General features: G+C 60.5%; 50 protein-coding genes and 4 pseudogenes (2 of these 54 running past the window's edge). 27 read left to right on the plus strand and 27 right to left on the minus strand.

From position 1 onward, the window contains the following. Positions 1-511: the 3' portion of a lysophospholipid acyltransferase gene (locus BZ163_RS34080; RefSeq protein ID WP_128874615.1), read on the plus strand. Its footprint begins 377 nt before the window's first position; the window shows 511 of its 888 coding nt (coding positions 378-888); the start codon falls outside the window, past its left edge; the stop codon is at positions 509-511. A 7-nt stretch (positions 512-518) separates the two neighbouring features. Here BZ163_RS34080 and BZ163_RS34085 read toward each other — a convergent pair whose 3' ends face one another. The 5 genes and pseudogenes from BZ163_RS34085 to def form a co-directional block, all read right to left on the minus strand. Then, entirely contained in the window at positions 519-833 is a 315-nt protein-coding gene (locus BZ163_RS34085; protein WP_128874616.1) for a tetratricopeptide repeat protein, read from the minus strand. Positions 834-924: 91 nt separating this feature from the next. Further along, a pseudogene (gene trkA, locus BZ163_RS34090) lies at positions 925-2,296 on the minus strand (Trk system potassium transporter TrkA). Between the two features lie 22 nt (positions 2,297-2,318). After that, the gene (gene rsmB, locus BZ163_RS34095) at positions 2,319-3,629 is read right to left on the minus strand and encodes a 16S rRNA (cytosine(967)-C(5))-methyltransferase RsmB (RefSeq protein ID WP_128874617.1); all 1,311 of its coding nucleotides are present in this window, start codon (positions 3,627-3,629) and stop codon (positions 2,319-2,321) included. Beyond that, the gene (gene fmt, locus BZ163_RS34100) at positions 3,626-4,585 is read right to left on the minus strand and encodes a methionyl-tRNA formyltransferase (RefSeq protein WP_128874618.1); all 960 of its coding nucleotides are present in this window, start codon (positions 4,583-4,585) and stop codon (positions 3,626-3,628) included. The genes rsmB and fmt overlap by 4 nt, the downstream gene beginning before the upstream one ends. A gap of 57 nt (positions 4,586-4,642) precedes the next feature. Continuing rightward, the gene (gene def / locus BZ163_RS34105) at positions 4,643-5,149 is read right to left on the minus strand and encodes a peptide deformylase (RefSeq protein ID WP_064680548.1); all 507 of its coding nucleotides are present in this window, start codon (positions 5,147-5,149) and stop codon (positions 4,643-4,645) included. Positions 5,150-5,315: 166 nt separating this feature from the next. Here def and BZ163_RS34110 point away from each other — a divergent pair, with 166 nt between their 5' ends. The 3 genes and pseudogenes from BZ163_RS34110 (at position 5,316) to BZ163_RS34120 (ending at position 8,139) form a co-directional block, all read left to right on the plus strand. Further along, positions 5,316-6,341 (plus strand): LysM peptidoglycan-binding domain-containing protein, encoded by a 1,026-nt coding sequence (locus tag BZ163_RS34110; RefSeq protein ID WP_128874619.1) that lies wholly within the window; start codon positions 5,316-5,318, stop codon positions 6,339-6,341. Between the two features lie 80 nt (positions 6,342-6,421). Next, positions 6,422-7,527: pseudogene (gene dprA, locus BZ163_RS34115) on the plus strand (DNA-processing protein DprA). Positions 7,528-7,581: 54 nt separating this feature from the next. Next, positions 7,582-8,139: an L-threonylcarbamoyladenylate synthase gene (locus BZ163_RS34120; RefSeq protein ID WP_128874620.1), complete on the plus strand. Its 558-nt coding sequence runs from the start codon at positions 7,582-7,584 to the stop codon at positions 8,137-8,139. A gap of 111 nt (positions 8,140-8,250) precedes the next feature. On the opposite strand, the gene BZ163_RS34125 is transcribed toward BZ163_RS34120, so the two are convergent. After that, a complete protein-coding gene (locus BZ163_RS34125; RefSeq protein ID WP_128874621.1) occupies positions 8,251-9,228 on the minus strand; it encodes an NADPH:quinone reductase in 978 nt (325 codons plus the stop codon). A 179-nt stretch (positions 9,229-9,407) separates the two neighbouring features. Here BZ163_RS34125 and hemF point away from each other — a divergent pair, with 179 nt between their 5' ends. Beyond that, a complete protein-coding gene (hemF, locus tag BZ163_RS34130; protein ID WP_128874622.1) occupies positions 9,408-10,322 on the plus strand; it encodes an oxygen-dependent coproporphyrinogen oxidase in 915 nt (304 codons plus the stop codon). A gap of 67 nt (positions 10,323-10,389) precedes the next feature. Next, positions 10,390-11,211, plus strand: coding sequence for a shikimate dehydrogenase (aroE, locus tag BZ163_RS34135; protein ID WP_128874623.1), 822 nt, complete (start codon positions 10,390-10,392; stop codon positions 11,209-11,211). A gap of 170 nt (positions 11,212-11,381) precedes the next feature. Here aroE and BZ163_RS34140 read toward each other — a convergent pair whose 3' ends face one another. The 3 genes from BZ163_RS34140 to betC form a co-directional block, all read right to left on the minus strand. Continuing rightward, entirely contained in the window at positions 11,382-12,950 is a 1,569-nt protein-coding gene (locus BZ163_RS34140) for a SulP family inorganic anion transporter (RefSeq protein ID WP_128874624.1), read from the minus strand. A gap of 170 nt (positions 12,951-13,120) precedes the next feature. After that, positions 13,121-14,041, minus strand: coding sequence for a choline ABC transporter substrate-binding protein (gene choX, locus BZ163_RS34150; protein ID WP_128874626.1), 921 nt, complete (start codon positions 14,039-14,041; stop codon positions 13,121-13,123). Positions 14,042-14,057: 16 nt separating this feature from the next. Next, positions 14,058-15,572: a choline-sulfatase gene (betC, locus tag BZ163_RS34155; protein ID WP_128874627.1), complete on the minus strand. Its 1,515-nt coding sequence runs from the start codon at positions 15,570-15,572 to the stop codon at positions 14,058-14,060. 114 nt (positions 15,573-15,686) lie between these two features. Here betC and BZ163_RS34160 point away from each other — a divergent pair, with 114 nt between their 5' ends. Then, positions 15,687-16,637 (plus strand): LysR family transcriptional regulator, encoded by a 951-nt coding sequence (locus BZ163_RS34160; RefSeq protein ID WP_128874628.1) that lies wholly within the window; start codon positions 15,687-15,689, stop codon positions 16,635-16,637. A gap of 174 nt (positions 16,638-16,811) precedes the next feature. Here BZ163_RS34160 and BZ163_RS34165 read toward each other — a convergent pair whose 3' ends face one another. After that, a complete protein-coding gene (locus BZ163_RS34165; protein ID WP_128874629.1) occupies positions 16,812-17,477 on the minus strand; it encodes an NAD(P)-dependent oxidoreductase in 666 nt (221 codons plus the stop codon). A gap of 84 nt (positions 17,478-17,561) precedes the next feature. On the opposite strand from BZ163_RS34165, the gene BZ163_RS34170 reads away from it, so the two are divergent. Then, positions 17,562-17,888, plus strand: coding sequence for a DOPA 4,5-dioxygenase family protein (locus BZ163_RS34170; RefSeq protein WP_128874630.1), 327 nt, complete (start codon positions 17,562-17,564; stop codon positions 17,886-17,888). Positions 17,889-17,914: 26 nt separating this feature from the next. On the opposite strand, the pseudogene BZ163_RS34175 reads toward BZ163_RS34170, so the two are convergent. Next, positions 17,915-18,109, minus strand: a pseudogene (locus tag BZ163_RS34175) (GFA family protein); the annotation flags it as partial. A 315-nt stretch (positions 18,110-18,424) separates the two neighbouring features. Between BZ163_RS34175 and BZ163_RS34180 the strand changes: the two are divergent. From BZ163_RS34180 to BZ163_RS34220, 9 genes and pseudogenes are all read left to right on the plus strand, one after another. Next, positions 18,425-19,732 carry a CitMHS family transporter gene (locus BZ163_RS34180; RefSeq protein WP_128874631.1) on the plus strand — a complete coding sequence of 436 codons (1,308 nt, stop codon included), beginning with the start codon at positions 18,425-18,427 and terminating at the stop codon, positions 19,730-19,732. 85 nt (positions 19,733-19,817) lie between these two features. Beyond that, positions 19,818-20,585 carry a TerC family protein gene (locus BZ163_RS34185; protein ID WP_128874632.1) on the plus strand — a complete coding sequence of 256 codons (768 nt, stop codon included), beginning with the start codon at positions 19,818-19,820 and terminating at the stop codon, positions 20,583-20,585. A 309-nt stretch (positions 20,586-20,894) separates the two neighbouring features. Next, positions 20,895-22,552: pseudogene (locus tag BZ163_RS34190) on the plus strand (Na/Pi cotransporter family protein). Positions 22,553-22,743: 191 nt separating this feature from the next. Further along, positions 22,744-24,120, plus strand: coding sequence for a pitrilysin family protein (locus tag BZ163_RS34195; RefSeq protein ID WP_128874633.1), 1,377 nt, complete (start codon positions 22,744-22,746; stop codon positions 24,118-24,120). Positions 24,121-24,237: 117 nt separating this feature from the next. Next, positions 24,238-25,266 carry a DUF5924 family protein gene (locus BZ163_RS34200; protein ID WP_128874634.1) on the plus strand — a complete coding sequence of 343 codons (1,029 nt, stop codon included), beginning with the start codon at positions 24,238-24,240 and terminating at the stop codon, positions 25,264-25,266. Between the two features lie 55 nt (positions 25,267-25,321). Then, the gene (locus tag BZ163_RS34205; RefSeq protein WP_128874635.1) at positions 25,322-26,470 is read left to right on the plus strand and encodes an ABC transporter permease; all 1,149 of its coding nucleotides are present in this window, start codon (positions 25,322-25,324) and stop codon (positions 26,468-26,470) included. Continuing rightward, positions 26,467-27,270, plus strand: coding sequence for an ABC transporter ATP-binding protein (locus tag BZ163_RS34210; RefSeq protein WP_064680568.1), 804 nt, complete (start codon positions 26,467-26,469; stop codon positions 27,268-27,270). Before BZ163_RS34205 ends, BZ163_RS34210 begins: the two co-directional genes overlap by 4 nt. 1 nt (position 27,271) lies before the next feature. Then, entirely contained in the window at positions 27,272-28,210 is a 939-nt protein-coding gene (locus tag BZ163_RS34215) for an MlaD family protein (RefSeq protein ID WP_128874636.1), read from the plus strand. Next, complete coding sequence (locus BZ163_RS34220; RefSeq protein WP_128874637.1) at positions 28,207-28,833, plus strand: ABC-type transport auxiliary lipoprotein family protein; 627 nt, start codon at positions 28,207-28,209, stop codon at positions 28,831-28,833. The genes BZ163_RS34215 and BZ163_RS34220 overlap by 4 nt, the downstream gene beginning before the upstream one ends. Before the next feature lie 118 nt (positions 28,834-28,951). Here the strand turns inward: BZ163_RS34220 and BZ163_RS34230 are convergent, their stop codons facing one another. The 6 genes from BZ163_RS34230 to BZ163_RS34250 all read right to left on the minus strand — a co-directional run bounded on the left by BZ163_RS34230 (position 28,952) and on the right by BZ163_RS34250 (position 33,466). Next, positions 28,952-30,181: a nucleoside recognition domain-containing protein gene (locus BZ163_RS34230; RefSeq protein ID WP_128874638.1), complete on the minus strand. Its 1,230-nt coding sequence runs from the start codon at positions 30,179-30,181 to the stop codon at positions 28,952-28,954. A 221-nt stretch (positions 30,182-30,402) separates the two neighbouring features. After that, on the minus strand, positions 30,403-31,734 hold the full coding sequence (gltP, locus tag BZ163_RS34235; protein WP_128874639.1) for a glutamate/aspartate:proton symporter GltP: 1,332 nt from the start codon (positions 31,732-31,734) through the stop codon (positions 30,403-30,405). Between the two features lie 309 nt (positions 31,735-32,043). Then, entirely contained in the window at positions 32,044-32,439 is a 396-nt protein-coding gene (locus tag BZ163_RS35005) for a hypothetical protein (protein ID WP_168187438.1), read from the minus strand. A 9-nt stretch (positions 32,440-32,448) separates the two neighbouring features. Then, complete coding sequence (locus BZ163_RS34240) at positions 32,449-32,913, minus strand: inhibitor of vertebrate lysozyme family protein (RefSeq protein WP_128874640.1); 465 nt, start codon at positions 32,911-32,913, stop codon at positions 32,449-32,451. 2 nt (positions 32,914-32,915) lie between these two features. After that, positions 32,916-33,080 carry a DUF1328 domain-containing protein gene (locus tag BZ163_RS34245; RefSeq protein ID WP_003177151.1) on the minus strand — a complete coding sequence of 55 codons (165 nt, stop codon included), beginning with the start codon at positions 33,078-33,080 and terminating at the stop codon, positions 32,916-32,918. Positions 33,081-33,178: 98 nt separating this feature from the next. Continuing rightward, positions 33,179-33,466, minus strand: a complete 288-nt coding sequence (locus BZ163_RS34250; RefSeq protein WP_128874641.1) for a hypothetical protein — start codon at positions 33,464-33,466, stop codon at positions 33,179-33,181. Between the two features lie 435 nt (positions 33,467-33,901). Here BZ163_RS34250 and algB point away from each other — a divergent pair, with 435 nt between their 5' ends. Continuing rightward, positions 33,902-35,248: a sigma-54-dependent response regulator transcription factor AlgB gene (gene algB, locus BZ163_RS34255; protein ID WP_128874642.1), complete on the plus strand. Its 1,347-nt coding sequence runs from the start codon at positions 33,902-33,904 to the stop codon at positions 35,246-35,248. 10 nt (positions 35,249-35,258) lie between these two features. Next, entirely contained in the window at positions 35,259-37,049 is a 1,791-nt protein-coding gene (locus BZ163_RS34260; RefSeq protein WP_128874643.1) for an ATP-binding protein, read from the plus strand. 7 nt (positions 37,050-37,056) lie between these two features. Here the strand turns inward: BZ163_RS34260 and BZ163_RS34265 are convergent, their stop codons facing one another. The 7 genes from BZ163_RS34265 to BZ163_RS34295 form a co-directional block, all read right to left on the minus strand. Beyond that, positions 37,057-38,670, minus strand: coding sequence for an EAL domain-containing protein (locus BZ163_RS34265; RefSeq protein WP_128874644.1), 1,614 nt, complete (start codon positions 38,668-38,670; stop codon positions 37,057-37,059). Positions 38,671-38,745: 75 nt separating this feature from the next. Next, positions 38,746-39,528, minus strand: coding sequence for an N-acetylmuramoyl-L-alanine amidase (locus BZ163_RS34270; protein WP_128874645.1), 783 nt, complete (start codon positions 39,526-39,528; stop codon positions 38,746-38,748). Positions 39,529-39,630: 102 nt separating this feature from the next. Further along, on the minus strand, positions 39,631-41,679 hold the full coding sequence (locus tag BZ163_RS34275) for a GGDEF domain-containing protein (protein WP_128874646.1): 2,049 nt from the start codon (positions 41,677-41,679) through the stop codon (positions 39,631-39,633). After that, positions 41,676-42,554 (minus strand): endonuclease/exonuclease/phosphatase family protein, encoded by an 879-nt coding sequence (locus BZ163_RS34280; RefSeq protein ID WP_128874647.1) that lies wholly within the window; start codon positions 42,552-42,554, stop codon positions 41,676-41,678. The genes BZ163_RS34275 and BZ163_RS34280 overlap by 4 nt, the downstream gene beginning before the upstream one ends. Positions 42,555-42,568: 14 nt before the next feature. Further along, positions 42,569-43,210, minus strand: a complete 642-nt coding sequence (locus BZ163_RS34285; RefSeq protein WP_128874648.1) for a thiol:disulfide interchange protein DsbA/DsbL — start codon at positions 43,208-43,210, stop codon at positions 42,569-42,571. Positions 43,211-43,409: 199 nt separating this feature from the next. Next, positions 43,410-44,021 carry a cytochrome c4 gene (locus tag BZ163_RS34290; RefSeq protein WP_128874649.1) on the minus strand — a complete coding sequence of 204 codons (612 nt, stop codon included), beginning with the start codon at positions 44,019-44,021 and terminating at the stop codon, positions 43,410-43,412. A gap of 46 nt (positions 44,022-44,067) precedes the next feature. Then, a complete protein-coding gene (locus BZ163_RS34295; RefSeq protein ID WP_128874650.1) occupies positions 44,068-44,358 on the minus strand; it encodes a cytochrome c5 family protein in 291 nt (96 codons plus the stop codon). Between the two features lie 191 nt (positions 44,359-44,549). On the opposite strand from BZ163_RS34295, the gene yihA reads away from it, so the two are divergent. Next, positions 44,550-45,191, plus strand: a complete 642-nt coding sequence (yihA, locus tag BZ163_RS34300; RefSeq protein WP_128874651.1) for a ribosome biogenesis GTP-binding protein YihA/YsxC — start codon at positions 44,550-44,552, stop codon at positions 45,189-45,191. A gap of 391 nt (positions 45,192-45,582) precedes the next feature. Here yihA and polA read toward each other — a convergent pair whose 3' ends face one another. Next, entirely contained in the window at positions 45,583-48,351 is a 2,769-nt protein-coding gene (polA, locus tag BZ163_RS34310; protein ID WP_128874652.1) for a DNA polymerase I, read from the minus strand. Positions 48,352-48,425: 74 nt separating this feature from the next. Here polA and BZ163_RS34315 point away from each other — a divergent pair, with 74 nt between their 5' ends. Continuing rightward, positions 48,426-48,716, plus strand: a complete 291-nt coding sequence (locus tag BZ163_RS34315; RefSeq protein WP_128874653.1) for a DUF2782 domain-containing protein — start codon at positions 48,426-48,428, stop codon at positions 48,714-48,716. A 59-nt stretch (positions 48,717-48,775) separates the two neighbouring features. After that, complete coding sequence (locus BZ163_RS34320; protein ID WP_128874654.1) at positions 48,776-49,726, plus strand: homoserine kinase; 951 nt, start codon at positions 48,776-48,778, stop codon at positions 49,724-49,726. A 121-nt stretch (positions 49,727-49,847) separates the two neighbouring features. Here the strand turns inward: BZ163_RS34320 and BZ163_RS34325 are convergent, their stop codons facing one another. Then, positions 49,848-50,768, minus strand: coding sequence for a zinc ABC transporter substrate-binding protein (locus BZ163_RS34325; RefSeq protein WP_256579196.1), 921 nt, complete (start codon positions 50,766-50,768; stop codon positions 49,848-49,850). Between the two features lie 66 nt (positions 50,769-50,834). Here BZ163_RS34325 and BZ163_RS34330 point away from each other — a divergent pair, with 66 nt between their 5' ends. The 4 genes from BZ163_RS34330 to BZ163_RS34345 are packed head-to-tail and all read left to right on the plus strand — an operon-like array spanning position 50,835 to position 53,637. Beyond that, positions 50,835-51,317 (plus strand): Fur family transcriptional regulator, encoded by a 483-nt coding sequence (locus BZ163_RS34330; protein WP_128874656.1) that lies wholly within the window; start codon positions 50,835-50,837, stop codon positions 51,315-51,317. Continuing rightward, positions 51,317-52,102, plus strand: a complete 786-nt coding sequence (gene znuC / locus BZ163_RS34335) for a zinc ABC transporter ATP-binding protein ZnuC (protein ID WP_128874657.1) — start codon at positions 51,317-51,319, stop codon at positions 52,100-52,102. Before BZ163_RS34330 ends, znuC begins: the two co-directional genes overlap by 1 nt. Next, positions 52,095-52,883 (plus strand): zinc ABC transporter permease subunit ZnuB, encoded by a 789-nt coding sequence (znuB, locus tag BZ163_RS34340; RefSeq protein WP_128874658.1) that lies wholly within the window; start codon positions 52,095-52,097, stop codon positions 52,881-52,883. Before znuC ends, znuB begins: the two co-directional genes overlap by 8 nt. Positions 52,884-52,920: 37 nt before the next feature. Continuing rightward, entirely contained in the window at positions 52,921-53,637 is a 717-nt protein-coding gene (locus BZ163_RS34345; protein ID WP_128874659.1) for a PA5502 family lipoprotein, read from the plus strand. A gap of 120 nt (positions 53,638-53,757) precedes the next feature. Here BZ163_RS34345 and katE read toward each other — a convergent pair whose 3' ends face one another. Continuing rightward, the gene (katE, locus tag BZ163_RS34350) at positions 53,758-55,923 is read right to left on the minus strand and encodes a catalase HPII (protein WP_224790916.1); all 2,166 of its coding nucleotides are present in this window, start codon (positions 55,921-55,923) and stop codon (positions 53,758-53,760) included. 243 nt (positions 55,924-56,166) lie between these two features. Between katE and BZ163_RS34355 the strand changes: the two genes are divergently transcribed. Next, positions 56,167-57,129, plus strand: the 5' portion of a protein-coding gene (locus tag BZ163_RS34355) for a methionine ABC transporter ATP-binding protein (protein WP_128874661.1). It continues 45 nt past the right edge of the window; 963 of the gene's 1,008 nt are visible here — the first part of the coding sequence; its start codon is at positions 56,167-56,169; its stop codon lies off the right edge, out of view.

Here is a 57,129-nt window from a genome sequence, read left to right on the forward strand (position 1 = left end):
GTTGAACCACTTCTATTGCAATCAGTGCAAACCGATCATTTTCTATCGTCCGCCCAAGCTGAAGGCGGTGGATGATTTGCTGCGCAAGCAGCGGGTGCAGCTGGGCAACCGGGTTGCCGCATCCACCAAGGAAGGCATCCTCAGCGTGATCAAGGAAGTGCGCAGAGGGGGGGCCGTAGGGATTCCCGCCGATCCGGAACCCGCCGAATCCGCCGGGATCTTCGTGCCGTTTTTCGCCACGCAGGCACTGACCAGCAAATTCGTCCCGAACATGCTCGCGGGCGGCAAAGCGGTCGGCGTGTTCCTGCATGCCCTGCGGCTGCCGGACGGTTCGGGGTACAAGGTGATCCTCGAAGCCGCGCCAGAAGCCATGTACAGCACCGACACCGAGACATCCTGCGCGGCCATGAGCCAGGTGGTGGAGCGGTATGTCCGGGCTTACCCGAGCCAATACATGTGGAGCATGAAGCGCTTCAAGAAGCGCCCGCCGGGTGAAGAACGTTGGTATTGACCGCTGATCAGTGCGCCTGACGCTCGAGCTTCTTCAGGAACACCGTCATTTCCTTTTCCGCCTGCTTGTCGCCATGGACGCGGGCGGCTTCCAGACCCTGTTCCCAGGCCTGGCGCGCAGCCGGATAATCCGCCAGCGCCAGGTGGGCCTTGCCCAACAGTTTCCAGGCTGCCGAATACTTTGGGTCGAACTCGACGCAACGCTGGAAATGCTCGGCGGCCTTGGCATTTTCCCCGAGATCCAGGTAACCCTTGCCGAGGCCGAAGCGCAGTAATGAGTTATCCACACCCTTGGCGAGCATTTTTTCCAGGGATTCGAGCATGGTGGATTCCTTATTCAGGTGTGTCAGGGGATATCTGATGCAGTGAGACCGCTATCGCCGGGAGGGCCTCTTCGCGGGCGCAAATACCGGATCAGAAGAAGCTCAGCCCCACATGAAACAGCTTCTCCACATCCCGAATATGCTTTTTATCCACAAGGAACAGAATCACATGATCGCCCGCCGCGATCACGGTGTCGTCGTGCGCGATGATCACCTGTTCGTCGCGAATGATGGCGCCGATGGTGGTGCCTGGCGGCAGGCCGATGTTCTCGATGGATTTACCGATCACCTTGCTCGACTTCGCATCGCCGTGGGCAATGGCCTCGATGGCCTCCGCCGCGCCGCGCCGCAATGAGTGCACGCTGACAATATCGCCGCGCCGCACATGGGCCAGCAACGTGCCAATTGTCGCCAGTTGCGGGCTGATGGCGATGTCGATGTCGCCGCCCTGGATCAGGTCGACATAGGCCGGGTTGTTGATGATGGTCATCACCTTCTTCGCGCCCAGGCGCTTGGCCAGCAACGACGACATGATGTTGGCCTCGTCGTCATTGGTCAGGGCGAGGAACAGGTCGGCGTCGGCGATGTTCTCTTCCAGCAGCAGATCCCGATCCGAAGCGCTGCCCTGCAGCACCACGGTGCTGTCGAGGGTGTCCGAAAGATGACGGCAGCGCGCCGGGTTCATTTCGATGATCTTTACCTGATAACGGCTTTCTATGGCTTCGGCCAGGCGTTCACCGATCTGCCCGCCGCCAGCGATGACAATGCGCTTGTAGCTCTCATCGAGGCGGCGCATTTCACTCATCACCGCACGAATATTCGCCTTGGCCGCGATGAAAAAGACTTCGTCGTCCGCCTCGATCACCGTATCGCCCTGGGGCAGGATGGGGCGGTCACGGCGGAAAATCGCCGCGACCCGGGTTTCGACATTCGGCATGTGCTCGCGCAATTGGCGCAGTTGCTGGCCCACCAGTGGACCGCCGTAATAGGCCTTGACGGCCACCAGCTGGGCCTTGCCCTCGGCAAAATCGATCACCTGCAACGCACCCGGATGCTGAATCAGGCGCTTGATGTAGTTGGTGACCACTTGCTCCGGGCTGATCAACACATCCACCGGAATTGCTTCGTTGTCGAACAGATCATTACGCGTCAGGTAGGCCGCTTCGCGGACCCGGGCGATTTTGGTCGGCGTGTGGAACAGCGTGTGGGCGACCTGACAGGCCACCATGTTGGTTTCGTCACTGCTGGTCACGGCCACCAACATGTCGGCGTCGTCGCGCAGCCTGGCGCAGCACCGTCGGGAGCGAGCCGCGGCCCTGCACCGTGCGGATGTCCAGCCGGTCGCCGAGATCGCGCAGGCGGTCGCCATCGGTGTCGACTACCGTGATGTCATTGGCCTCGCTGGCCAAGTGTTCCGCCAGCGAACCGCCGACCTGCCCTGCGCCGAGGATGATGATTTTCATCCAGTCACTCCCTTAAACCCGGTTAACCGCGCGCGGCGGCGATCTTGATCAGCTTGGCGTAGTAGAACCCGTCGTGGCCGCCTTCCTGGGCCAGCAACTGGCGGCCATGGGGCTGCTTGATACCGGCCTGACTGGCGATATCCAGTTCCCGAGCGCCCGGCGTACGAGCGAGGAAGGCCTCGATGACTTCAGTGTTCTCGGTTGGCAGCGTGGAGCAGGTGGCGTAAAGCAGGATGCCGCCAACGTCCAGGGTTATCCACATGGCATCCAGCAATTCGCCCTGCAGCACCGCTAATGCGGCGATGTCGTCGGGTTGGCGGGTCAGCTTGATGTCCGGGTGACGACGGATCACACCGGTGGCCGAGCAGGGTGCGTCCAACAGTATGCGTTGAAACGGTTTGCCGTCCCACCAGGTTGCGGTGTCGCGGCCGTCGGCGGCGATCAGGTCTGCGCTCAGGCCCAGGCGTGCAAGGTTCTCACGCACTCGCACCAGACGCTTGGCTTCCAGATCCACGCCCACTACGCCGGCCAGTTCGGGTTCGGCTTCAAGGATGTGGCAGGTCTTGCCGCCCGGTGCGCAGCAAGCGTCCAGCACGCGTTGCCCCGGTGCCAGATCCAGCAGGTCGGCGGCCAGCTGCGCCGCCTCGTCCTGCACGCTGATCCAGCCTTCGGCGAAGCCCGGCAGACTGCGCACGTCGGCGGCGGCGTCGAGGATGATGCCATCCGGACTGTAAACGCACGGTGTGGCGGCGATGCCGGCTTCGCTCAGCAACCCAAGGTAGGCGTCACGCGCGTGATGGCGACGGTTGACCCGCAGAATCATCGGCGGATGTGCATTGTTCGCCGCGCAAATGGCTTCCCACTGCTCAGGCCAGAAAGCCTTCAGGGATTTTTGCAGCCAGCGCGGGTGAGCGGTGCGCACCACCGGGTCGTGTTCCAGTTCGGCAAGCAGCGCTTCGCTTTCCCGTTGCGCGCGGCGTAAAACAGCATTCAGCAGCGCCTTGGCCCAGGGCTTTTTCAGCTTGTCGGCGCAACCGACGGTTTCGCCGATGGCGGCATGAGCCGGAACGCGGGTGTAGAGCAACTGATAGAGGCCGACCAGCAACAGCGCCTCGACATCGGCATCCGCTGCCTTGAACGGTTTCTGCAACAACTTCGCCGCCAGCGCCGACAAACGCGGCTGCCAGCGAGCGGTGCCGAACGCCAGGTCCTGGGTGAAACCGCGATCACGGTCTTCGACCTTGTCCATTTGTGTCGGCAGAGAACTGTTGAGTGAGGCTTTTCCGTTAAGAACAGCAGCGAGTGCCTTGGCGGCGGCCAGACGTGGGTTCATTGAGCGTCCGCCGTTTGCCCGAGGACGGTGCCGACGGCGAACTTCTCACGACGGCTGTTGAACAAGTCGCTGAAGTTCAGCGCTTTGCCGCCGGGCAATTGCAGGCGGGTCAGGCACAGCGCCTGTGCGCCGCAAGCGACGATCAAGCCGTCCTTGCTGGCGCCGAGGATTTCACCGGGAGCGCCCTGCCCTTCAGTCAGGCTCGCAGCCAGGACTTTCAGTGCCTCACCATCGAGCGTGCTGTGGCAGATCGGCCACGGATTGAAGGCGCGGACCAGGCGTTCCAGTTCAACCGCCGGACGGCTCCAGTCGATGCGCGCTTCATCTTTGTTCAATTTGTGCGCGTAGGTGGCAAGGCTGTCGTCCTGCACTTCGCCTTCCAGCGTGCCTGCAGCGAGACCGGCAATCGCCTGGATCACGGCGGGCGGGCCCATTTCGGCCAAACGGTCGTGGAGACTGCCGCCGGTGTCTTCACCGGTGATTGGTGTGGTGACTTTAAGCAACATCGGCCCGGTATCGAGGCCCAGTTCCATGCGCATCACGGTCACGCCGCTTTCGCTGTCGCCAGCTTCGACGGCGCGCTGGATCGGTGCCGCTCCGCGCCAGCGTGGCAGCAGGGAGGCATGGCTGTTGATGCAACCCAGGCGCGGAATATCCAGCACCACTTGTGGCAGGATCAGGCCGTAGGCGACTACCACCAGTAAGTCCGGCTTCAGCGCGGCCAGTTCGGCCTGGGCGTCTTCGTTGCGCAGGGTCGGCGGCTGCAGCACCGGGATGTTGTGTTCCAGAGCCAGCTGCTTGACCGGGCTCGGCATCAACTTTTGCCCGCGGCCCGCCGGACGGTCCGGCTGGGTGTAGACCGCGACGATCTCGTAAGGGCTGTCGAGCAGGGCCTTGAGGTGTTCGGCGGCGAATTCCGGGGTGCCGGCAAAGACAATGCGCAGTGGCTCAGTCATGGGAGCGATCTCTGAAAAGAAAAAGGCTTGCCGCAGCAAGCCTTTGAAAGAAGGGCATCAAGCGTTCTGGCGATGGAGCTTTTCCAGTTTCTTCTTGATTCGGTCGCGTTTGAGCGTGGACAGGTAGTCGACGAACAATTTGCCGTTGAGGTGGTCGCATTCATGCTGGATGCACACGGCGAGCAGGCCTTCGGCGATCAGTTCGTAAGGCTGGCCGTCGCGGTCCAGGGCCTTGACCTTGACCTTCTGCGGGCGATCGACGTTTTCGTAGAAGCCCGGCACCGAGAGGCAACCTTCCTGATACTGTTCCATCTCGTCGGTCAGGGTTTCGAACTCGGGGTTGATGAATACCCGCGGTTCGCTGCGGTCTTCGGAGAGGTCCATGACGACGATACGTTTATGCACGTTGACCTGGGTCGCGGCGAGGCCGATGCCTGGCGCTTCATACATTGTTTCAAACATATCGTCGACCAACTGACGCACTTCGTCGTCCACTACGGCCACTGGTTTGGCGATAGTGCGCAGGCGCGAATCGGGGAACTCGAGGATGTCTAAAATGGCCATAAGCTCAATTGCTGCACGTGTGAGGTAAAGTCGGGTCGATGGCCTGGCGGGTCCGAAGATGCCGGCTACCGTTGTAAAACGTAGCTCCCTTGCCTAAGCAAGCCGGGAGCGAGCCACGAGGGCTCTGGCGTTTCACGCGAACGCACATAATAAAGGGATTCACCGCATGAGGAAATCACTACTCGCCTTGCTCCTTCTGGCCTCGGCCGGTTTTGCGCACGGGCAAGTGCAACTCAGGGAAGGTTTTCCACAGCAATACACGGTTGTCACGGGGGACACACTTTGGGACATATCGGGTAAATACCTGCGTGAGCCATGGAAATGGCCCGAGCTCTGGCAGGCCAATCCGCAGATCGAAAACCCCAACCTCATCTATCCCGGCGATACGCTGTCACTGGTCTACGTCAACGGCCAGCCGCGGCTGACCCTCAATCGCGGCGCTTCCCGGGGCACCATCAAGCTCTCGCCACGCATCCGCAGCAGCCCGGTGGCCGACGCGATCCCGAGCATTCCACTGCAAGCGATCAACAGCTTTCTGCTGAGCAACCGCATCGTCGACAAGGTCGAGGACTTCGACAAGGCGCCGTATATCGTCGCAGGCGATGCCGAGCGGGTGCTCAGCGGCACCGGCGATCGCATCTTCGCCCGCGGCCACTTCGACCCGGATCAGCCGGTCTACGGCATCTTCCGTCAGGGCAAGGTGTATACCGACCCGGAGAGCAAGGAGTTCCTCGGGATCAATGCCGACGACATCGGCGGTGGCGAGATTGTGGCCACCGAAGGCGACGTCGCCACCCTGGCGCTGCAACGCACTACGCAGGAAGTGCGTCTTGGCGATCGCTTGTTCAGCAGCGAGGAGCGATCCATCAACTCGACCTTCATGCCCGGTTCGCCAAAAACCGACATCAACGGCTTGATCATCGATGTGCCGCGCGGGGTTACCCAGATCGGCGCACTGGATGTGGTCACGCTTAACAAGGGCCAACGCGATGGCCTCGTCGAAGGCAACGTGTTGGTGGTGATGAAAACCGGCGAAACGGTACGGGACCGGATCACCGGTGAACGGGTGAAGATTCCTGATGAACGTGCAGGTCTGCTGATGGTGTTCCGCACATACGACAAGCTCAGCTACGGGCTGGTGCTCAATGCTTCGCGCTCGCTGGCGGTGATGGACAAGGTGCGAAATCCGTAAGCAGGCTCCACAAGTTACTAACAGAGTTATCCACAGCTTGTTCCCGTTTGAACGGGGCTTATAACGATCAAGGATGATCCATGTCGCTACCTGGTGTTTCACCGGTTTCCCCTGCGGAACTGGAAGCTCGATTACGTCTGCACCGTTTGCCGGAACTCGGCCCTGCGCGCTTCAAGAAATTGCTTGAGGCGTTTGGTTCGGCGTCCAAGGCCATCAGCGCGCCAGCGAGTGCCTGGCGTGCGCTGGGCTTGCCCCTTGCTTGCTCCGAGGCCCGGCGCGCCAGTGAAATCCGTGACGGTGCCAGTCAGGCATTGGCCTGGCTAGAGCTTGCGGGCCAGCATTTACTGATGTGGGACCAGCCCGACTACCCGGCATTGCTCGCTGAAATCAGCGATGCGCCGCCGTTGTTATTTGTGGCGGGCGATCCGGGTATTCTGGAAAAACCGCAGCTGGCGATGGTCGGCAGCCGGAGTGCTTCCCGACCGGGCATGGACACCGCCGCCGCGTTTTCCCGGAGCCTGGCGAGCGCCGGTTTTGTCATCACCAGCGGCCTGGCTCTCGGAATTGATGCCGCTGCGCATCAGGCGGCGATGGATGTGGGCGGGCGAACGGTCGGGGTACTTGGCACGGGACTTGAAAAGTTTTATCCACAGCGCAATCGAGGGCTGGCCGAGGCCATGATTGCGTCGGGCAGCGCGGTGGTTTCCGAGTTCCCGCTGGACGCCGGCCCCAGCGCCAGCAACTTCCCGCGGCGCAACCGGATCATCAGCGGTTTGTCTCTCGGCGTACTGGTAGTGGAGGCGAGTGTCGCCAGCGGTTCGTTGATCACCGCGAGGCTGGCGGCGGAACAAGGTCGTGAGGTTTATGCGATTCCCGGGTCGATTCATCATCCCGCGCCCGCGGTTGCCACCAATTGATCCGCGACGGCGCGGTGCTGGTGGAAACCATCGAGCATATCCTCGAAGCCTTGCGCGGCTGGCAACGGTTGCCGTTTTCCACCGAGTCGCCGTCGACTGCGGCCATCCATCCACTGCTTGTGCTGCTCCATGCGGCGCCCCATACCAGCGAGGCGCTGGCAGAGTCCAGCGGCTGGGCTTTGCCAAAAGTGCTGGCCGCGCTGACGGAACTGGAAATGGATGGCCGTGCGGTGTGCGAAAGCGGGCGCTGGTTTGCGCGGGGGAGCTAGGTTTTATAATGAAGAAAGGTAAACTGCGCAGAGCCTTATTCCGGAGAGTTTTTCATGGTCAACAGTTGGCGTGTGCAACAAGCCGCGCGAGCCATTCGCGCAGGCGCGGTGATTGCCTATCCAACCGAAGCGGTCTGGGGCCTGGGTTGCGACCCTTGGGACGAAGAAGCGGTGGAACGTCTGCTGCTGATCAAGGGACGGTCGGTGGAAAAGGGCCTGATTCTGGTCGCCGATAATATCCGCCAGTTCGATTTCCTCTTCGAAGACTTTCCCGAGTTGTGGATGGACCGCATGGCCAGCACCTGGCCGGGGCCGAATACCTGGCTGGTGCCACACCAGAATCAGTTGCCGCAGTGGATTACTGGCGTGCACGAGACTGTGGCGCTGCGGGTCAGCGATCACCCGCAGGTGCGGGATTTGTGCGCGTTGGTGGGGCCCCTGGTGTCGACTTCGGCCAACCCTCAGGGCCGGCCGGCGGCGCGGACACGGATCCGTGTCGAGCAGTATTTCCGCGGGCAGCTTGATCTGGTGCTGGGTGGGAATCTGGGTGGGCGCAAGAATCCGAGCGTTATTCGAGACGTGGCGACTGGAAACGTAATTCGCCCGGATTAAAACAGCGTCATCGTTCTTCGCTGGCAAGCCAGCTCCCACAGGTTCGAGTCGTATACAAATTATGTGATCGACCGCAATCCTCTGGGAGCTGGCTTGCCAGCGAAGAGGCCCTCAAGGCAACAGAACTGTCGAACCGGTCGTACGCCGCGCCGACAACTCGGTCTGCGCCTTCGCCGCCTCAGCCAACGGATACTTCTGGCTGATGTCCACCTTCAGCTTCCCGCTGATGATCATCTCAAACAGCTCATCGGCCATCCGCTGCAGGTTTTCCGCGGTGTTGGCATAGGTCGCCAGGGTCGGCCGGGTCACGTACAGCGAGCCCTTCGCCGACAAAATCCCCAGGTTCACCCCGTCCACCGCGCCTGAAGCATTACCAAAGCTCACGACCAGACCCCGAGGCTCCACGCTGTCGAGCGAAGTCAGCCAGGTGTCCTTGCCGACGCCGTCGTACACCACCGGGACTTTTTTACCGTCAGTCAATTCCAGCACGCGTTGTGCGACGTTTTCATGGCTGTAGTCGATGGTGGCCCAGGCGCCGTTGGCCTTGGCCAGCGCGGCTTTCTCTGGTGAACTCACCGTGCCGATCAACTTCACGCCCAAGGCCTTGGCCCATTGGCACGCCAGGGAACCGACACCGCCAGCCGCCGCGTGGAACAAAATGGTTTCGCCGCCCTTGAGTTCGTAGGTCTGGCGCAGCAGGTACTGCACGGTCAGCCCCTTGAGCATCACGCCGGCGGCCTGTTCAAAGCTGATCGCGTCTGGCAAGTGCACCAGATTGGCTTGTGGCAATACATGGACGTCGCTGTAGGCACCTAGCGGGCCGCTGCCGTAGGCCACGCGATCACCGACCTTGAACCGGGTGACTTCATTGCCCACCGCCTCGACCACCCCCGCGCCTTCGGAGCCCAGGCCCGATGGCAAGGACGGCGGCGGATAAAGACCACTGCGATAATAAGTGTCGATGAAGTTCAGACCGATGGCCTTGTTGCTCACGCGAACCTGCTGCGGGCCGGGCTCGGCGGGTTGGTAATCGACATACTCGAGCACTTCGGGGCCGCCATGGGTGCGGAACTGGATACGCTTTGCCATCAGAACTCTCCTTGGGTCTTGGCTTCTGGAATTGTTGCGTCAAGCGCCCTATGCAACGCCCAAGCTTGATCTTCGTCAACTGCGAAGGGTGCTCCTGCGATGTTATGCTACGCGCCCATTTGCGCCGGCCCCCGCTCCCATGGAGCGCCGCGTAGCTTTGCCCGATTCAAGGTGATGACATGACGACCCGCACCGAGGCCGTAAAAGCCTACCTGCTCGACCTGCAAGACCGCATTTGCGCTGCTCTGGAAGCTGAAGACGGCGGTGCACATTTCGTCGAAGATGCCTGGGCCCGGCCTGCCGGCGGCGGCGGTCGCACCCGGGTGATCGAAAACGGCACGGTCATCGAAAAAGGCGGCGTCAACTTTTCCCACGTCTTCGGAAGCGGTCTGCCGCCGTCCGCCAGCGCCCATCGACCAGAACTGGCAGGCCGCGGCTTCGAAGCCCTGGGCGTGTCGCTGGTGATTCACCCGCACAACCCGCATGTGCCGACTTCCCACGCCAACGTACGCTTTTTCATCGCTGAAAAAGAAGGTGAAGAACCGGTCTGGTGGTTCGGTGGCGGTTTCGACCTGACGCCTTATTACGGCAATGAAGACGACTGCGTGCACTGGCACCGCGTCGCCGAGCAGGCGTGCGCGCCGTTCGGTCCCGACGTCTACTCGCGCTACAAGGCCTGGTGTGACAGCTACTTCCATATCAAGCATCGCCACGAGCCACGGGGCATCGGTGGGCTGTTCTTCGATGACCTGAACGAGTGGGACTTCGACACCAGCTTCGCCTTCATGCGCGCCATTGGTGATGCGTTCATCGACGCGTACCTGCCGATCGTGCAGCGCCGAAAACACGCAGCGTTCACCGCGAAACAGCGCGAATTCCAGGAGTTCCGGCGTGGCCGTTACGTCGAATTCAATCTGGTCTACGACCGCGGTACGCTCTTCGGCCTGCAATCGGGCGGGCGTACCGAGTCGATCCTGATGTCCCTGCCGCCGCAGGTTCGCTGGGCTTATGACTGGAAAGCCGAGCCGGGCAGCGAAGAAGCGCGCCTGACCGAATACTTCCTGCAAGACCGCGATTGGTTGGCCAAGGGTTGAGTACTGTTTCGCCGGGGATGGCGCCAAGATCGCAGCCTGCGGCAGCTCCTACAGGTGAGGTGTGTTGATGGATCGTTATGTCGTATTTGGTAACCCGATCGGCCACAGCAAGTCGCCGCTGATCCACCGTCTGTTTGCCGGGCAAACGGCGCAAATACTCGACTACAGCACCTTGTTGGCGCCACTCGACGACTTTTGCGGCTGCGCCCGGGCGTTTTTCCGTGAAGGTCGCGGGGCGAACGTGACGGTGCCGTTCAAGGAAGACGCCTATCGCCTGGCGGACAGTCTGACGGAGCGGGCGCAACGGGCCGGCGCGGTGAACACCTTGAGCAAACTGGCCGATGGCAGTCTGTTGGGTGACAACACCGATGGCGCCGGGCTGGTGCGGGACCTGACGGTCAATGCCGGGTTCAGCCTCAAGGGCAAACGCATCTTGCTGCTGGGTGCGGGTGGCGCGGTGCGCGGTGCGCTGGAGCCGTTGCTGGCCGAACAGCCCGCGTCGGTGGTCATCGCCAACCGCACGGTGGAAAAAGCCGAGTTGCTGGCGAAGTTGTTCGCTGACCTGGGACCGGTGTCGGCCAGTGGTTTCGATTGGTTGCAAGAGCCGGTGGACCTGATTATCAACGCGACGTCCGCGAGCCTGTCAGGCGATGTACCACCGATTGCCAGCAGTTTGATCGAGCCGGGCAAGACGGTTTGCTATGACATGATGTATGGCAAGGATCCGACTTCGTTTTGCCGCTGGGCCAGTGAACATGGCGCGGCGGTGGCGATGGATGGCTTGGGGATGCTCGCCGAACAGGCGGCGGAAGCGTTCTTCCTGTGGCGCGGTGTGCGGCCGGATACGGCGCCAGTACTGGCCGAACTCCGCCGCCAACTCGCCGCATAACCCTGTAGGAGCTGGCTTGCCAGCGAAGGCGATATGCCGGTCGACATCTGTATTGACTGATAGACCGCTTTCGCTGCGGTGCGGCGATCCAACAAGCCAGCTCCTACAGTTTGATCGCCGTCGAGCACGCGATGTATGTCCGCCCCAATCCCGCAGGAGCGAACAGTGCTTCAGTCTTCAAACCGGATCGGGCATTTCTCCGCGCCTTCCAGCTTTCTCAACTCTTCCACCACCGGTGGTCGCGCCCCGCGCAGGGTCAGGCTGCGATTCTGTTGCAACAGCCGCCGCGCTTCCTGGTGCAGCATTTCCACGCCTGAATAGTCGATGAAGTTGATCTGCTGCGCCTCGATTACCACACGTGCGCCGTGCATCCGTTGCAGACGCACTTGCAGATAATGGCTGGCGCCGAAAAAGATCGACCCGCCGACTCGCAGAATGTCTTCATCCCCGTCGCGCCAATGCTGCACCCGCGGTTGCGAAGTGCGTTTGAGGTAGAAGAACAGTGAAGCCAACACGCCGGCGTAGATCGCCGTCTGCAGTTCCAGCAGCAGCGTGGCGATACAGGTCAGCGTCATGACCAGAAACTCGGCGCGGCTGACTCGCAACAGCGCACGGATCCCGCGATGGTCCACCAGGCCCCAGGCGATCAACAGAATGCTGCCGGCCATGGCCGGGATGGGGATGTGCGCAATCAGGCTCGCGCCGAAGAGGGCAAACAGCGCCACCCACAACGCTGAAAAAACCCCGGCCAGCGGCGAGCAGGCGCCGGCCTCGTAGCTCAGGCCTGAGCGGGTAAAGGAACCGGCTGACAGCGAGCCGGAAAAAAACGCACCTACCATGTTCGATAAACCCTGGGCGCGGACTTCCTGATTGGCGTCGAGCAGTTGCTGCGAACGGGCCGACAAGGAACGGGCAATCGAAAGGCTTGTCACCAGCCCGAGCATCCCGACCGCTACGGCGCTGGGCAGCAGGCGCAGGATCAGGTCCAGGTCCAGCGGCAACGGACTGAAGGGCGGCAGTCGCCCGACGAATGCGCTGACCAGCTTCACATGAACGAACATCGAGGGCCAAAGCCATACCAGCAGTCCACTCAGGACCAGAGTGATCAACAGCGTGGGCCAGCGGGGCAACAGCCATTTCAGGATTACCCCCACGGCGACTGTGGCCAAGCCCAGTACGAGCGAAGGGCGATCTACTTCGCCGAGGTGTTTGAACACCATTAAAAAGCTGTCCAGCGCCGTCGCCTGGTTGGGCACGTCCAGCCCCAGCAGGTTCGGCAGTTGGCCGATGGCGATTACCACCGCCGCGCCGAGGGTGAAACCCAGCACCACCGAGTGCGAGACGAAATTCACCAAGGCGCCAAAACGCAGCAATCCCAGCAGCCACTGGAAAATGCCGGCAAGCAGCGTCAGCAACAGGATCAGGGTGACGTAGTCCTCTGACGCGGGAACGGCCAGAGGACTGACGCTGGCGTACAGGACGATGGAGATGGCCGCCGTAGGGCCGCAGATCAAGTGCCAGGACGAACCCCACAGGCAGGCAATCAGCACCGGGATGATCGCGGCGTACAAGCCGTACTCCGGCGGAAGGCCGGCAATCAGGGCGTAGGCGATGGATTGCGGCAAGGCGAGAATGGCACCGCTGAGGCCGACGATCAGGTCGCGGCCGACGCTGGCGCGGGTCTGCCGCGGCAGCCAGGTAAGGAAGGGGAAGAGTGAATGGCGGCTGGGGAAGGCCATGGGTCCTCTCGGGTGGGGGTTTACGCAAGGGTATCAGTACAAGCTGAACATTGTGGCGAGGGAGCTTTCTCCCGCTGGGCTGCGAAGCAGCCCTGAAAATCTGCGGGCGCTGCGCACTGGTGCGCCAGCCCGGCCGAGCGGGAGCAAGCTCCCTCGCCACAGGTCATTTTTTACAACTTGGCTTTTACTGCCGGCAACGCATCCTTCCCATCCACGGTCTTCACCCCGTCCAGCCATTTATCCAGCACCGCCGGGTTGGCCTTGATCCAGGCCTTGGCCGCCTGGGCATTGCTGATTTTCTTGTTCACCACCTCCGCCATGATGCTGTTCTCCATCTCCTGGGTGAAACTCAGGTTGGTGAGCAATTTGCCAACGTTTGGGCAAGCCTGTGCATAACCTTTGCGGGTCAGGGTATAAACGCTGCCGGTATCACCGAAGTATTTCTCGCCACCTTTGAGGTAATGCATTTTCAGCTGCACGTTCATCGGGTGCGGGGTCCAGCCGAGGAAGGTCACGAACTTCTGCTTTTTCACCGCCCTGGACACTTCGGCCAGCATCGCCTGCTCGCTGGACTCGACCAGCTTCCACTGGCCCATGTCGAAGTCGTTCTTCTTGATCATTTCCTGCAAGGAGATGTTGGCCGGAGCGCCCGAGCCGATGCCATAGATCTTCTTGTCGAACTTGTCAGCGTGTTTGTTCAAGTCGGCAAAGTCATGCACACCCGCGTCCCAGACGTAATCCGGGACGGCGAGGGTGAATTCGGTGCCTTCAAGGTTCTTCGCCAGTTGAGTGACATCGCCGGTGGCCACGAACTTATCGTAGAAGCCCTGCTGCGCTGGCATCCAGTTACCCAAAAACACGTCCACCTGACCATCCTTGAGCCCGCCAAAGGTGATCGGCACCGCCAGGGTGTCGACCTTGGCCTTGTAGCCCATGCCGTCCAGCAGAAAACCGGTGATGGCGTTGGTCGCGGCAATGTCGCTCCAGCCGGGGTCCGCCATCTTCACGGTGTCGCAGCTTTGCTCGGCGAACGCCGATGCGCTGCCCAGAGCCAGGAGCCCTGCCGTCAGTACTGTGGATAACCTTTGCATGGACTTCCCCTTAACATTATTGGTTTTGGCAGGGTTGTGGATAACGTGCTTTGCGCTCCAGATCATCAAGGTCGATGTGGTTGCGCATGTATTGCTGACTGGCGTCCACCAGCGGCTGGTGATCCCAGCTCTTCAGCTTGCCGATGGACAGCGCCTGGGCGACAAAACGCCGACGACGCTGGCTGGCGAGTACTTGTTGGTGAATCGCCGGGATGTTCCATTTGGCCCGCGCTTCGGCGAGAAATTCCTCGAACAGTTGAAAATGCTGGGGCGACCCGCTGAGTTCTTCCTGTTCGCGCGGGTCGTTGTGTACGTCGAAGAGTAGGCAAGGGTCGTCTTCGCTGTAGATGAATTTATAGGCGCCGCGGCGAATCATCATCAGCGGGCTGATGGTGCCCTCCGCCATGTATTCGCCAAAAACCTCATCGTGACCGCCCTGCCCTTGCAGGTGCGAAACCAGCGAGCGACCGTCCAGAGGCAACCCTGGCTCCAGTGAGCCGCCAGCCAATTCCACGAAGGTCGGCAGCAGGTCGGCGGTGGACACCGCTGCGCTGACCCGCCCGGCACCGAACTGCCCCGGCGCACTGATCAACAGGGGGACCCGCGCCGCCATCTCGAACCAGTGCATTTTGTACCAGAGCCCACGCTCGCCGAGCATGTCACCGTGGTCGCCGGAAAATACGATGATGGTGTCGTCGATCAGGCCGGTATCTTCCAGGGTTTGCAGGAGTTTGCCGACGTTACTGTCGATATAGCTGCAAGCACCGAAGTAGGCACGGCGCGCATCGCGGATTTTATCCACAGGCAGCGGTTTGTCCCACAGGTCGTAAACCTTGAGCAAGCGTTGGGAATGCGGATCGAGTTCGGTCTGGGCCGGGGTGTGCGGCAAAGGGATGTCGGCATCGTCGTACATATCCCAAAACGCCTTGGGGATGGTGTACGGATCGTGCGGATGGGTCATGGAAACGGTGAGGCAGAACGGCTGATCGCCCGCCTCTCGAATGTGGTCAAACAGGTATTGCTGGGCCTTGAACACGACCTCTTCATCAAAATCCAGCTGATTGGTGCGCACGCACGGCCCGGCTTGCAGTACCGAGGACATGTTGTGGAACCAGGTCGGACGCACGTCCGGTTCATCCCAGTTCACCGACCAGCCATAGTCCGCGGGATAAATATCGCTGGTCAGGCGTTCTTCATAACCGTGCAACTGATCGGGGCCGCAGAAGTGCATCTTGCCGGACAATGCAGTGCGGTAACCGAGGCGACGCAAGTAGTGGGCATAAGTCGGTACATCGGCGGGAAAATCGGCCGCGTTGTCGTAGGCGCCAATCTTGCTCGGCAACTGACCGCTGACCAGGGTAAACCGCGACGGCGCACACAGCGGGCTGTTGCAATATGCGGCGTCGAACACCACGCCTTCGGCGGCGAGGCGGCTCAGGTTGGGCAATTTGATGGGCGAAGGGCCGTAGAACGGCAACATTGGCGCGGCTATCTGATCGGCCATGATGAAAAGAATATTCTTGCGCTTCATGTGATCGCGGCATTCCATAGTGAATATTTATGCGAGAGTGCTGCGATCGAGCATGGAGTCCGCCTACTTTGTGGTAAAGCCCATGCGCGGCAATGACTAGGATAAGCACAGCTTATGTATGACGCCCTTGGTGATTTGTCTCTGGATCTGCTGCGCGCCTTTGAAGCCGCCGCCCGTCAGCATAGCTTCACCGCCGCGGCGGTTGAGCTCGGGACGACGCAACCGGCCATCAGCCAACAGATCAAACGGTTGGAAGAACAGCTCGGGACGCGGCTGTTCGATCGGATCTATCGCGGCATCGAATTAACCGAGGCCGGGTCGATCCTTTTTCAGCAGGTTCAAGCAGGATTGCAGAACATAGACGCTGGATTGAGCGCGATCAGCGCACAGCATCAACACGAGGTGTTGCAGGTCGCCACCGATTTTGCCTTTGCCGCCTATTGGCTGATGCCGCGGCTGCATCGATTTCACGCCGCCAACCCTCAGGTCGATGTCAGCCTGGTCACCAGCGAACGCAGCCTCAACATGCTGCGCACCGATATCGATGTGGCGGTGTTGTTCGGTGATGGCCGATTCAAACAAGGTGAAAGCCATTGGCTGTTCAGCGAGGAAGTGTTTCCCGTGTGCAGTCCACTGCTGTTGAAAGATCGCCCCCTGCCCTTGCCGGTCCAGACATTGCTGGAATTTCCACTGCTGCATCTGCGCGGCGAAAACAGCAGCAACTGGTTTGACTGGAGCGGCGTATTTCGCGAACTGGGAATCTCGTCGGCACCAGCACCGGGGCAATTGCGTTTCGACAATTACACCTTGTTGATTCAAGCGGCGATTGGCGGACAGGGCGTGGCGATCGGGTGGCGGCACCTTGTGGATAACTTGCTGGCGCAAGACTTGTTGTGTCGGCCGATTGCTGAAACGGTGATTTCCAGGTTGGGTTATTACGTGGTCCTGCCTCAGCGCAAACGGCGTGGGCCGTTGATTCAACAATTCGTCGACTGGTTGATGGCCGAGCAGGCCAGCAGTGCGCAATCGCTCAATGGCCTGCCACTACCGTCGATTGCGGTGTGAAGCGAAACGATCACCGCCTGCTGAATTGTGGAAAACGCCGACCCCTGTAGGAGCCGGCTTGCTGGCGAAGGCGTCTTGATGGGCACTGCAGGACTCGAGGCCGCCTTCGCTGGCAAGCCAGCTCCTACAGGGGGAACGTATTTCAAGGTTGGAGCTGCCGCAGGCTGCGATTTTTCAGGGTTCTGAAGCTGCGATGAAGTTCACATGCTCGCCCAGGTGCAAATTAAGCTGCAACTCATCGGCGATCCCGACCGCTACACGGTTCAACCGGGCCAGCGGTTCGGCCAGACCCGGCTCCAGGCTGCTGCTGACGTGGCTGAAATGTTCAATGGTCAACCCCGGCACCCCGCGTGGCGCATTGACCAGGGTCCAGCGCAAGGAACTGCTTTGCACAGCCTCGCGGATTTCTTCGGCGGCGTGGTGTTCCAGTTGGTCCTCCAACTCCGGATCATCCAGCACTTCGAAATCGCCAACCAGAAACAGCCGGGCAATGCCCGCAGCCTGCATGCCGTCGATCAATGCATCCACGGCCAGCACTTGTTCGACCGGTCCCGGTACGATGGTTTTTTCCACATGCTCGCTATTGAACGGCAGACCCGGTGCATCCAACAGGCAAATGACCGCGGAGCTCCCGGCCACGCTTTGCTTCACGCGTTCGGCATCGAACAAATCGCCGGTCTTGGTGCGCAAACCCGGACGCGGCGCGAGCGCTGTCAGGTCATCGAGAATGGCGATCACTTCATGCTGGCGCCGCAGCATTTCAGCCATCAGCGCACTGCCCAGGCTACTCATGGCACCATAGAGCACCACTTTCACTACGGGGGTTTCGGCATTTTTCATGGCTGAGATTCCTTGTTTGCGACTTATATGGCGTGTGACCTGTAGGAAACGGTGAGGGTTCGACCGGGTTTAGAGGGATTCCAGATGCAACAGATCAAGGGCTATCACGCCCATGTGTATTTCGACGCCAGCAGCATCGATCAGGCCCGGGCCTTGTGTGAGCAAGCGGCCCGGTTATTGGCGGTGAAGATGGGGCGGGTGCATGAGCGACCGGTGGGGCCGCACCCGGACTGGAGTTGCCAGTTGGCTTTCGAGCCGCAGCACCTTGGCGACGTGCTGCCGTGGTTGGCGCTCAACCGCAAAGGTCTGGTGGTGTTCCTGCACCCGGACACCGGTAACGATCTGCTCGACCATACGGAGCATGCGATCTGGATGGGCGCGATCCGTCCGCTGGACCTGTCTATTTTTTGATCAGAGCGTTTCTTCTGGCTCAGACGGCAAGTGCTCGTCCGCGCAGGCGCCCCGGTCAGCCATTGAAAGGCCGACGCGGGCACGGTGATCCAGGTGGTCACTATTGCACCGCTGACCCGCCGGCAGATCGAACAATGACAATAGGCGATGTCGTGCAACGCCCCGATGAATTGATAGCGCAGTTGTCCGCAGTGGCAGCCGCCCGTGTGAAGTTCGCTCATGACCTTCCCTCCTCATGCCTATTGACCGACGCCTTCGTCCGACGACCGGTTGCACATCCGGTCAATGCTTTCATCCGCGAAAGCTGGGTGAAAGCTTGCGCGATTAGGATCGCCCCACTGCCGGCAACAGACCGGTTGGCCAATGCCAGTGTTTTATCGCTCGCACAGCCCTTTAACAACAACAATGGTGATCCTGATGTCTTCTGCTACTCGCCGCTTCGCCGCCACTCCACCCGTACGTCTCGTGCTTCCCGTTCTGCGCTGACCCCAACCGGTTCGCCCATTCCCTAGCCGCGCTATGCCTGGAGTATTCCCATGCTGACTTTCCTTGGCTTCGCCATGGTCATCACGTTCATGTTCCTGATCATGACCAAGCGCCTGTCTGCGCTGATTGCGTTGATCATCATCCCGATCCTGTTTGCCCTGTTCGGCGGGTTCGCGCCGAAGATCGGCCCGATGATGCTCGACGGCATTACCAAGCTGGCGCCGACCGGCGTGATGCTGATGTTCGCCATCCTCTACTTTGCCCTGATGATCGACTCCGGCCTGTTCGACCCGGCCGTGCGCAAGATCCTCAAGCTGGTCAAGGGTGACCCGCTGAAAGTCTCGGTCGGCACCGCCGTGCTGGCGCTGGTGGTGTCCCTCGATGGTGACGGCGCGACCACTTACATGATCTGCGTGGCCGCCATGCTGCCGCTCTACAGCCGCATCGGCATGAGCCCACGGATCATGGCCGGTCTGATCATCCTCGCCGGTGGCGTGATGAACATGACCCCTTGGGGCGGCCCGACCGCGCGTGCGGCCAGTGCGCTGCACGTCGATCCGTCCGACATCTTTGTGCCGATGGTGCCCGCGATGCTGGCCGGTGTCGTAGCGATCCTGGCGATTGCCTACTTCTACGGTAAACGTGAACGTGCCCGTCTGGGTGAATTGCACCTGGTGGGCGATGAAATCGACCACAGCGAAATCAGCGTTTCCCAGTTCCCGGATGCCCGGCGTCCAAAGCTGATCTGGTTCAACGGCGCCCTGACGCTGGGCCTGATGTGCACCCTGGTCGCCGGCCTGTTGCCGCTGCCTGTATTGTTCATGGTGGCCTTCAGTATCGCGATGATCGTCAATTACCCGTGCCTGCAACAGCAGAAGGATCGCGTCGCGGCCCACGCCGGTAGCGTGCTGGCCGTGGTCGGTCTGATCTTTGCCGCGGGCATTTTCACCGGTATCCTCTCGGGCACCGGCATGGTCGACGCGATGTCGAAAAGCCTGTTATCGGTAATTCCGGACTTCCTCGGCCCGTACCTGGCCGTAATCACCGCGTTGGTGAGCATGCCGTTCACGTTCTTCATGTCCAACGACGCGTTTTATTATGGCGTGTTACCGGTGCTTGCCGAGGCCGCGAGTCACTACGGAATTACCGCAGTGGAAATGGCACGTGCCTCGATCGTCGGTCAGCCCGTCCACTTGTTGAGCCCGCTGGTACCGTCGACTTACCTGTTGGTGGCCCTGGCCGGTATCGATTTCGGTGATCACCAGCGGTTCACCTTGAAGTGGGCAGTGCTGGTTTGCCTGTGCATACTGGTCGCTGCATTGCTGATGGGGATTTTTCCGCTGTTCAGCACTCTATAAGCCCAAGACTCACCATGACGGGTCCGGCTTCGTGGTTTTGAAGTCCGGGCCCGGCCTGGTTTAACAATCGCTCAAAGGAATACACATGGAATGGCTGACCAACCCTGAAATCTGGGTTGCCTTCTTTACCCTGACCGCCCTGGAAATCGTCCTGGGTATCGATAACATCATCATGATTTCGATCCTGGTCAGCCGCATGCCCAAACACATGCAGCAGCGCACCCGGATTTTCGGCCTGGCCCTGGCCATGGTCACGCGGATTCTGTTGTTGCTGTCGATCACCTGGGTCATGCGCCTCACCGCCGACCTGTTTGAAGTGTTCGGCCAGGCTATCTCCGGGCGTGACCTGATCCTGTTCTTCGGTGGCCTGTTCCTGTTGTGGAAGAGCTCCCAGGAGATGTACCACGCGCTGGAAGGCGAGGACGAAAGCGGCGACGAGCCTTCGGGCAAGGGCGGCAACTTCCTCTACACCATCATCCAGATCGCGATCATCGACATCGTGTTCTCGCTGGACTCCGTGATCACCGCGGTGGGCATGGTTTCCCACGTACCGGTCATGGTTGCAGCGATCATCGTTGCGGTGCTGGTGATGATGGTTGCCTCGCGCACCATCAGCGAGTTCATCGACAAGCACCCTTCGCTGAAAATGCTGGCGCTGTCGTTCCTGTTGCTGGTCGGTACCGTGTTGATTGCCGAGTCTCTGGATGTGCATCTGCCAAAAGGCTATGTCTACTTCGCCATGGCGTTCTCGCTGGCGGTGGAGACGATCAACATCAAGCTGCGCACCGCGATGGCGAAAAAGCGCAAACAGCAGGATCCAGTGAAACTGCGCAAGGATGTTCCGGGTCAGTAACCGAGGGACTTGTAGGAGCGAGCTTGCTCGCGAAGGCCTCAAGGGCGACGCGTTCATTCAGACGATACGCGTAATCGTTGACGTCCATCGCGAGCAAGCTCGCTCCTACATGAACAGGGGGGCCTTCGGGCCCCTTTTTCTTGTCCGCATCAAACTGTTTTTGTGACAGTTTTGTTTCAATCGCTTCTTTAGCTATGCGATGCTGGCGCCCAGACCGTTAGCCAACTACAGCTTAAATACAGAACGTAGAAAAAAGCGCGGCACCGTCAACTTTGCCCCATTGGGGCGCTACCACCACAGGGGGCCTGCATGCTCACCCTGCTCAATTTGTTATCTGCCGTGGCCTTGTTGATCTGGGGCACGCACATCGTCCGAACCGGCATCCTGCGGGTCTACGGTTCCAACTTGCGCCACGTCATCGGGCAGAACATGTCCAGGCGCTGGCTGGCATTCATCTCGGGAATCGTGGTGACGGCCATGGTCCAGAGCAGCAACGCCACCGCCATGCTCGTCACCTCCTTTGTCGGTCAGGGCTTGATGGCGTTGACCCCTGCCCTGGCGACCATGCTCGGGGCCGACGTGGGTACCGCGTTGATGGCGCGAGTGCTGACCCTGGACCTGTCGTGGCTGTCGCCGCTGCTGATTTTCCTCGGGGTGATTTTCTTCCTGTCCCGCAAACAGACACGACTGGGGCAAATGGGCCGCGTCAGTATCGGCCTGGGGCTGATCATTCTGGCACTGCAACTGATCGTCGAATCCGCCGCGCCGATCACCCAGGCCCAGGGTGTGAAAGTGATCTTTGCCTCGCTGACCGGCGACATCCTGCTCGATGCCCTGGTCGGCGCGCTGTTCGCAATGATTTCCTATTCCAGCCTGGCCGCCGTCCTGCTGACGGCGACCCTGGCCGGTGCCGCGGTGATCAGTCTGCCAGTGGCCATCGGCCTGGTGATCGGCGCCAACATTGGCAGCGGCATCCTCGCCTTTCTCAGCACCAGCATGCAGAACGCGGCTGGCCGCCAGGTTGCGTTGGGTAGCCTGCTGTACAAGCTGATCGGCCTGCTGCTGATCATTCCGGTACTCGATCCCCTGGCGCATTGGATGGATGGCCTGGATTTCAGTCCCCAGGAAATGGTCATCGGCTTTCACCTGCTCTACAACACCGCCCGCTGCCTGATCCTGCTGCCCAGTGTCGGGCCGATGGCCAGGTTCTGTGCGTGGGTGTTGCCGGAGCGTCCGCAAGTCAACGGTACCGCCAAACCGCGACATCTTGACCCGACGGCGTTGGTCACCCCCAGCCTGGCGCTGGCCAACGCGCCCGCGAAACCCTGCGTATCGGCGATCTGATCGACAACATGCTTGAAGCCATGCTCGACGTGCTGCGCGGCAAGCAAACCGCCGTCACCCAGGAAATGCGCCGCCTGACCGATGATGTGGAAGCGCTCTACGGCGCCATCAAGCTCTACCTGGCGCAAATGCCCCGGGAAGACCTCAGCGACCAGGACAGTCGGCGCTGGGCGGAAATCATCGAGCTGGCGATCAATCTCAAACTCGCCAGCGACTTGATCGAGCGCATGTTGCGCAAGGTCCAGCAGCAGAAAACCTCGCAACGCCGGTCTTTTTCCGAGATCGGGCTGGAAGAATTGGCGGGGCTGCACCACCAGCTGATAGCCAACCTGCGCCTCGGGTTGTCGGTATTCCTCAGTGCCGATAAGGAAAGTGCCCGCCAGTTGCTGCGGGAAAAACGTCGCTTTCGCGCACAGGAGCGCCGTTTGGCCCATGCTCACGTCAGTCGATTGCAGCGTAAGATCGTGCAGAGTATCGAAACCAGTTCGCTGCACCTGGAGCTGATCGCGGACATGAAGCGTCTGAACTCGCTGTTCTGCAGCAGCGCATATGTGGTGCTGGAAACGACGGACACCGGCGCACTGGCTGTCGATGATTTGGCCGACACCACGCATTCGCCTTGAACGTCTGGCACAGTGGTCAGTCAGTTACATTGATTCAGCCTCAAGGCCGTCTTCGCGAGCAAGCCCGCTCCCACAGGTGATCTGAGTCGGACACAGTTCCGACACCGAAGATCCACTGTGGGAGCGGGCTTGCCCGCGATAGCGGCCTCAAGGACGACACGGATCTCCGATTGATTGCCTGGAAGCTCGCTATGCGTTACCTGTTGTTCGCCTGCCTGTTGCTTGGTTCATTCCCTTCGTTTGCCCTGGATCGCTTCCAGGTTGAAGGCTATCCCCTGCCCAACGGCCTGCAGTTGTTGCTCAAGCCCGGTACCGAGCGCGGGCATGTGGCGATTCGGCTGGTGGTCGGCGTCGGTATCGATGATTTCAGCTGTGCCGACAAAGAGCTGCCGCACCTGCTCGAGCATTTGCTGTTCACCGGCATCGATGCCACTGGCGAAGGCGGCCTGGAGGAACGCATGCAGGCCCTGGGCGGTGAATGGAACGCGTTCACCAGCAATGCCGACACGACATTCGTCATCGAGGCCCCGGCGAAAAACCAGCGTAAGGTCCTCGATCTGCTGTTGGCGCTACTGACCCAGACCCGAATCGACGACAACTCGATCAATGCCGCCAAACAAGTGGTCGAGCGCGAAGACGGTGGCCACTACACCCACTTGCAACGCTGGCTGGATCGCCAGGACCTGGGCCATACGGCAAGTAATCAGCTGGCCGTGGAACTGGGCCTGAAATGCCCCGAGCGAGCCGAGGTCGATTACCTGACCCGCGAACAATTGGAGTCAGTGCGCAAGGCCTGGTACGCGCCCAACAACATGACCCTGATCGTGGTCGGCGACCTCGACCGCTTGCTGCCGGCTTATCTGGAGCGGTCCTGGGGCGCGCTTGAGGCGGTCGACCCGACCGATCACCCGCCCCTGCCGGACATCAAGACCAGCGCCGACCATGAGCGCACGTTGAATCATGGTTTCGTCGGCGGAGCTGCCAAGTTGCACTGGCTGGTACCGGAGCCGGTGCAGGAGGAGCAGCACGATCAGACCTACGACTTGCTCAAGGACTACCTGGACTGGGCGCTCTATCGCCAATTGCGCCTGACCCATGGTTTGTCCTACGGCCCCTCGGCCGAGCGTGAGGTGTTTGGCGGGGTGGGCTTCATGAGCCTGAACGCGGACCTCGACCGCGATGACGTGCCCGAGGCCAAACAGGTGCTGGACGAGTTGAAGGCCGGGTTGCTCAAGAACGGCCTGGATGGCGACACCTTCAACCGTCTCAAGCAGGCCGCCATCGCCCGCCAGGCCTGGGCCGTGCAAGGTAACAGCGCACTGGCCGATTATTATTGGAGCGCCCTTGGCAGCTACGGGGACGGCCGTTTCGTCGACCCGGCCAAGGAACTGCGAGGGGTGACGCTGGCAGAGGCGAACAAGGCCATGCGTGAATTGCTGCAGCAGCCGGGCTACCTGCGGATTGAAAAACCGTTGATGAGCGATGACCAGCTGGTGTGGGCGATGGCCGGAGTGATTGGGCTTATCGTCCTGGGGTTGCTGGGCTGGCGCTTCCATCGCAGAAAGTAACAACTCCCTCGCCACAGTGCTGTGTTGGTCGAATGGACGACCACCCTGCCCTCGCCACACCGCCCACCGGGCGGTACTCTGTCGAGGATTTTTCCCACGACTATTGCGAACCGCCGAATGCCTACCCTGACCCTTTTCGTACAGCGCATTTTGGAATTGATGAAGCGCTACCCTGGGGTCATTGCGCTCGGCGGTTTCATTTCCGGGGTCGGCAGCTTCATGCTGGTGGATCGTCAGCAAGGTCTGGCGACGTGGATCACCATCATCATGCTGATCAGCTGGATCTGGCTGATGCTGGAAAACAGCCTGACCAAGCTGTTCGCCAGGATCTTCAACCGCGAAATCCCCCGGCCTCTGCTGCGTTACGCCACGCAGATGATCCACCAGGAAAGCCTGTTTTTCGTCCTGCCCTTCTTTTTCATCACCACTACCTGGAACAGCGGCCAGTTATTCTTTACCGGGATGCTGTGCATTGCCGCACTGATTTCCATCATCGACCCGCTCTACTACAAATGGCTGGCACCACGACGCTGGGCGTTCCTGGCGCTGCATACCCTGACGCTGTTCGCGGCACTGCTGACCGCCCTGCCCGTCATCCTGCACCTGACCACCTCCCAAAGTTTCAAACTGGCCCTGGGCACTGCGGTCGTGCTGTCGTTCCCGAGCCTGGCGTCGATCTTCCCGATCAGGACCGTGCGCAACGCGTTGGCCATCCTGAGTATCACCGTGGGTATCGGTGGCGTCGGTTGGGTACTGCGCTCGTGGGTGCCGCCGGCAACGCTGTGGATGACCGATGTGGCGATCAGCACGCAAATGCAGGACCGCACCCCCGGCGCCAGCCTCGATGAAGTCAGCGCCGAGCAGATTCGCGGCGGCGGTCTGTACGCCTACACCGCGATCAATGCCCCGCGGGGGCTGAACGAGCGGATTTATCATGTCTGGCAGTTCAACGGCAAAGAGGTCGACCGCATCGCCCTGGATATTCGCGGCGGGCGCAAGGAAGGCTACCGGGCCTGGACCCACAAACAGAATTTCCCCGGCAACCCTGCGGGCAAGTGGCAGGTTCGGGTGTTGACCGAAGACGGCCAGTTGATCGGGGTGTTGCGTTTCGAGATCACGGACAGCACACGGGTCAAAGAAAAGTAAGGCCGTTCATGCTATTAACTTAGGCCTGCATAACAGCCGAACAAGCATGGAGCTTATGACCAGCAGCACAATGGCCGGCAATGCCCGACTGGATACCTCTGACACCCCTGCTCAATTGCAGATTACGGGTGACTGGACGCTCGCCCATTACGCTGATCTCAAGCGCCTGAGCGAACAGCTGCGCGGCCGCTACGACGACAGCACCCACATTGACCTTAACGGCCTCGGCGCGCTCGATACCGCCGGTGCATCGTTACTGGTGGAGCTGCTGGGGTCCGAGCGTCTTGGCAAGTCTGCCGAGCATCCCGATTGCACCCTGTCCTCTGCCGACCGCGCCTTGTTGCAAACCGTCTATTGCTCGCTGACCGACTTCTGCGTTCCGGTCAAGGAGCCGCAAACCAGCGTCGGCATTCAACTGCTGACCCGCATCGGCCGCGCGGTGGCAACGGTCTGGCAGGACACCCTGCAATTGCTGGGCTTCGTCGGCCTGATCCTGGAAACCATGGCCCGCGGCCTGTTTCGCCCCAAGCGCTGGCGCCTGACGCCGATGGTGGCGCACATCGAACAGACCGGCCTGGATGCTGCGCCCATCGTCGCCCTGTTGACCTTTCTGGTGGGGGCCGTGGTGGCATTTCTCGGGGCGACGGTGCTGGCGAGTTTCGGCGCGAGTATTTTTACCGTGGACCTGGTGGCGTTCTCCTTCCTGCGCGAATTCGGTGTGTTGCTGACCGCGATCCTGATGGCCGGGCGCACCGCCAGTGCATTCACTGCGCAAATCGGCTCGATGAAGGCCAACGAAGAAATCGACGCCATCCGGACCCTGGGTCTGGACCCGATGGAACTGCTGGTGGTGCCGCGCGTTCTGGCGCTGCTGGTGGCGCTGCCGATGTTGACGTTCCTGGCGATGCTTTCGGGGATTATCGGTGGCGGCGTGGTCTGCGCGGTGTCGCTGGATATTTCACCGGCGATGTACCTGTCGCTGTTGCAAACCGATATCGGCGTTCAGCATTTTCTGGTGGGGATCGTCAAAGCGCCGATCTTCGCGTTTCTCATCGCCGCGATTGGTTGCCTTGAGGGCTTCAAGGTCAGCGGCAGCGCCGAATCTGTCGGCGCCCACACCACGTCGAGTGTGGTCCAGTCGATTTTCGTGGTCATCGTGCTCGACGCCGTGGCCGCACTGTTTTTCATGGAGATGGGCTGGTGAGTCGAATACCCCGAGCGCCCACCGAGGCGGTGATCGAAGTCCGTGGGCTGTGCAATCGTTTTGGCAGCCAGAGTGTGCACGAGGGCCTGGACCTGGACTTGTACAAGGGCGAGATCCTCGCCGTGGTGGGCGGTTCCGGTAGCGGTAAATCGGTGCTGCTGCGCAGTATTGTCGGTTTGCGTCAGCCCAGTGAAGGCGAGGTAAAAGTCTTCGGCAAGAACCTGCCGACGCTGGCCGAACATGAGCGCTCGCTGGTCGAACGGCGCTTTGGCGTGCTGTTTCAGAAAGGCGCCCTGTTCTCTTCGCTGACCGTGACCGAGAACGTGGCCTTGCCCCTGATCGAGCATGCTGGACTGAGCCGCGACGACGCCGAGCATCTGGCGGCGGTGAAGCTCGCCCTGTCGGGGCTGCCGCTGTCGGCGGCGGACAAATACCCTGCTTCGCTGTCCGGCGGCATGATCAAGCGTGCGGCGCTGGCCCGGGCGTTGGCGCTGGACCCGGACATCCTGTTTCTCGACGAACCGACCGCCGGCCTCGATCCGATCGGTGCGGCGGCGTTCGATCAATTGATCCTGACCCTGCGCGATGCCCTGGGCTTGAGCGTGTTTCTGGTGACCCACGACCTCGACACCCTCTACACCATCACCGACCGGGTCGCCGTGCTGGCGCAGAAGAAAGTGCTGGTGGCCGATGCCATCGATGTCGTTTCGGAAACAGACGATGCGTGGATTCACGAATACTTCCATGGCCCTCGCGGCCGCGCGGCGCTGACCGCCGCTAACCAGCTAAACGAGGCCTGACATGGAAACCCGAGCCCATCATGTATTGATCGGCCTGTTCACCGTGATTGTGGTGGCAGGCGCCCTGCTCTTCGGGCTGTGGCTGGCCAAGTCCAGCGTCGACACCGAGTTCAAGGACTACGAAATCGTCTTCAACGAGACGGTCAGCGGCTTGTCCAAGGGCAGCGCCGTGCAGTACAGCGGGATCAAGGTCGGCGACGTGGTGACGTTGCGCCTGGACCCGAAAGACCCGCGCCGGGTGCTGGCGCGCATCCGCCTGGGCGGTGATACGCCGATCAAGGAAGACACCGAGGCCAAACTGGCGCTGACCGGGATTACCGGGACCTCGATCATCCAACTCAGCGGTGGCACACCACAGAGCCCGACGCTCAGGGGCAAGGCCGGTGATTTACCGACGATCGTTGCATCGCCCTCGCCTATCGCCCAACTGCTCAACGACAGCACCGACCTGATGGCCGGCGTGAACGAGCTGATGCACAACGCCAATCAGATGTTTTCTTCGGAGAATGTCGAGCGCATCAGCAAGACCCTTGAGCATCTGGAACAAACCACCGGCACCCTCGCCGATCAGCGCGGCGACATCCGCCAGGCCATGCAACAACTGGGTGCCATCGGCAAGCAGGCCACGGCCACGCTGGAGCAGACCGCCGCGTTGATGCGCAATGCCAACGGCTTGATCAGCGATCAGGGTAAACAGATGTTCGGCAGTGCCGAACAGGCCATGAAATCGCTGGAACAGAGCAGCGCCACGATCAACAAGCTGCTCACCAACAATCAGGATTCGCTGAACAGCGGGATGCAAGGCCTCAATGGCCTGGCGCCGGCTGTGCGTGAATTGCGCGATACCCTGACGTCGTTGCGGGCCATTTCCCAGCGCCTGGAAGCCAACCCCAGCGGTTATTTGCTGGGCAACGACAAGAACAAGGAATTCACGCCATGAAAGTGAGTCACCTCGCTATCCTCGCCGCTTTTGCGTTGACCGCTTCCTGCTCGATCCTGCCCAAGTCAGAGCCGTCCGATGTCTATCGGCTACCGATGTCCCAGAGCAGCGCCTCAGGCAATCCAGCCGTGCCGCAACCCTGGTCGCTTCGCCTGACCAAGCCGCAGGCCAGCCAGGCGTTGAACAGCCCGAACATCGCGGTGATCCCGCAGGGTGACTTGATCAGCAGCTACAAGGCTTCACGCTGGAGCGACCCGGCGCCGGTGCTGCTGCGCAATCGTCTGCTCGATGGTTTCCAGCGTGACGGTCGGGTGTCGCTGCTGAGCACCGATGACAGTAATTTCCAGGCGGACCTGGAGCTGGGCGGCAATCTGCAGGCGTTCCAGACGGAATACCAGGACCGCACGGCGACCGTGGTCGTACGGCTGGATGCGTTGCTGGTGCGCGGTCATGACCAGCGGATCCTCGCCAGCCGGCGCTTTGAAGTGCGTCAGCCGTTGAGCGATGTGAAGGTGCCGGCGGTAGTGGCCGGGTTTGGCCAGGCGAGTGATCAACTGACGGCACAAGTGGTGGCCTGGACGGTTGAGCAAGGGCGCAAAGCTGCGCCGCCACCAAAACCCTGAGCCCAGCACTGAACCCTGTGGGAGCGGGCTTGCTCGCGAAGGCGTTGTGTCAATCGACATCAATACTGAATGACACACCGCTTTCGCGAGCAAGCCCGCTCACACAAGGGGTTCGCGGTCAGCCGAAGAACCAGTAACAGACCCCGATGGCGCCAAGAACGCCGGCCAGTTCCGCCAGCAATGCACACCCCACCGCATGCCGCGCGCGCTGAATGCCCACTGCACCGAAGTACACCGCCAGCACATAGAACGTCGTTTCCGTACTGCCCTGCACCGTCGCTGCCACCAATGCCGGGAAGCTGTCGACCCCGGACGTCTGCATGGTTTCGATCAGCATCGCCCGGGCCGCGCTGCCCGAGAATGGCTTGACCATGGCGGTCGGCAAGGCATCGACGAAGCGCGTGTCCCAACCGGCCCACTCCACCAGATGCCGAATTCCGTCCAGACCAAAATCCAGCGCCCCGGATGCCCGCAGCACGCCGACGGCGCAGAGCATCGCGACCAGATACGGCAGCAGGTTCTTCGCCACATCGAAGCCTTCTTTGGCGCCTTCGACGAACGCCTCGTAGACCTTCACCTTGCGCAACGCACCGATCACCAGGAACAGCATGATCAACCCGAACAGCGTCAGGTTGCCGAGGATCGATGACAGGCCGGCCAGAGCGGTCGCCGAGAGCGTCGCCAGCAGCGCCATGAAACCACCCAGTATCAGGGCTCCGGGAATCAGGTACGCGAGCACCACCGGGTCCCACAGGCGCAGGCGTTGCATCACCGCCACTGACAACAGACCAACCAGCGTCGAGCAACTGGTCGCCAGCAGGATCGGCAGGAACACCAGCGTCGGATCGGGCGCACCTTGCTGGGCGCGGTACATGAAGATCGTCACCGGCAACAGGGTCAGGGAAGAGGCGTTAAGCACCAGGAACAGGATCTGGGCATTGCTGGCAATGGTGGCGCTGGGGTTGAGCTCCTGCAGCGCCTTCATGGCCTTGAGGCCGATCGGCGTGGCGGCGTTATCCAGGCCCAGGCCATTGGCGGCGAAGTTGAGCGTGATCAGGCCGATGGCGGGGTGCCCGGCCGGCACTTCCGGCATCAGCCGCAGGAACAATGGCCCCAACGCCTTGGCCAGCCACTCGACGATGCCGGCTTTCTCGGCGATCCGCAGAAAGCCCAGCCAGAGGGTGAGGGTGCCGAACAACAAGACCATGACCTCGACCGACAATTTGGCCATGGCGAAAATGCTTTCCACCATCGCCGCGAAGATCCCGGCGTTGCCACCGATCAACCACTGCGTCAGCGCCGATACGGCTGCCACGACGAAGAAGCCGAGCCACAGGCCATTGAGCATCAGTTAAATCCCCCAAAGAATGCGGCGAATGATAGCGGGGTAGCCAGAAACGACAAACCCCGGATTTCTCCGGGGTTTGTCTGCGGGGGTGCGTCCTGCACTTAATGTGCTTGCAACCCCTGACTGTAGGAGCCGGCTTGCTGGCGAACGGGGCGCCGCGGTGTATCAGTCACTGCGCGTTATCGTTCTTCGCCGACAAGCCGGCTCCTACAGGGGAGGCGTCAGTTGTTGGAAATCTCGCCAGCCGGCAATTTTTCCTTGCTGCGCCAGTGCGGCAGGGAGTTCCAGTAGCGCTGGCCCTTGGCGTCGTCGTACATGCCTTCCCAACGGGAGATGACCAATACGGCCAACGCGTTGCCGATCACGTTCAGTGCGGTACGGGCCATGTCCATGATGCGGTCGACACCGGCGATGAACGCCAGGCCTTCCAATGGAATACCCACGCTGCCCAATGTGGCCAGCAGCACCACGAAGGACACACCCGGCACGCCGGCGATGCCTTTGGAGGTGACCATCAACGTCAGCACCAGCAGCAATTGCTGGCTGATGGACAGGTCGATGCCGTACAGCTGGGCAATGAAAATCGCCGCAATACTCTGGTACAGGGTCGAGCCGTCGAGGTTGAACGAGTAACCGGTCGGTACCACGAAGCTGCAGATGGCTTTCGGTGCGCCGTAGGCTTCCATCTTCTCGATGACACGTGGCAGCACGGTTTCGGAGCTGGCGGTGGAGTAAGCCAGCACCAGCTCATCCTTGAAGATGCGCATCAGCTTGATCACCGAGAAACCGAACAGGCGAGCGATCAAGCCCAGCACCATGAAGGCGAAGAAGGCGATGGCGAAGTAAACCAGGAGCACCAGTTTGGCCAGCGGCAGCAGGGAGGCGAAGCCAAAGTTGGCCACGGTCACCGCGATCAGTGCGAAAACGCCGATCGGGGCGTAGCTCATGATCATGTGGGTGACTTTGAACATGCTTTCCGACACGCCCTGGAACATCTTCACCAGCGGGTCGCGCAAGTCGGGTTTGAGGCTCGACAGGCCGAGGCCGAACAACACCGAGAAGAAGATGATCGGCAGCATCTCGCCACGGGCGATGGCCGCGAAGATGTTCGACGGGATCAGGTTGAGGATGGTTTCGATGAACGCGTGTTCATGCTGCACCTCGGCGGCTGTGGCCTGGTACTTGGAAATATCGACGGTACCCAGCGTGCTCATGTCGATGCCGGTACCCGGTTGGAACACATTGGCCAGGACCAGGCCGACGACGATGGCAATCGTGGTCACGATTTCGAAGTAGAGGATGGTCTTCAGGCCGATGCTGCCGAGCTTCTTCGCATCGCCGACACCGGCGATACCGACGATCAACGAGGAGACCACGATCGGGATCACGATCATCTTGATCAGACGGATAAAGATATCGCCTGCCGGTTGCAGTACGTTACTGATCCACCAGGCTTTTTCGGCACTGAAATGGTTGAGCAGCGCACCGATTGCAATCCCCAATACCAGACCGATTAGGATCTGCCAGGCGAGGCTAAGCTTTGCCTTCTTCATATCTTTACCCTTACTTGCGTTTGACTCAGGCCGATGCAGGAACTGGCACGCTTGTGGCGTAAAAGTCTTGTGCATCTGCCCCCGTATAAGGTGCCCGGAGCGCTGGATGGTGGCTCTCTGGCAAGCGAAAAAAGGCGCAACTATTCCGATGCAAGGAAGCGACGTCTAATGCCGTAAACGCCTACCCTATGCCGAATCGGCATGAGCTTTTTATAGTGAAACTCGCGTCCCAACCGGTTCGAATACGACATTTCGGCAGGCATAAGTGCCGTGAACCGGCCATCTCAGGGAAGATCGGATGTTTTTTGATCAGTCGGGCGAGGGGTGTTTTTCAAGTAAATCCGCCATGGCGCAGCGAAAATTAAGCGCAAAAGGGCGGTAATATTTCTCGATGTACGGTCGTGCGCGGACCTCCCGAAAAACAGTTTCCAGGGAGCACGGCAACATTTTGAAGGTGAAACGACGAAATGGGGAGGATCGCTCTAATTCAACGCTTTGCACGTAGAAGCTCTTCGCAAGTCCGTCGAGCATCAGTGATCGGCGAACTTGCGTCGCAGCTTTTTGCCTGACCCGGCCCTTGCGCAGGCACCCCATGTACCCGTAGGTCACTCCGCCCCTGAAACAGGCAGAACATCCCGACCCCTTGGTCATGCGTCTACCTTTATCGGGTAGCGCATTTGGAAAGAAGCAGTTGGCTTCTTTCATATCTCAAAATCAGTACCAGTTAGGATCTTTCTTCAGCTGTTCCATCAGCAGATCCTGCATACCCTGGTCTGGTTTTCCCAGAAAACGATAATTGGCGTGGCGCGTCGGCGACTTGTCAGCCGGCAATCCCGCAGGTACTTCAACCAGCATAGCGTAGGCATGCTTTTTGTCGAAGCTGACGGCGACAATCAATCGATTATTCAGGCATGTGGCCTGCGATTCGCAAAGCGGCCCCACCAGATACTGGTCGCCGTCTTCTTCAACCGCATTCATTTGCTCGGCAGCGCCGGACAGGTTCATCACCCATTCAGGCAGGCGTTCTTCTTTCTTCACAACGCCTTGCCAGGTTTCACGGTATTGCGGGTCGGCGCTCAAAAGCTCGTTGACCCGCGTCTGGCCATCATTGGCGGCCATGGTCATGGCACTACCGCCCAAGAGCAGGGCGGCTGCCAGTGTCTTGAAGGAAACGCTCATGTTCAGCCTCGACCGCGGCGGCCAAAGAAGAACGAAGCAATGAACATCACCAGGAACACGACAAAGAGAATCTTGGCGATACCCGTGGCGGTGCCCGCGATACCACCGAAGCCCAGTACTGCAGCGATGATGGCAATGATCAAGAATGTGATTGCCCAGCTCAACATGGTGATTCTCCTTACGCTTCTATTTTAGAGGTGATGCTTGTGGTGCTTTATCCCGGCGCAGCCAGCGCGCCAAGCTCTGTTGGTTCAAGCTCTGTCAGTTAGAACACCCAACGTTCCTGACGGGGCATCTCATCCACAGGCTGTGCCTGGTCGACGTCCATCATTCGCATCGGGGCGAGGTCAGCCTGGTTGCTGCTGGCGGCGCTGAAATGGGTCTGGACCGGATGTTCGATAGTCACGCGCGACGCTTCCTGCTGCGAACTCTGCTCCCAACGCTGAAACTGCTGGCCGCCGATCAACGTGATCAACAGCGCCAGAACAGCAAACAGACCTTGCTGGATATGCGGTGGCGAGATACGCATTTGGGCGGCATGTTGGCGACTCATCCTGAAGCTCCTCCCACAGTGTGGTGATCTTGTTTAGGGCGACGATTTGAATGCCCTGGATAAGAGAGTCATTGCAGCCTGCATGCCAGCTTTTCTTAAGAAAAAAAGCTAACAAAATCAATAAGTTAATACCGACGCCAAAATCGGGTCGGACGCATCCTGCACGATGGTCTTTCAGCGGTCGGGCGTAATGCACGATCGATGCATAAGTATTTTCAAGTTTTTTGAATTGCCTGAAGGGCATGGCTGTCAGAAAAATGATCAGTCGTGCGCGTGTAGACCGGCTATCTGATAAAAAAACAACAAAATCAGTCGATTAGCCGTAGGGTAAGCAGAGAGCTACCCTGTTGTAGGCGGAATCGACCAGAATCAACCATGCAACTTGCCCGATTTTTCCGGGACTAACCAAGATCATTCACTAAGGAGCGTAGGAAAATGGAATCAGCCACTGAGCACCAAGGCCGCATTCTGCTGGTGGACGATGAGTCCGCCATCCTGCGTACTTTTCGCTACTGCCTTGAAGATGAAGGCTACAGCGTCGCTACGGCCAACAGCGCTGCACAAGCCGACGCGTTATTGCAACGTCAGGTCTTCGACTTGTGTTTCCTCGATTTGCGCCTGGGGGAAGACAATGGTCTCGATGTTTTGGCGCAAATGCGCATCCAGGCGCCGTGGATGCGTGTGGTCATCGTCACCGCGCACTCCGCGGTAGACACGGCAGTGGACGCGATCCAGGCCGGTGCCGCCGATTACCTGGTCAAACCGTGCAGCCCCGACCAACTGCGCCTGGCCACCGCCAAGCAACTGGAAGTGCGACAGCTGTCGGCCCGTCTGGAAGCCCTGGAAGGTGAAGTGCGCAAACCCAAGGATGGCCTGGACTCCCACAGCCCGGCGATGAAAGTGGTGCTCGAAACCGCCCGCCAGGTTGCCAGCACCGATGCCAACATTTTGATTCTTGGCGAGTCCGGTACCGGTAAAGGCGAGCTGTCCCAGGCCATACATGGCTGGAGCAAGCGCGCAAAGAAATCCTGCGTCACGATCAACTGTCCTTCCCTGACTGCCGAACTCATGGAAAGCGAGCTCTTCGGTCACAGCCGTGGTGCCTTCACCGGGGCCAGCGAAAGCACCTTGGGCCGTGTCAATCAGGCCGATGGCGGAACGCTGTTTCTTGACGAGATCGGCGACTTTCCCCTGACATTGCAGCCAAAGTTGCTGCGTTTTATCCAGGACAAGGAATACGAACGCGTCGGCGACCCGGTCACCCGCCGAGCCGATGTGCGAATTCTCGCGGCCACCAACCTCAATCTGGAGGACATGGTCCGTGACGGCCGTTTCCGTGAAGACCTCCTTTATCGCCTGAACGTGATCACCTTGCACCTGCCGCCCTTGCGGGAGCGCAGGGAAGACATCCTGAACCTGGCCGATCGTTTTCTGGCTCGTTTCGTCAAGGAATACGCGCGTCCGGCGCGGGGTTTCAGCGATGCGGCCCGAGAAGCACTGCTCAGCTACCGCTGGCCGGGCAACATCCGCGAGCTGCGGAACGTGGTGGAGCGGGCGAGCATTATCTGTCCGCAAGAGCGGGTAGAGATCAGCCACCTGGGCATGGCCGAAACCCCGGTCAACAACGCGCCTCGTATCGGTGCCGCGTTGAGTCTGGATGAGTTGGAGAAGGCTCATATCGGCGCCGTCCTGGCCACCGCCGACACGCTGGACCAAGCCGCCAAGACGTTGGGCATCGACGCTTCGACGCTGTACCGCAAACGCAAGCAGTACAACCTGTGAGCCCCGCCCGATGAAACTGGCGATGAAGTTGCGCACTCGGCTGTTTCTGAGCATTTCCGCACTGATCACCGTCGCGCTGCTCGGGCTCTTGCTCGGTCTGGTCAGCGTGATGCAAATGGCGGGCACTCAGGAAGCGCTGATCCGGAACAACTTCGTCACCCTCGACCTGGGGCTGAAATTGCGCCAGACCCTTGGCGACCAGTTGATCATCATGCTCAACGAGCATCCGGATCCTGCTGCATTCGAGCAGTCCAGGCAGCACTATTATCGGTTGCTGGATGAAGGCATTGCCCTTACCGATGCCGGCAATGACGTCCAGTACGGTTTTGCACAGGCCAAGGCTGACTACCAGCGCTTCATGCAGGCGTACGACCAGACACCAGAAACGTCGCGCGTGTTGACGGGCACCAGTGAACTCACCGAAAAATTCAATACGCTGCGCCATGGCTTGATCGCCGAGCACAAGCGTGCGCTGGAATACATCAATGTCATCGAGCGCCAGGCCCGGGAGCGGGCGCTGCTGGTGGCCGGTCTGCTTGGGCTGGTGGGGTTGGCGGTTCTGATCATCGGTTTCGTGACCGCGCACGCCATCGCCCGGCGTTTCGGCGCACCGATAGAGGCCTTGGCCCAGGCGGCGGATAACATCGGGCAAGGCAATTTCGAAGTGACCCTGCCTATTTCTTCGGCAGAGGAAATGAACCAGCTGACCAAACGCTTCGGGATCATGGCCGAGGCCCTGCGCGAGCATCAGGCGACCAATATCGACGAGCTGCTCGCCGGTCAGCAGCGTTTACAGGCGGTACTCGACAGCATCGACGACGGGTTGCTGATGATCGACCGCGAAGGGCAGTTGGAACACCTCAACCCCGTGGCACAGCGTCAATTGGGTTGGGACACCGATCGGCTCGGCCAGGGGCTGGGCACCGCGCTGGAGCGCCCCGAGCTTGATGGACAGCTGCAACTGGTGCTGCGCGGCGGGACTCTGGAGCGGGCCCCGGAAGACTTGAGCATCGAGGTCGATGGTGAGTCGCGATTGTTGACGTATAGCCTGACCCCCGTCAGCCATACCCAGGGCCATATTCTCGGCGCCGTGATGGTGTTGCATGACGTCACCGAGCAGCGTGCATTTGAACGGGTACGCAGCGAGTTCGTGTTGCGCGCTTCCCATGAGTTGCGCACACCGGTCACCGGGATGCATATGGCGTTCGGCCTGTTCCGCGAGCGCGCGCATTTCGCCCAGGACTCCCGTGAAGCCGATCTGCTGGACACCGTGAATGAAGAGATGCAGCGCTTGATGCAGTTGATCAACGACCTGCTGAACTTCTCCCGCTATCAGAACGGATTGCAGAAACTCACCCTGGCGCCGTGTTCCATCGACGATTTGCTGGAGCAGGCTCGGGAACGTTATGCCGGCGTGGCGGTGGAGAAGGGCATCAGCCTGTTGGTGGAAGTGCAGGGCCCATTGCCCTGGCTGCAGGCCGATCAGCCTCAGCTGGACCGGGTGCTCGATAACCTGATCGACAATGCCTTGCGCCATACCGGCACCGACGGGCAGATACGCTTGCAGGCTCGGCGTCATGGGGAGCGGGTGATCATCAGCGTTGAAGACAACGGCGAAGGCATTGCCTACGGCCAGCAGGGGCGGATCTTCGAACCCTTTGTCCAGGTCGGCCGCAAAAAGGGCGGTGCCGGGCTCGGCCTCGCGCTGTGCAAGGAAATCGTGCAGTTGCATGGCGGTCGGATGGGTGTCTATTCGCGGCCGGGGCAGGGCACTCAGTTCTACATGGCGTTGGCGGTGTAAGCAGCTTTCACGCTTCGTCATCCAGGCGTCTGCCCGCCAGCCGGCGGCCACGGGTGATCAGTTCAATGAACTGCACAGCGCTCAACGCATGGGCGAACAGCCAGCCCTGACCATATTTCACCCCTTCGCTGCTCAGAAACGCCGCTTGCGCTTCATGTTCGATGCCCTCGGCAATCACTTTCAGTTGCAGGGCCTGGGCCATGTGGATGATGTGCGGTGCCACGCCACTACTGGCGGCGTCATGGCCCAGCGCGTCGATAAACGCCTTGTCGATCTTCAGGCAATCCACCGGCAGGGTTTGCAGGTAGGCGAGGCTGCAATAGCCGGTGCCGAAGTCGTCGATCAGTACCTGATGCCCGACATCGCGCAAGGCCTGCAGGTTTTCCCGGGCCACCACCACATCGATCAAGCCCCGTTCGGTGACCTCGAACGCGATCTGCTTGGCCGCGACCCGATGCAACGTCAGCAAGCGCGCCATCACTTGGCCGATACGCGGCACCATGACGTCGCAGGCTGCGAGGTTGACCGAGATGTACAACTGCGGATTGGCCCGCAATAAATGACCAAGCTGCTCAAGCAGGCGCTGCAGGACGAAGTCGGTCATCTGGCGGATCTGGCCGGTGTTTTCGGCCATGGGGATGAACAAGTCGGGGCTGGTCAGGGTGCCATCCGGTCTGCGCCAGCGGAGCAAGGCTTCTGCCCCGACACAATTGCGGCTGTCGAGGTCGAAAATCGGTTGATACAACACCTGCAACTCGCCTCGCCGAATGGCGCCAGTCAGTTCGGCATCCATCGACTGTCGCTGCTTGACCAGCAGGAACACCAGAAAACCCACGCAGATGCCCAGCGCCAGGCTGGCTGGCAACAGCCACCACCAGACCGCAGGCACGTGCATGCCGGTACGCGGCGTTATAAGTACAAGCTGGTATTCCGGATTGTTGGTGGGCATGCGGTAAATCAAGCGTGTGTGCGTGACTTGCAGCGCATCGGGACTTTTCGGGGGCCAGGGTTCGGTCGGTGGCCAGGCCTGCGACACACCCAGTACCGGAATCGCCCGCGTGCCGTGGTCGAGTACCACCAACAGGCTGCTTCCGGGCGACAGGTCGACCATATCGGTCAAATGCCCGCGGGAGGTCGCGACGCGAAAATTACCGCGCCCGAGCATCAGCGCGGCACGGTTTTCATCAGGCTCGGTGGTGGTGTTCAGCCAATAGCTATAGGTGGGGCCCTTGATATCCGGCGGCCGTAGCAGCGACAGCCCTTCCTGGCGGGGTCGGTTGGAGCAGATCCGCGAATCGTCCCGATAAGCCGCTTCGTAAACGAAACGGTAATTGAAACTGACTTGCTGCAAGGTCGCGATCATCTCGTCGTCGCAGCCCCGCAGCGGCTGCGCTTCGAGGTCGTCGAGGCTTTCACGCAACTGGCCGAACAGCTGCTCCAGACGGGCCAGGAAGCGTTCGCCCTGGGCGTTCATTTCCTCGCTTTCGCTTTGCTCGACCTGATGCATGGCCACAAACAGACTGCCTGTCATTAGCAGGGTTGCGCTCAAGGCAGCAGCCAGCATCGCCAAAAACCAAGGGCGATAGAACCATCGACGTAATGTCTCTTTAGCAGCAGGCATTGGGTACATCCGAAGAATTACCAATGAGTTATAGCTGCTGATTGAAAAAAAGCTCTTACCGTCGGGCGGGCGTCATTATTTTGTCTGATTCAAAACGTGTAAAAGTGCCGCGGTTTGCGCATCCGGGGTGCCGTCGAAGCGGGTCGGTCGGAAGTGCATCTGGAAGGCCGCAATCACATGGCGCGTCGCGACATCCAGTTCGCCGGTTTGCGGCGTGGGGTAACCCAGGCGGGCCAGCTGCGCCTGATACCAACCGATGCTTGGCAACTGGACGCCGAACTGCACTTGCTGGCGCGCCACGGCCTGCTCGTTTGGCCAGACGCCCAAACCTTCGGCTGCCAGGCGTTTCCAGGGGAACAGCGGTCCCGGATCAAGCTTGCGCAACGGTGCGATGTCGCTATGACCGATGATGTTGCGCGGGCTGATGGCGTAGCGCTTGCTGATGTCCTTGAGCAACACAATCAGCGACTGCACCTGGGCTTCGCTGTAGGGATACCAGAGGCGCTCCCCGTTTGGCGTGTCCTTGAAGCCGGGATTGACGATTTCGATGCCCAGGGAACTGGAGTTCAACCAGGTCCGACCTTGCCACTCGCTTTCGCCGGCGTGCCAGGCCCGCAGGTTTTCATCCATCAGCTTAAAGATGGTGGCGTTTTTGTCATCACCAATCAGGTAATGGCTGCTGACTTCGCCATGGGTCAGCAACTGCAGCGAGCGCTCCTGCGATGCGGAGGTGTAATGCACCACCACGAACTGGATGCGGCTGTCGTGATTGACCGAGGCATGACTGGTGTCGAACCGGGGGCCGCTGGCACAACCGGCCAACAGAACCAGCGAGGCGAGGAAAGCAAAAAATTTCATGGCAGGAGGCAATACACGCAAGACAATAATGCAACAGTGTAACGTACTGCTTTGCGCACAGACGGGCGGCACGGTGATTTAAACAAATTGGAACAATTGGTCCTAACCGATTTGCACCTGGTTCCGTCCAGCATGTTTCGCCTTGTATAGCGCCTGATCGGCCCTTTTCAGCACCAGATCGCTGTGTTCGCCGGCTTTGAACTCGGTTAGCCCTATGGAAAGGGTGATAGTCACCGGCTCGCCCTTGAAGTGGAAAGGACAGGCTTCGATGGCGGTTCGCAGATTTTCCAGCAGTTTCACGCCGGTCCCCACACCCGTTGCGGGCATCAGCAAAACAAATTCTTCACCGCCGAAGCGCGCAATGAAATCTGTCCCGCGAAGGCGCTTGCGCAGCACGCCGGCGATGATTTTCAGCACTTTGTCGCCCGCCAGATGGCCATAGTTGTCGTTGATGCGTTTGAAATGGTCGAGGTCTAGCATGGCCAGCGACAAGGTATTGCCCTGTTGCTGCCACAGGCAGATTTCATGGTCGAGCCGTTCGCTCCAGGCCGCCCGATTGGGCAGGCCGGTCAGCGGGTCGATCAAGGCTTTCTGGCGCTGCTCCTCGAGGTGTTCGCGAAAGCCCAGAGCTTCCTGTTCCATGTGGGCAACCCGTTCGGCCAGGCTGTGCAGGCGGCCGGCCATCTCTTGCTCACGCTCGTCGCGCTGCTTGCGGTGCTGTTCCATGGTATCGAGCAGGCCTTCGAGATGGTTTTCCAGGACGTGCTTGAGATCGCCCAGGTCGGCCGCTTCGTGCATGCTGCTCTGCAAGCCGTCGACCTGTTCGCGGATCTGCGTATCCATTGCCTGCGCGGCAAAACGGCTGTCGGCATGCCCGGCGCTGGCGGCTTGCAGATTGCTCTGGAACGACTCCAGGCGCTCGTTCAAGCGCTGCAAGTACGTTTCGAATTCGTGTTGGCCGCTGTCGGAAATCGCCAACATCAAGGTTGCCAGATCGTCGAGGATCGGCAGCAGTTCGTACCAGTTCAGCCCGTTTTGCAGACGCTCACGCATCGATTCGGCTTGCGGGCGGTGACGCTCGGGCAACGTCAGGTCGTCGAGCAACCCCAGCAGCGTGTCTTCGATATGCCTGGCCACCGAGCTGTAGGACGGCTCCGGGGAGTCCGGCAGCGCATAAAGCATGTCGTGCTCGCTGAGGTGCGGATCGGCGACGGCCAGGGCAGAAGGGGGTGGCGGGGTATCGGGAGGTTCCGCGATAGTCGGCTCGTGGGGGTCGCAGGCCGCTTCAGCCTCAATTGCCGGGGCGACCAGGGGTGTTGCCGGCACTTCGGGTTGTTCGATATCCCCTTGAGTACGCACCTCGGCTTCCCGCTGCGGCTCAATGATAGGCAGGGCATGGGTCTGCGGGGTGGAGGGCTCCACTGTGTTGGCTGATGCCTGGATCTTTTGCGGTTCGATGACGGCCACGGCAGCGACGGGTCGCGCCACAGGCACCTCGGCGACGGCAGAAGCGAGACTGACAGTAGTAGCTGACCGCGTCGCGGCAATCGGCGCCGAGACGGCTTTGGCAGGCTGCACGGTGGGTGCCTGCGCTGTGAGAGCGACCACGGACGCTGCGTCATCCGCTTCACGGTGACCGAACAGCCGCTGCAACAGGCCGGGGCGACCGGGCTCTGCCGGGCTTTCAAGCTGACTCAGGGCTTTGGCTTGCAGGCTGCTCAGTTCGCTGAGCAGTAACGGAATCTCACGCACCTGACTGACGCGTGCGTCCAAGCGTTTGGCGAACTCCTTGAGGGGGCGGCTGACTTCCCGGGGCAGCGGCAATGTTTGCAGTTGCGCGACTAATGCGGTCAGTGCGGCACTGGTCTGATTGACCCGGGTTTCGCGGCGTTGTTCAGAGTCGAGCACGGCTTTCTCCAGCCGTGGCAGCAGGGCCGCCAGGCCGGCGTCCATGTCATTGGTGCGTATGACTTCGCGCATTTGCTTCATGCACTCGTCAACCGAGCGGTCGGTGCCCTCGGCCGCCAACGTGCTGCGCACCAGGCCACGACACAACAAGTCGAGCCGGGCATCCCATCGACGCTCGAGCTTTTCCTGTTGTTCGACGCTTTTGAGGTACTTTTCTTTCCAGCGCTGTGTTTCGTCGCTCATTCATGGGGTCCGCGATGGGCAGAACTCAACGCGGGCAATGCATCGGCCGTGAGCGAACCCGGCAGACGAATCTCTACCGCGACCGGCAGGTGATCGGAAATGGGTTGTGCCAGCACCTCGACCTTTTCCAGGGTCAGGGTCGGGCTGAGCAGAATATGGTCCAGGCAGCGTTGCGGGCGCCAACTGGGGAAGGTCGCTTCCAGCTGTGGTGCGAGCAGGCCGAGGTCGCGCAACGGCGAATTTTGCAGCAAGTCACTGGCATGGGTATTCATGTCGCCCATCAGCACCTGGTGTTTATAACCCCCGATCAACTCGCGAATGTATGCCAGTTGCATGCTGCGGGCGCGGGCACCCAGTGCCAGGTGCATCATGACCACCACCAGCGCTTCCGGACCTTCGCCGAAACGGACCAGGATCGCGCCGCGACCCTTGGGGCCCGGCAACGGATGGTCTTCAATCGCCCACGGGCGCAGGCGGCTGAGCACGCCATTGCTGTGCTGGCCGAGGCGACCGAGGTTGCGATTGAGTTGTTGATACCAGTAAGGGAACGCACCGAGCTGAGCCAGGTGCTCGACCTGATTGACGTAGCCGGATCGCAGGCTGCCGCCGTCGACTTCCTGCAGGGCGACCAGATCGAAGTCGCCCAGCAGATTGCCGATTTTTTGCAGATTGTTGGCACGCCCGGTGTGCGGCAACAGATGTTGCCAGCCGCGGGTCAGGTAATGCCGGTACCGCTCGGTACTGATGCCGACCTGGATATTGAAACTGAGCAAGCGCAGGCGACTGTCAGCGGGCAGCCCCGTCGATTCCAGGTGATGTTCGTTGACCCGCGGATCATGCAGGCCAACGACGCGTTCAGTACCCCAGCGGCGCATGGCAGGCCCCGCGCTTAGTTGGCGGCAGCCTTGTTAGCCGCTCGCTCTTTGTCGATCAGTTTGTCGGCCAGTTGCAATGCCTGCTCGGCGCCGCCGGCAGAGCCTACGTCGAAGCGATACTTGCCGTTGACGATCATGGTTGGAACGCCGGTGATTTCATATTTTTTGGCCAGGTCAGTGGCCTTGACGATCTGGCCCTTGATCGCGAAGGAGTCGAAGGTGGCCAGGAACTTGTCCTTGTCTACGCCCTGGGTGGCCAGGAAGTCTGCCATTTCATTCTTGTCGACCAGCTTCTTGTGTTCTTTCTGGATGGCGTTGAATACCGCAGCGTGCACCTTGTCTTCGACGCCCATGGCTTCAAGGGTCAGGAACAGCTGGCCGTGTGCGTTCCACGGGCCACCGAACATGGCTGGAATGCGCACGAAGTTCACGTCGGAAGGCAATTTCTCAACCCAAGGGTTGATCACCGGTTCGAAAGCATAGCAATGCGGGCAGCCGTACCAGAACAGCTCCACCACTTCGATCTTGCCCGGCACGGCAACCGGAACTGGATTGCTCAGTTCAACATAGGGTGCTGCGGGTGCTTCGGCGGCTTGGGCGGTCATGCCGAACAGGCTGGCAGCGACGAATGCGGCGCTGATGATCAGATTACGCATGCTTTACTCCTGGACAAATGGGGTCGCCTCGCGCGACCTGTCTTCAGACAGGTCATGGCGGGCTTGAGTTCTGTAGTGTAACGGCAGCGGCCACAAAAAAGGGCGGCCAAGGCCACCCTTTTTATGCTCGCATCGACAGATTAATCGAGCGTTAACGTTGCAATAGATGTGCATCCCGCGCAACGTTCGCTCGGCGGTCTCAGTGCAAGCCTTGAATGTAGCTGGAGACTGCAGCGATATCTTCGTCGCTCAGCTTTTTGGCGATGCTTTGCATCGGTTTGGTATCGCCATCGTTGGCCCGACCGCCTTCTTCCTTGCGGAAATCGGTCAGTTGCTTGGCAATATACTGAGCATGCTGCCCGCCGAGGTGGGGGAAGCCGGCCGCTGCGTTGCCCTTGCCGTCTGGCGAGTGGCAGCCGGTGCAGGATGGCAGGCCCTTGGCCAGGTCACCGCCGCGGAACAAGGCTTCACCGCGAGACACGACTTTCGGGTCGGCGGCGCCAACGCTGCCTTTCTGGCTGGCGAAGTAGGCGGAGATATCGGCCAGGTCCTGATCGCTCAGGTTGGTCAGCAGGCCGGTCATTTCCAGTACCGTGCGTTTGCCGGACTTGATGTCGTGCAACTGCTTGTTCAGATAACGTTCGCCCTGGCCCGCCAGTTTCGGAAAGTTAGGCGCCATGCTGTTGCCATCCGGGCCATGACAGGCGCCACATACTGCGGCTTTCGCCTGACCAGCAGTTGCATCACCTGCAGCATGGGCTACGCCGGAGATCCCCACGGTCAACAGCAGACTCACGATCAATTTGTTCATCAGCTAATCCAACTACGGCTAAGGGTTAAAGAGTTATGGACCGGAATCACTCGCTCATCCACTGGATGATGGCTCGATAATCCTCGGCACTGCAGTCCATGCACAAACCACGCGGCGGCATCGCCTTGAAACCCTGGGTCACGTGTTGCACCAGCGTCTCCATACCTTTCGCCAACCTCGGCGTCCAAGCTTCCTGATCGCCCTTCTTGGGCGCCATGGGTAGTTGGCCGGAATGACAGGCACCACAAACACGGTTGTACACAGCTTCCGGATCCTGTGTAGCCTGAGCGCTGTAAAGCGGCATCAAGACACCGGCAGCTAGCAGCCATTTCGTCATAAAACGACCTTTTCAGGGTTGAGAGCGTTTTGCGTTCTAATGCGCAATCAAGGTCAATCGCCCTCGTGAACTTCATCCTACGCTGGGACAAAGCGCACACAAAATCTGCGGCATTATATACTGGCGTCACTGAAACGGAAACGACACCGCTTGCCGCGTCCATTCCCGGCGCCGCCCACATCGGAAATCCCATGCAATTCAAGAACCCCATCCTCGGCCTGTGCCAACAGTCCACCTTCATGCTCAGCGCTGCCAAAGTCGATCAATGTCCCGACGACGAAGGCTTTGAAGTGGCCTTCGCCGGGCGTTCCAACGCCGGCAAGTCCAGCGCGCTGAACACCCTGACGCACGCCAGCCTGGCGCGAACCTCGAAAACTCCGGGGCGCACACAGCTGCTGAACTTCTTCAAGCTAGACGATGAACGCCGTCTGGTCGACCTTCCGGGTTACGGTTACGCAAAAGTACCGATCCCGTTGAAGCTGCACTGGCAGCGTCACCTGGAAGCCTATCTGGGTGGCCGCGAAAGTTTGAAGGGTCTGATTCTGATGATGGATATCCGTCATCCAATGACCGATTTCGACCTGCTGATGCTCGACTGGGCCGTCGCCGCCGGCATGCCGATGCACATTCTGCTGACCAAAGCGGACAAGCTGACCTACGGCGCAGCAAAAAACACGCTGCTCAAGGTTCAGGCGGACATTCGTAAAGGTTGGGGCGATGCCGTGTCGATTCAGCTGTTTTCCGCGCCGAAACGCCTCGGCCTGGAAGACGCCTACACTGTGTTGGCAGGCTGGATGGAACTGGCGGACAAGGGCGCCGAGGTTGCCGAGTAAGGTTGCCAGATTAAATCGCGGGCAAAAAAAACCCCGGACTTCTATGGGGAGGGGGAAGTTCCGGGGTTCAAGTTCCGGACCGTTAGGGCGGGGTCCAGATATCTGCCAACACTTAACACAACATAGGAGCATCGAACGGCTTCACCAGCCATTCAGTAAATCTGAGTGGCATTTCACGGGTTTAGTTCCTGACGCGGTAAAAAACCATTGGAAATAAGCCCGCGCATTTTCCGATCTATGGTCCCCTGTAGGAGCCGGCTTGCTGGCGAAGGCGTTTTCATTGGCGCTGCAAGACTCGAGGCCGCCTTCGCTGGCAAGCCAGCTCCTACAGAACGCAGCGATCTTAAGACCATCGCAAGCAAGCTTGCTCCTACAGACAGAATGCGGCGATCTAGTGCGCCTCGTCCCAGTTATTGCCGACACCCACCTCGACCAGCAGCGGCACATCCAGTTGCGCGGCCCCGCTCATGTGCACGCGAATTTCCTCACACACCTGGTCGACCAGGTCTTCACGCACCTCAAGCACCAATTCATCGTGCACCTGCAGGATGACTTTGGCGTCGAGGCCTGACGAGGTCAGCCAGTTGTCCACGGCGACCATGGCTTTCTTGATGATGTCCGCCGCGGTGCCCTGCATCGGCGCGTTGATCGCCGTGCGCTCGGCGCCTTTGCGCAGGGCCGGGTTTTTCGCGTTGATTTCCGGCAGGTACAGACGACGACCGAAGATGGTTTCGACAAAACCCTGCTCGGCGGCCTGGGCGCGGGTGCGCTCCATGTACGCCAGCACGCCGGGATATCGGGTGAAGTAGCGGTCGATATAAGCCTGGGACTGCTTGCGATCGACGCCAATCTGCTTGGCCAGGCCAAAGGCGCTCATGCCGTAGATCAAACCGAAGTTGATGGCCTTGGCGCTACGCCGTTGGTCGGTGGTGACCGCGTCCAGCTCAACGCCGAAGACTTCCGCCGCGGTGGCCTTATGCACGTCCAGGTCGTTGCGGAAGGCGTACAGCAAGCCTTCGTCCTTGGCCAGGTGAGCCATGATCCGCAGTTCGATCTGCGAATAGTCCGCGGCCAGCAGTTTGTAGCCTTTTGGCGCGACGAACGCCTGGCGAATCCGCCGGCCTTCAGCGGTACGGATCGGAATGTTCTGCAGGTTCGGATCGATCGACGACAAGCGTCCGGTGGCGGCGACGGCTTGCTGATAAGACGTATGGATGCGGCCGGTGCGAGCATTGATCTGCTCTGGCAAACGGTCGGTGTAGGTGCTTTTGAGTTTGCTCAGCGAGCGGTACTGCATCAGCACCTTGGGCAACGGGTAATCCTGTTCGGCCAGTTCGGCCAACACCGCTTCGGCCGTCGAGGCCTGGCCCTTGGCGGTTTTGCTAAGCACCGGCAAACCGAGCTTTTCGTAAAGGATCACCCCCAGTTGTTTCGGCGAGCCGAGGTTGAACTCTTCACCTGCGATGGCGAAGGCCTCGCGCTCCAGGGCGACCAGTTTCTCGCCCAACTCGACGCTCTGGATGCCCAGCAGGTTGGCGTCCACGAGCGCGCCCTGGCGTTCGATACGGGCCAGTACCGGCATCAGCGGCATTTCAATCTCGTTCAGCACTTTGCCCAGGCTTGGCGTGGCGGCCAGCTTTTCCTGCAACGCCAGGTGCAGGCGGAAGGTGACATCGGCATCTTCGGCGGCATAGGGACCCGCCAGCTCAAGCGAGATCTGGTCAAAGGTCAGCTGCTTGACGCCTTTGCCCGCGATCTCGTGAATGTCGGTCTTGCTTTGGCCCAGGTACTTGAGCGCCAGGCTGTCCATGTCGTGACGGGTGGCCGTCGAGTCGAGTACGTAAGACTCGAGCATGGTGTCGTAGGCGATACCCCGGACAATGATCCCGTTGCTCTGATCGCCACCGATGGCGCAGTTGGCCAGGATGTTGGTTTCGAACTTGGCGTGCTGGCCGACTTTCAGTTTATTCGGGTTTTCCAGCAGCGGCTTCAGCGCCAGCAGCACCGTGTCGCGATCCAGTTGTTCCGGCACGCCCATGTAGGAATGGGTCAGCGGAATGTAGGCTGCTTCGTTGGCTGCGACGGAAAACGACAGGCCTACCAGTTGCGAGTGCTGGGCATCGGTGCCATTGGTCTCGGTGACGAAGGCGATCAGCGGTGCCTTGGCGAGTTTGTCCAGCCAGGCTTCGAAGCGTTTCTGGTCGAGGATGGTTTCGTATTTCGCCGCGACGGCGCCTGGCTGCTCTTCAACGACCTCGACAAGGTCCTGGCCCGAACGCTTGGCGTCGCGCTGGTTCTCGTCGAACCAGCTCTTGAATTCCAGCAGGGTGTAAAGCTCGGCGAGTTTGTCGTGGTCCGGCTTGCCCATTTGCAAGTCGTCCAGGCCGACATCCAGCGGTACGTCGATCTTGATCGTCGCCAGCCGGTAGGAAAGAAACGCCATCTCCTTGTGTTCTTCAAGCTTGGCCGGCAGGGTCTTGGCCCCGCGAATCGGCAGGGTCGGCACGATGTCGAGCTGCGCGTAAAGCTCGGTCAGGCCGCCGTTCACACCGACCAGCAGCCCGGAAGCGGTCTTCGGGCCGATGCCCGGAACGCCCGGAATGTTGTCGGACGAATCGCCCATCAATGCCAGATAATCGATGATCTGCTCGGGAGCGACGCCGAATTTCTCCTTCACGCCCTCCACGTCCAGCGCGCTACCGGTCATGGTATTGACCAAGGTAATGTGCCCGTCGACCAGTTGCGCCATGTCCTTGTCGCCGGTGGAGATCACCACCGGGCGGTCGGCGGCCGCACTGCTGCGGGCCAGGGTGCCGATCACGTCGTCCGCTTCGACGTTGTCCACGCACAGCAATGGAAAGCCCAGGGCCTTGACGCTGGCGTGCAGTGGCTCGATCTGGACGCGCATGTCGTCGGGCATGCTCGGACGGTTGGCCTTGTATTCGGCGAACATTTCGTCGCGGAATGTCCCGCCCTTGGCGTCGAACACCACGGCGAACGGGCTGTCCGGGTACTGCTTGCGCAGACTCTTGAGCATGTTCAACACGCCTTTGACCGCACCGGTCGGCAGGCCTTTGGACGTGGTGAGCGGTGGCAGGGCGTGAAACGCGCGGTACAGGTAAGAAGAACCGTCCACCAGGACGAGGGGGGCTTGGCTCATGAGCAGGATCAACCTTTTCGGCGGGTCCGGCGCTAGAATAGCGGGACCGTTGACGACAAAGGGACAAGGTTATCATGCGCACACTAAATCGCTTGCTGTTGGCTGGCTTGTTTGCAACCGTTCCGTTCGCCGTCATGGCGGCGGATGATGCGCCGACTCCGGAGCCAGAAGTCACGATCCGCACGGAAGGGGACAAGGTCATTCAGGAATACCGCCAAAACGGTTTCCTGTACGCGATCAAGGTCACGCCGAAGGGCGCACCACCGTATTTTCTGGTGCGCGCGGACGGTACAGATGCAAACTTCATCCGCTCGGATCAGCCCGATATGCTGATTCCGTCGTGGAAGATCTTCGAGTGGAAATAGTTTCCTAATTTCAATCGGCGCTGGCTCAAGTGGCAGCGCCCGTACTGGCAGTTTTAACCATGTCTGTGTTTACCCCGCTGGCTCGGCCCGAGCTGGAAACCTTTCTCGCCCCATACGGGCTCGGCCGCCTGCTCGACTTTCAGGGGATTGCCGCCGGTAGCGAAAACACCAATTTCTTTATCAGCCTGGAGCAGGGCGAATTTGTCCTGACCCTGGTTGAGCGCGGTCCCGTTCAGGAAATGCCGTTCTTCATCGAACTGCTCGATGTGCTGCACGACGCCGACTTGCCGGTGCCCTACGCGCTGCGCACTACTGATGGCGTGGCCTTGCGCGAGCTGGCGGGCAAACCGGCGCTGTTGCAACCGCGCCTCGCCGGCAAGCACATCAAGCAGGCCAACGCCCAGCATTGCGCTCAGGTCGGCGAGCTGCTGGCGCATCTGCACCTGGCGACCCGGGCCAACATGATCAAGCGCAAGACCGATCGCGGCCTGGACTGGATGCAGGAGGAGGGCACGCAGCTGCTTTCTCACCTGAATGCCGGGCAGAGCGAGCTGTTGCAGCGGGCGCTCGACGAAATCACCCAGCAGAAAACCAAAATTCTGGCCCTGCCGCGCGCCAACATCCACGCCGACCTGTTTCGCGACAACGCGATGTTTGAAGGCACGCACCTGACCGGTTTGATCGACTTCTACAATGCCTGCTCGGGGCCGATGCTCTACGACGTGGCGATTGCCTTGAATGACTGGTGTTCGGACGAGGACGGGAAGATCGACGGGCCGCGGGCGCGGGCGTTGCTGGGCGCTTATGCTGCGTTGCGGCCGTTCACCGCTGCAGAAGCCGAACTGTGGCCGACCCTGTTGCGGGTGGCGTGTGTGCGGTTCTGGTTGTCGCGGTTGATCGCGGCCGAGTCGTTTGCCGGGCAGGATGTGTTGATTCACGATCCGATGGAGTTTGAGCAGCGGCTGGCGCAGCGGCAGAAGGTCAATACACCGTTGCCTTTCGCGCTCTAAAAGCTAAAAGCTTCGCGAGCAAGCCCGCTCCCACAGGTGTTGTGTCGTTCACAAATTTGGCGAACGACACAACACCTGTGGGAGCGGGCTTGCTCGCGAAGGGGGGCGACACAGTTTTGAGTTACAACGACTCCAGGCACCCCGCCAAATCATTCCCCAGCTTCTCCAGCACCTGCTCATACCCCTGAGCGGTCGCCGGCGTGTACCCGCCCAGCGCATCCAGCTCCGCCAGTTTCACCGGCAAGCCGGCCACCAGGGTTTCCGCCAGCCGCGGACGCAGCGGTGGTTCGCTGAACACGCAGGTCTTGCCGACTTCCTGCAATCGCGTGCGCATCGCCGCGACGTGCTGGGCGCCAGGCTGCACTTCGGCAGCGACGCTGAACACGCCGGCATGCTTGAGGCCATAGGCGTCTTCGAAGTAATCGAAGGCTTCGTGGAACACGAAGTAAGGCTTGCCTTCAATGGCGGCCAGACGTTTCTTCAAGCGCAGATCCAGTGCGTCCAGGCGTTCATCGAAGGCCTTGAGATTGCTCTGGTAGCGGGCCGCATTGGCCGGGTCGGCAACACTCAGGTCGGCGGCCATTTTCGCCGCGATCACGCGTGCGTTGACCGACGATAACCACAGATGCGCATCCAGACTGCCGGGGCGGTGATCGTGGTCATGCTCGTCGGCTTCTTCGGCGTGGGAGTGGTTATCTTCGGCGAAACGGCGCAGTTTCAGGCCAGGCATATCTTGTACGGCGACGCTGGGCAGCGTGCGACCGTTCAGCACGCGAGGCAGGAAACCTTCCATGTCCGGACCGATCCAGTACAGCAGATCCACCGATTGCACCTTCCGTACGTCGGATGGGCGCAAGGCATAGTTATGCGGCGAGGCACCGGGGGGCAGCAGCACTTCGGGAATGGCCACGCCATCCTGCACTGCCGCGGCGATCAGCTGCAGGGGCTTGATGCTGGTAAGGACTTTGACGTCGGCTTGCACCGGACCGATCAGCAGCAAAGTTGCGATAAATGCGACAAAGATAGAAAAAAGTCGGGACACGATGACCACTCGAAGAGGCGAGAACGGGTAACATAATAACGTCTCTCACAAAACTCGTCGCCGCTCATGCCTATAACACCGATCGCCAGCCGTCCCCACGACCACTCTCACTGCGTTCATAGCGCACTGTCTGAGGCCGATGCCCTGTGCACACGTCAGGGGCTGCGCCTGACCGCCTTGCGTCGGCGGGTGCTGGAACTGGTGTGGCAAAGCCACAAGCCATTGGGCGCCTACGACATACTCGCGGTGCTCAGCGAGCAGGATGGCCGCCGCGCCGCGCCACCGACGGTGTACCGCGCGCTGGATTTCCTGCTGGAAAACGGCCTCGTCCACCGCATTTCCTCGTTGAACTCTTTCGTCGGCTGCAACCACCCGGGACATGCTCACCAAGGTCAGTTCCTGATCTGCCGCGCATGCCATGCCGCCATCGAGCTTGAACAAGCCTCCATCAGCGACGCGATCATCGGCAGCGCGAAAGAGGTCGGGTTCGTCGTCGAAGGCCAGACTGTGGAAGTGGTCGGTCTCTGTTCGGGTTGCCAGGGGGCTTGATGAGCAACGCGCTGATCCGCCTCGAACAGGTTTGCGTCACCTTCGCCGGGCAAAACGTGCTGGATAACATCGAGCTGAGCGTCGTGCCGGGGCAGATCGTGACCCTGATCGGCCCCAATGGCGCTGGCAAGACCACCTTGGTGCGCGCCGTGCTGGGCCTGCTGAAGCCGGACAGCGGCAGCGTCTGGCGCAAGCCGAAACTGCGGGTCGGCTACATGCCGCAAAAACTGCATGTCGATCCGACGCTGCCGCTGTCCGTGCTGCGCTTCTTGCGCCTGGTGCCGGGAGTGGATCGTGCCCGAGCCTTGGCCGCGCTCAAGGAAGTCGGGGCCGAGCAGGTCATCGATAGCCCCGTGCAAAGTGTTTCCGGCGGTGAAATGCAGCGCGTGCTGCTGGCCCGGGCATTGCTGCGCGAGCCGGAACTGCTGGTACTCGATGAGCCGGTACAAGGCGTGGACGTGGCCGGTCAGGCCGAGCTTTACAGCCTGATTACCCGATTGCGCGACCGTCACGGTTGCGGGGTGTTGATGGTGTCCCACGACTTGCATCTGGTGATGAGCACCACCGACCAGGTGGTCTGCCTCAATCGTCACGTCTGCTGTTCCGGGCATCCCGAGCAGGTCAGCGGCGACCCGGCGTTCGTCGAGCTGTTCGGCAAGAACGCGCAGAGCCTGGCGATTTATCACCACCATCACGACCACGCCCATGACCTGCATGGTTCGGTGGTCAGCGCGGGCCCGGCGGCCCCTACCCACGTTCACGGAGATAGCTGCAAGCATGGCTGATTTTCTGCTTTACGCCCTGCTTGCAGGTCTGGCCCTGGCCCTGGTCGCAGGCCCGCTGGGTTCGTTCGTGGTCTGGCGGCGCATGGCCTATTTCGGCGACACACTGTCCCATGCCGCATTGCTCGGCGTGGCGCTGGGCTTTTTGCTGGATGTCAGCCCGACTGTTGCGGTCACCGTGGGCTGTCTGCTGTTGGCCGTGTTGCTGGTGACCTTGCAACAGCGCCAACCGCTGGCGTCCGACACGCTGTTGGGAATTCTCGCCCCCAGCACCCTCTCTCTGGGCCTGGTGGTACTAAGCTTCATGCATGAAGTGCGGATCGACCTGATGGCCTATCTGTTCGGCGACCTGCTGGCGATCAGTCCCACCGACCTGGCCTGGATACTCGGCGGCAGTGCGGGGGTGCTGGCCTTGCTGGTGACGTTGTGGCGGCCAATGCTGGCGATCACGGTCCATGAAGAGCTGGCCAAGGTGGAAGGTTTGCCGGTCGCAGCGTTGCGCCTGGCCCTGATGTTGTTGATCGCGGTAGTGATTGCGGTGGCGATGAAGATCGTCGGTGTATTGTTGATTACTTCGCTGCTGATCATCCCGGCGGCTGCGGCACAGCGTCACGCCCGGTCACCGGAGCAGATGGCGCTGGGCGCGAGCCTGCTGGGCATGCTCGCGGTCTGCGGCGGGCTGGCACTGTCATGGTTCAAGGACACGCCGGCGGGCCCGTCGATTGTGGTGGCTGCCGCCGCACTGTTTCTGCTGAGTTTTGTCCTGCCCCGTCGAGGGGTGTAGACTTGCTCGTTTTTTGCGCAAATAGAGAGTCGCAGGAATGAAGCCGTTCGCCTCCCGTTATCTGCTCCTTGTCGCATTTTCTCTGCTGCTGGGCGCTTGCCAAAGCACGCCACCGGCGGCCACCGAGCCTGCCGATGCACGGGCAACGGCCATTGCACAGCTGGAACAAAGCCTCGCCAGCAGCGAATTGGCGACCGCGGAAGGTCAACTGGCCACCTTGCAGGCCGAGTCGCCCAACGATCAATCCCTTGAGCAATATCAGCGGCAACTGGCCGAAGCTTATCTGCGCCGTAGCCAGATCGTGCTGCAAAAAGGTGATGTGAACGCGGCCGCCACTGCCCTGAGCCGCGCCCGGGCGTTGATGCCCAAGGCTCCGGCGCTGACCGGCGGGGTCAACAACGCGATCGTCAATGCGCGCAAAGCCGAGCTGGACAGGGCTGAAGCGGCGCTTATGGCGGCCGAAGCCAAGCCGCAGGCCAAAGTCATCGACCCGACGGCCGAAAGCACCACGGTGGCGTTGAACCTGACGGATATGGCCAAGCTTCGCCGGCAACTGGACGCTATCGCCGCCGATGTGGTGAATTATCAGTGTGACGTGAGCATTCAGGCGCCGCGCACCCAGGATTATCCCTGGTTGGCGACCTTGCTGACCAAGCGGGTGAAGAAGCTGGACTCGGAGTTTGATCTGAATCTGGAAAAGCAGATTTTGCGTAACATTCCGGCGCAGATCGTTCTAAGTCCGCGTAAGCCCTAAAAAGCATCGCGGGCAAGCCCGCTCCCACAGGTTCAGTGTCGTTCACAACGTTGGTTAACGACACAAATCCTGTGGAAACGAGGCTTGCCCGCGAAGGCGCCCCCCTATCGACACAAAACCTTAAGCCGGAATCCCCTTGGCCTTAGGTTCCCGATCCCACACGCGATGCTGCCCGATCGCAGCAAAAAACGGCTTGGTCAACTTCGCGGCGTCCGTCCCCACGATCAACCCCGCATCAACCTCCAGCTTCAACAGATCCAGCAACTGTTTCGCCTCCCCGTGCAACGCGATGGCCTTCAAGTGTTTGTAAGCCTCAAGCAGGTAATGCAGCGCCACGCCATCGGTGCTCAACGCCTTGATCGACGCCGCGCCACCGGGCACGAATACCGCGTCGAACGCGATGGATGGCAGGCCTTCCATCGACGCATCCACGGGCAGCGCCTTGCCATCGGCCGTTGTCACGGGCGCCGAGGTAGGGCCGAGCAGTTTGGCGTGGGCACCTTCGGCTTTCAGCGCTTTCTTCATTGCATCGATCGCGGCACCGTCGACACCGTTGGCCGCCAGAATCGCCACTTTACGCGTCTTGATATCGCCCGGCAGCAAGTTGGCCTGGCTCAAGGCCGGCGAGCGATCCAGAGATATTTTCGGCACATCGACCGTGCCGGCTTTCGGCGCTGGCAGGCCGAGGTTTTGCGCGACGCGCCCGGCCAGTTCCAGGTCGATGTTGGCGAGGATCTCATTCACCTCGCGTGCGCGGATGTGCTCACGCTCGACCTTGCCCAGCTCAAAGCTGTAAGCGGCAATGATGTGCTCCTGCTCGTGCTTGCTCATGCTGTGAAAGAACAGCCGCGCCTGGGAGAAGTGGTCGCCGAAGGACTCGCTGCGTTGGCGAATCTTGTTCGCATCGATGCGCTCCGGATGGGTCTCGAAGCCACCATTTTGTGCGGCGGGCGGGGTTTCTTTCGGCCAGCCGCCGTCAATGGAGTTCGGCTCGTAGGAGGCACGGCCCTTGTCGATGGTGGTGCGGTGTAGCGCATCCCGCTGACCGTTGTGGAACGGCGCAACCGGACGGTTGATCGGAATCTCGTGAAAATTCGGTCCGCCGAGTCGGCTGATCTGCGTATCGGTGTAGGAAAACAGTCGCCCTTGCAGCAGCGGATCGTTGGAGAAGTCGATCCCCGGCACGATATGCCCGGGGCAGAACGCGACCTGCTCGGTCTCGGCAAAGAAGTTGTCCGGGTTGCGGTTGAGCACCATCTTGCCCAGCGGAGTAATCGGCACGGTTTCTTCGGGAATGATTTTGGTCGGGTCGAGCAAGTCGAAATCGAAGGTGTGCTCGTTTTCCTCTTCGACCACCTGGACGCCCAGCTCCCATTCCGGGTAATCGCCCATCTCGATCGACTCCCACAGATCGCGACGGTGGTAGTCGGTGTCTTTACCGGCGAGTTTCTGCGCTTCATCCCAGACCAGCGAGCAAGTCCCGGCAGAAGGGCGCCAGTGGAATTTGACGAAGCGCGATTTACCTTCGGCGTTGATCAGGCGGAAAGTGTGCACGCCGAAGCCCTGCATGCTACGCAGGCTTTTCGGGATCGCCCGGTCGGACATGGCCCAGATCACCATGTGCGCCGATTCCGGCACCAGCGATACGAAGTCCCAGAAGGTGTCGTGAGCCGAACCGCCGGTAGGAATCTCGTTGTGGGGCTCGGGTTTCACCGCGTGCACGAAATCCGGAAACTTGATCGCATCCTGAATGAAGAACACCGGCATGTTGTTGCCCACCAGGTCGAAGTTGCCTTCGTCAGTGAAGAACTTCACGGCGAAACCTCGTACGTCGCGCACGGTATCGCCCGACCCGCGAGGGCCCTGCACCGTGGAAAAACGCACGAACACCGGGGTTTGTTTGGCCGGGTCTTGCAGGAAGCCGGCCTTGGTCAGCACGGAATGGTTTTCGTACGACTGAAAGTAGCCATGGGCACCGGTCCCGCGGGCGTGCACGATGCGTTCGGGAATACGCTCATGGTCAAAATGCGTGATCTTTTCACGCATGATGAAGTCTTCCAGCAACGATGGCCCGCGGTCGCCGACCTTCAACGTGTTCTGGTTGTCTGAAACCTTCACGCCCTGATTGGTGCGCAGGGCCTGTTCAGTGGCGTCGGAGCGAAATTTTTCCAGGCTGTCGAGCTTGGCGTTGGTGTTGCCGCGGTCCAGGGTATCGGTCCCGGCCAGTGCGCTTTTGGGGGCGGCAGGCTTTTTAGTGCTCATCAGTCGTAAACTCCTCGGTGCGATTCCTGCCGTAGCCAGGACGCTTGGGCAATATCCCCAGGCACAGCACCCGGGGGCGTTTTCGAGTTGCCTAATTAATGACTGATGACATTTTTAGCCGTTCCTTTTTTCTGACCTTTGATCGCGTTATTGCCAAATGACAGGATGAATGCGAAATAAATGCTAAGAACCTCTATACGGACAGGCTAAAATGCGCGCCCGGCTATCCGCTGATCCTTTTCTAACGCGCCCCACAAGGTTCGCTACGTGATCGAGTTTCAAAACGTCCACAAAACCTACCGCGTCGCCGGTAAGGATATCCCCGCCCTGCACCCGACCAGTCTGTCGATTGAGAACGGTCAGGTATTCGGCCTGATCGGCCACTCCGGCGCGGGAAAAAGTACCCTGCTGCGTCTGATCAATCGCCTGGAAAACGCCAGTGGCGGCAAGATCTTCGTCGATGGCGAAGAAGTCACCGCGCTGGATGCCAACAGCCTGCGCCGCTTCCGCCAGCAGGTCGGGATGATTTTCCAGCACTTCAACCTGCTGGCGTCCAAGACCGTGGCCGATAACGTCGCGCTGCCGCTGACCCTGGCCGGTGAACTGTCGCGCAGCGACATCGACCGGCGTGTGGCCGAGTTGCTGGCGCGGGTGGGCTTGTCCGACCACGCGAAGAAGTACCCGGCGCAATTGTCTGGCGGCCAGAAGCAGCGCGTCGGCATCGCCCGCGCCCTGGCAACCAAGCCTAAAATCCTGCTGTGCGATGAAGCCACCAGCGCGCTGGACCCGCAGACCACTGCGTCGGTCCTGCAATTGCTGGCCGAGATCAATCGCGAGCTGAAGCTGACCATTGTCCTGATCACCCACGAGATGGACGTGATCCGTCGGGTCTGTGACCAGGTGGCAGTGATGGACGCTGGCGTGATCGTCGAGCAAGGTTCGGTGGCCGAGGTGTTCCTGCATCCCAAGCACCCGACGACCAAACGCTTTGTGCAAGAAGACGAGCAGATCGATGAAAGCGAGCAACGCGATGACTTCGCTCACGTACCGGGTCGCATTGTGCGCCTGACCTTCCAGGGCGAAGCGACCTACGCGCCGTTGCTGGGGACCGTCGCTCGGGAAACGGGCGTGGACTACAGCATCCTGGCCGGTCGTATCGACCGCATCAAAGACGTCCCCTACGGGCAGTTGACCCTGGCCGTGACCGGCGGCGACATGGAGGCGGCGTTC

Origin of the sequence: Pseudomonas sp. VI4.1, from assembly GCF_002029345.1 — a bacterium.
Taxonomy (GTDB): Bacteria; Pseudomonadota; Gammaproteobacteria; order Pseudomonadales; family Pseudomonadaceae; genus Aquipseudomonas.

Coding starts and splice junctions, on each gene's coding strand:
- BZ163_RS34220 (WP_128874637.1), top strand. CDS start 28,207: ATGAAAGTGAGTCACCTCGCTATCCTCGCCGCTTTTGCGTTGACCGCT.
- gltP (WP_128874639.1), bottom strand. CDS start 31,734: ATGAAGAAGGCAAAGCTTAGCCTCGCCTGGCAGATCCTAATCGGTCTG.
- BZ163_RS34160 (WP_128874628.1), top strand. CDS start 15,687: ATGTATGACGCCCTTGGTGATTTGTCTCTGGATCTGCTGCGCGCCTTT.
- BZ163_RS34170 (WP_128874630.1), top strand. CDS start 17,562: ATGCAACAGATCAAGGGCTATCACGCCCATGTGTATTTCGACGCCAGC.
- def (WP_064680548.1), bottom strand. CDS start 5,149: ATGGCCATTTTAGACATCCTCGAGTTCCCCGATTCGCGCCTGCGCACT.
- BZ163_RS34320 (WP_128874654.1), top strand. CDS start 48,776: ATGTCTGTGTTTACCCCGCTGGCTCGGCCCGAGCTGGAAACCTTTCTC.
- BZ163_RS34265 (WP_128874644.1), bottom strand. CDS start 38,670: ATGCCTGCTGCTAAAGAGACATTACGTCGATGGTTCTATCGCCCTTGG.
- BZ163_RS34280 (WP_128874647.1), bottom strand. CDS start 42,554: ATGCGCCGCTGGGGTACTGAACGCGTCGTTGGCCTGCATGATCCGCGG.
- BZ163_RS34285 (WP_128874648.1), bottom strand. CDS start 43,210: ATGCGTAATCTGATCATCAGCGCCGCATTCGTCGCTGCCAGCCTGTTC.
- BZ163_RS34240 (WP_128874640.1), bottom strand. CDS start 32,913: ATGAGCGTTTCCTTCAAGACACTGGCAGCCGCCCTGCTCTTGGGCGGT.
- BZ163_RS34185 (WP_128874632.1), top strand. CDS start 19,818: ATGGAATGGCTGACCAACCCTGAAATCTGGGTTGCCTTCTTTACCCTG.
- BZ163_RS34125 (WP_128874621.1), bottom strand. CDS start 9,228: ATGGCAAAGCGTATCCAGTTCCGCACCCATGGCGGCCCCGAAGTGCTC.
- BZ163_RS34195 (WP_128874633.1), top strand. CDS start 22,744: ATGCGTTACCTGTTGTTCGCCTGCCTGTTGCTTGGTTCATTCCCTTCG.
- BZ163_RS34290 (WP_128874649.1), bottom strand. CDS start 44,021: ATGAACAAATTGATCGTGAGTCTGCTGTTGACCGTGGGGATCTCCGGC.
- BZ163_RS35005 (WP_168187438.1), bottom strand. CDS start 32,439: ATGAAAGAAGCCAACTGCTTCTTTCCAAATGCGCTACCCGATAAAGGT.
- hemF (WP_128874622.1), top strand. CDS start 9,408: ATGACGACCCGCACCGAGGCCGTAAAAGCCTACCTGCTCGACCTGCAA.
- BZ163_RS34260 (WP_128874643.1), top strand. CDS start 35,259: ATGAAACTGGCGATGAAGTTGCGCACTCGGCTGTTTCTGAGCATTTCC.
- BZ163_RS34275 (WP_128874646.1), bottom strand. CDS start 41,679: ATGAGCGACGAAACACAGCGCTGGAAAGAAAAGTACCTCAAAAGCGTC.
- BZ163_RS34110 (WP_128874619.1), top strand. CDS start 5,316: ATGAGGAAATCACTACTCGCCTTGCTCCTTCTGGCCTCGGCCGGTTTT.
- BZ163_RS34250 (WP_128874641.1), bottom strand. CDS start 33,466: ATGAGTCGCCAACATGCCGCCCAAATGCGTATCTCGCCACCGCATATC.
- BZ163_RS34330 (WP_128874656.1), top strand. CDS start 50,835: ATGCCTATAACACCGATCGCCAGCCGTCCCCACGACCACTCTCACTGC.
- BZ163_RS34205 (WP_128874635.1), top strand. CDS start 25,322: ATGACCAGCAGCACAATGGCCGGCAATGCCCGACTGGATACCTCTGAC.
- znuB (WP_128874658.1), top strand. CDS start 52,095: ATGGCTGATTTTCTGCTTTACGCCCTGCTTGCAGGTCTGGCCCTGGCC.
- BZ163_RS34140 (WP_128874624.1), bottom strand. CDS start 12,950: ATGGCCTTCCCCAGCCGCCATTCACTCTTCCCCTTCCTTACCTGGCTG.
- BZ163_RS34345 (WP_128874659.1), top strand. CDS start 52,921: ATGAAGCCGTTCGCCTCCCGTTATCTGCTCCTTGTCGCATTTTCTCTG.
- znuC (WP_128874657.1), top strand. CDS start 51,317: ATGAGCAACGCGCTGATCCGCCTCGAACAGGTTTGCGTCACCTTCGCC.
- betC (WP_128874627.1), bottom strand. CDS start 15,572: ATGAAGCGCAAGAATATTCTTTTCATCATGGCCGATCAGATAGCCGCG.
- BZ163_RS34295 (WP_128874650.1), bottom strand. CDS start 44,358: ATGACGAAATGGCTGCTAGCTGCCGGTGTCTTGATGCCGCTTTACAGC.
- BZ163_RS34230 (WP_128874638.1), bottom strand. CDS start 30,181: ATGCTCAATGGCCTGTGGCTCGGCTTCTTCGTCGTGGCAGCCGTATCG.
- BZ163_RS34315 (WP_128874653.1), top strand. CDS start 48,426: ATGCGCACACTAAATCGCTTGCTGTTGGCTGGCTTGTTTGCAACCGTT.
- BZ163_RS34215 (WP_128874636.1), top strand. CDS start 27,272: ATGGAAACCCGAGCCCATCATGTATTGATCGGCCTGTTCACCGTGATT.
- aroE (WP_128874623.1), top strand. CDS start 10,390: ATGGATCGTTATGTCGTATTTGGTAACCCGATCGGCCACAGCAAGTCG.
- BZ163_RS34245 (WP_003177151.1), bottom strand. CDS start 33,080: ATGTTGAGCTGGGCAATCACATTCTTGATCATTGCCATCATCGCTGCA.
- polA (WP_128874652.1), bottom strand. CDS start 48,351: ATGAGCCAAGCCCCCCTCGTCCTGGTGGACGGTTCTTCTTACCTGTAC.
- BZ163_RS34180 (WP_128874631.1), top strand. CDS start 18,425: ATGCTGACTTTCCTTGGCTTCGCCATGGTCATCACGTTCATGTTCCTG.
- BZ163_RS34120 (WP_128874620.1), top strand. CDS start 7,582: ATGGTCAACAGTTGGCGTGTGCAACAAGCCGCGCGAGCCATTCGCGCA.
- yihA (WP_128874651.1), top strand. CDS start 44,550: ATGCAATTCAAGAACCCCATCCTCGGCCTGTGCCAACAGTCCACCTTC.
- BZ163_RS34270 (WP_128874645.1), bottom strand. CDS start 39,528: ATGAAATTTTTTGCTTTCCTCGCCTCGCTGGTTCTGTTGGCCGGTTGT.
- rsmB (WP_128874617.1), bottom strand. CDS start 3,629: ATGAACCCACGTCTGGCCGCCGCCAAGGCACTCGCTGCTGTTCTTAAC.
- BZ163_RS34085 (WP_128874616.1), bottom strand. CDS start 833: ATGCTCGAATCCCTGGAAAAAATGCTCGCCAAGGGTGTGGATAACTCA.
- BZ163_RS34165 (WP_128874629.1), bottom strand. CDS start 17,477: ATGAAAAATGCCGAAACCCCCGTAGTGAAAGTGGTGCTCTATGGTGCC.
- BZ163_RS34200 (WP_128874634.1), top strand. CDS start 24,238: ATGCCTACCCTGACCCTTTTCGTACAGCGCATTTTGGAATTGATGAAG.
- fmt (WP_128874618.1), bottom strand. CDS start 4,585: ATGACTGAGCCACTGCGCATTGTCTTTGCCGGCACCCCGGAATTCGCC.
- choX (WP_128874626.1), bottom strand. CDS start 14,041: ATGCAAAGGTTATCCACAGTACTGACGGCAGGGCTCCTGGCTCTGGGC.
- algB (WP_128874642.1), top strand. CDS start 33,902: ATGGAATCAGCCACTGAGCACCAAGGCCGCATTCTGCTGGTGGACGAT.